The organism is Mycobacterium sp. D16Q16, assembly GCF_002013745.1.
GTDB lineage: Bacteria > Actinomycetota > Actinomycetes > Mycobacteriales > Mycobacteriaceae > Mycobacterium.
The window spans coordinates 114817-160303 of sequence record NZ_MAEY01000011.1 but is presented as its reverse complement, the minus strand read 5'-3'; the positions used below and the strand labels follow the sequence as shown (position 1 = coordinate 160303).

The window sequence follows — 45487 nt, the reverse complement described above, 5'->3', positions numbered from 1 at the left end:
GGCTCCCGGGCGCTTGGCGCCGCCCGCCACGCCGAGTCCCTTGACGGGAGCAGCGGGTGCGGCCGGCGCGGCGGCGGCCTGAACGGTTTCGGCCGCCGGAGCTTCTTCCTCGGCGACAACAGGTTCGGGCTCCGCGGTCTTGGTGGCAGCCCGCTCGGCTGCCGCGGCAGCGGCAGTTCCCTTGGCGGGCAAAGCCTTCCGGATTTCATCGGTGCGGCCCACGGATTCGAGCAACAGCTGTGCGACGTCGACGACCTCCACGGCCGCGGAATCGTCGCGGGCGGTCACGCCGTCGGTCAGCATCACGCGGCAGAACGGGCAGCCCGTCGCGATCTTGGAGGCGGGCGTGGCCAGGGCCTCGTCAACGCGATCGATGTTGATGCGCTTACCCAGCTGCTCTTCCATCCACATGCGGGCGCCACCGGCTCCACAGCACATGGAACGCTCTCCATGCCTTGGCATTTCAGTCAGCGCGGCGCCCGACGCGCCGATCAACTCACGTGGAGCGGTGTACACCTTGTTGTGGCGGCCCAGGTAGCACGGGTCGTGGTAGGTGACATCTTGTGAGACCGGTGCGACGGGCACCAGCTTCTTGTCGCGCACCAGCCGGTTCAGCAGCTGCGTGTGGTGCACCACCTGATAGTCGCCACCGACCTGCGGGTACTCATTGCCCAGGGCGTTGAAGCAGTGCGCACAGGTCACCACGATCTTGCGTTGCTTCTGCTCCACACCCTCGAACACCGAATTGAGCAGCTCGATGTTCTGCATGGCCAGCTGCTGGAACAGGAACTCGTTTCCGGCGCGGCGGGCGGAGTCGCCCGTGCATGTCTCGTCCGCGCCGAGCACCAGGAATTTGGTTCCGGCGAGTGCGAGCAGCTCGGCGACGGCCTTGGTGGTCTTCTTCGCGCGATCCTCGTAGGCACCCGCGCAACCCACCCAGAACAAGTACTCGAAGTCGGCGAAGCTGTCGACGTCCTGACCGAAGACCGGTACGTCGAAGTCGACCTCGTCAATCCAGTTGAGGCGGTCCTTGGAGTTCTGGCCCCACGGATTGCCCTTGTTCTCGAGGTTCTTGAACAGGCCCGCGAGCTCGCCGGGGAATTCCGATTCGATGAGCACCTGGTAGCGGCGCATGTCGATGATGTGATCCACGTGCTCGATATCGACGGGGCACTGCTCGACGCACGCACCGCAGGTGGTGCAGCTCCACAGCACCTCGTGATCGATCACGGCACCCTCGCCGCCGACCAGCTGGCGCTCGCCCTCGGCGATCTCCGTCTCGCTCAGCTTGGACTTGTCCTCACCGGCCAGCAGATACGGCGCCTTGGCGTAGGTGTGGTCGCGCAGCGAGGTGATCAGAAGCTTGGGGGACAGCGGCTTGCCGGTGTTCCAGGCGGGGCACTGGCTCTGGCAGCGACCGCACTCGGTACACGTCGTGATGTCCAGCAAGTCCTTCCAGCTGAAGTCCTCGACCTTGCCGGCTCCGAAGGCGTCGACGTCGGGGTCGGCGCTCTCCATTTCCAGAACTTTGCCGCCGGACATCATCGGCTTGGCCGCTCCCAGCGCGACGCTGCCGTCGGCATTGCGCTTGAAGTAGATGTTGAAGAAGGCCGCGAAGCGGTGCCATGCCACACCCCAGACCAGCTTGCGTCCGACCAGCAGCAGGAACAGGCCGCCGAAGAACATGACGGAGAGCGAGAAAGCCGACACCAACAGGGGGCTTTCCGGTAGCAGCTTCGCCAACTGCGAGCTGACAGGATCCGAATACGGGTTGGTGTGGTGATAGGTCGCGATCTTGGCGGACTTCACCAGCAGCATGCCGAGGCCCTCGCTGAGCACGACCATTTCGATGGTGTACGCGGCGACGAAGTTGGAGCCCCCGAAGCGGGATAACCGCTCGGGCTTGCGGGGGTGGTTGAGCTGCCGGATGACGATCATCGTGACGATGCCGATGATGGTGCCGACGCCGAGGAACTCGATCCAGATTTCCCAGGCGAAACTGGCGCCAAAGAATGGCCAGTGGAATTCGGGATTGAAGGTCTGTCCGTAGGACTCGAAATAGTGCAGGAAGCCGCCCAGGAAGCCGACCATCACCAGCCAGTGCGCCCAGCCGACGGTGCGGAACTTGTTCATCCGGGTGTGCGCGACCACCTCGACGATGACGGTCTTGACGCGCGGGACGATCGGACGCCAGCGGGTACCGTCCGGCTGTCCGGACAGGATGACGCGGAGCATTTTGACGACGCCGCCGAAGAATGAGCCCCAGGCAACCAGGCTGTAGGTGACGCCGATGATTCCGAGAATGATCGTCGCGGTACTCACGGTGGTGCTGACCTCCCGGTCCCGAGAAGTTACTCGTCAGTAACAAGTGTAATGTTACTCGCGGGTAACTTATGTCCGATGCCCGGCCATCGTCGCATTGACAGGGCCGAAAGTCCTAGTCAGGCTTACCTAACCCGCCCAATGGGTGAACTTTCTCGCACTTATGTCGCCAAAATCGCGCGCAGCATCGAGAACATGTCCGAGCGCGATTCGGCGCCGAGCCGCCGCCGGATGCGCGCGACGTGATGCTCGACGGTCTTCGCTGAAATGAACAGCTGCGCACCGATATCGCGATAGGGCAGGCCTCGTAGCAGCAGCTCGGCAACCTCGCGCTCGCGATCGGAGAGCCGTGTCGATGTCGGCGATTGAGGAGCCGAGGAGGGCGGGGCGGTCCCGTCGGGGCTGTCGGTCGCGGCCGACGGTGCCCGCAGATCGCGGGCCAGTGCGAGCATCGCGGCGGCCACCTTCGGATCGTTCGCGTGCAGCGCGGCCTGGCTGGCCAGGCGGGTGGCATCCCAGCCCAGACCGGCGTCGGCCAGCATCCGTGCGGCGCCGTCCACCTCTGCGCCGTCCACCTGATCGGCCAGTACCCGCAGCCAGGTACGCCCGGCGGTCGCCAGCGTGCGTGCATACGGGCTGGATCCCGCGGCCGCGGCAAGCGCCTGCCCGTGCGGGGCGAGACTCTCGGGCGAATTGGTCAGGATCGCCGCGTGCACGCCTGCCCACCGCAGTGGCGCGGACCAGGCGATGGGATCGCCGAGCTGCCCCAGAACCGCGAACGCACGGTCGACATGGTGCGCCATCGCGTCCAGGGCGCGCAGCCGAGCCGCCGCCACCCAGAGCTCGCCGACGGGCAGCAGCGTGTAGAGGTCGATCGAATACGCCGACAAGGCATCCATGGAGGCCCGCCAATGCTGGCGCAGCGGACCGGTGTCTCCGTGACGGCGGGCGATGCCCGTCCGTAGTGATTCGGCGAACAGGCGGTCGCGGCGGGAGAGTTCGGCTTCGGCCCCGGGCAGCCATTGGGTGGCTCCGCTGAGGTCGCCGGACAACATGGCGATCCAGGCGGCGAGCAGCCGGTGCCGCACCGCGAAGACATCATGCGGCAGGTCGGTGCGGATCGCTCCGCTGAGAATGCTGCGGGCCCGTGCCGTGTCGCCGCCGTGCAGCATGGTCAACGCCGCGAGAGCCACCATGCTGTCTGGGGTGAAGGAAGGCATCGATGGCTGCTGTGTGACGGCCTGTCCCAGCAGCGACAGCGCCTCCTGGCTCCGATCCTCAACAGAGGCGATGACCCCCAGTGCGGCGTTTCGTGTCGCGGTGGCCGATGTCGTCGGTGGTGCTCCTACGTTGTCTTCCAGTGCTTTCCGCGCGCGCACCAACTGGCCGGTGCCGACGAAAACCGGCACCGCGGACAGGGCCGTCTGGCCGTCCAGATCCGAACCCAGCCAGTCGTACAAGGCGGCGGCCTGACCGGAGTCCCCGTTATGGCATGCGATGGCCGCCGCGATACGTACGGCTGCCGCGCGATGTCGTGGGTCGGTGGCGGTGAGCACCTCGTCGGCCTGCGCGGCGGCCCCCGCCAAGTCACCCGCGCGAGCCAGGGACTCGGCCAGTGGCACTCGGAGCGGGCCTGGCTGGGCGCCTGCTGCCAGGGCGGCCCGGTACAGATCGGCTGCGCTGAAGGGATCGGATTCGGTTGCCGCCCAGTCTGCTAACAGTCCAGCGATCGCCGGATCACGCAGTCCATGCGCTACCAGGGCCAGGGCCAAGTCGGCGGACACCGAACCGATGTCCAGCTGAGTGCGCAGCAGTGATCGCTCAAGATCGAGGTGCCGTGCCGCTCCGAGTAGTCGTGCGCAGCACCCGTGCACTCTCGACGCGAACGCGATCTGACCGGGACCGGGAACCAATCCGCTCGCCAGTGCCTCGTCAACCAGGTCTTCGGCATCGGAAAGCGTAAGTGCCGCAGCGATATCGGAGGCTCCTATGCCGGTGTCCAGGGACATCAGCAGCACGGCGGCCTGAGCCGGTGGCGATAGTCGGCGCAGTTGTTCGTCGATGCGGATATCGATCGCGCGCAGTGCCGATTCGAGTGGATCTGCCTCGCTCAGATGATCGATGGCCGCCGCCGTCAGAGCCAGCACACCGCCGGTGGCAGCGGCGATCTCCTCCGCAAAAGCAGCTGAGCGAGGCGAAAGCCGGGTGATATCACCCGTGGTCACGGGGTCGAGCGTGATGGCGGGTGACTCGCGCTCCAAGGCCTGAAAGAGGGCACACAGGGCCGGATTGCGCCGGGGTGTCGCGGCCACGACCACGATCGCCGCCGGATCGGTCTCCACGACAGCGCGCAGGGTATCGAGTTGGCGCTCGGTCAGACAGTGGGCGTCGTCGATGACGAAGGGACCGGCCTTCCCGCCGGGCGCCGTCTCCGGGACGTGGTTGACCGGCGCTGAACCGGTGTTGCTCAAGACATCCCGAACCCGCGCCAGGACGGATGTCTTTCCGCTGCCTGCCGTGCCGGTGATGAGCACCTTCACGGAGCCGCCCGCGGACAACGCCTGCGTGATAGTCGTTATCGCCGAGGCGATTCCGTCGAACGCCCCGGAGAGCCCGTTGTCCCGAGGGGCGTTCAGTTGCGCGGACCGATCGGGATCGGGGGCAAGCCCGGGATCGTGATCGCCGGGCGTGGTGTCGACGTAGAGACGGGCTGCGTCGTCGTAGTCGTCGGCTGGGTAGTGGTCGTCGGTGGTGTCGTGGTGGTGGTCGTTGTGGTCGTTGTTGTCGTTGTTGTGGTGGTCGTGGTGGTGGTCGGTGGTGTCGTCGTCGTGGTCGTCGTTGTGGTGGTGGGCGGTGGCGGTGGAGGAGGCTCCGGCGATGGCGGTGGTGGTTGCACCGACTGCGTCACGGTGTGGGTCTGCGGCGGTGGGGGAGGCTCTGGTGACGGAGGTGGCTCGGGCGGGGCATCACCCGTGCTCGGCACCACGCTCACACTGGGTGTCGTCGGGGCCGGAGCCGGTGATTCATTGCTGGTCAAGGACACCATCATTCCGGTGAAGGCGATACCGGCCACAGCGGCCGCCGCGATGAACCACACCAGAGGGCGGCGATACCACGGCAGCGGTGGGTAGTCGTCGTAGTCATCGTCGGCGGCATACGGTTCATGACTGAACTGAAGCTCGGGGCGGGCGGTAGTGGGTTCGATGGGGCCGTGGTACTCATCGTCGAGGTCGACGGTGTATCCGGTGTCGTACCCGCTCTGGTAGCCCGTCTCTTGCAGCGGTGCGAGGTCGGGGGCTGAATCATCTTGAGACCAGGCCAATTCCGGTGTTTCGTTGGCGGCCGCGGCCACCGGAGCGGCGAAGGTTCCGGTGCCGGACGGCGCCGGGCGCATCATGGTGGCGTCGCCCGGCGGTTGCTCGACCGGCCGCATCGCGGTGGCGTCCTGCGGGGGCAGATCGGGCCGGGTGGCAAGCAGGGCCACACCGCGCGCGGCCGCGAGCTGCGGCTGCGGTCCGGTGATGACCGGTACCCGCATCCGCTCGGAAAGCTGTTGGGTGACAAGAGGAATGCTGGCACCGCCGCCCACCGATGCGACAGCGTTGATATTCGCCGGATGAATTCCGTTGCGTTCCACGGTGTCCTGGATGGCCTTGATCAGGTTGGACAACGGTCCACGCAGATGGTCTTCAAGCTCGGCGCGAGTGAGCCGGACATCCGTGGTAACCCCGGGAAGCTCGACCGGCACCGCGGTTGCGGTCTCGCCGGAGAGCCGCTCCTTGGCCAAACGGCACTGCTCGCGCAGCCTCGTCAGCGCGCCCACCGATGTGGTGCTCTCGGGATCCTGATTCAGATCCGTGAGCACCTGCGTCAGCAGCATCTGGTCGATCTGCTGACCGGAGAACTCGGCGAATCGGACGGTCTGCCCGATCTGCTGGAATTCGCGGGCCGCGTCAGCGAGGGTGATGCTGCTGCCCGAGCCGCCGAGATCGCACACCACCACGACGCCGCGGTCGGGTACCCCGGGTCCGGCCGCCAGCGATTCGAGGGCGGCGCGCGCATCGGGGATCAACTTCAGCTGCCGCCCGCCCGGAGCGAGGGCGGGAACGCGGTCGATCGCGTCCCGCAGCGTGCTGACCGTCTGTGGGCTCCAATGGGCGGGGACCGAGGCGGATAGCACGGGAGGCGCGGTGAATTCGGCAGCAGAGGCCGCGTCGGCGATCAATACGCGCATCGCCTCGGTGAGTGCCCATTCGGCCCGGTGAACCGATCCGTCCGCCGCCACGATGCCGACGGGGTCGCCGACCCTGCCGACGAATCCGGTGAGCGTCAATCCTGGATGGCTGGGAACTCCCACCTCGGGCGGACTGTCCTCATGCAGGGTGAGGATCGAACTGCGCACGACGGGTTGGCTCTGCGGGTCGTCGGCTGTCGCGACCAGTTGAGTGGCGCCGATCGACAGTCCCAGTGCGTTGGCCATACCTATCCGTTCGTATTGCGGCGCTGTGGTGTTTCACCCCGCAGCCCAACAGTAGGGGATGACGGTCGTCACACCCCCTAATGACGACACATCCCCTAACGCGCGTCCCCCAATGGGTGTTGATGGGAAACGGGTCGTGCCCCGTAGCCGGGGCTCAGGGTGGCTCCTACCATCGCAGACATGGGCAATAACCTGTTGGATTTCGTCATGGCGCTGGTCCGTGACCAGGACATGGCTGCGCAATACGCGGCCAATCCCGAACAAGTCATTGCCGACGCCCACCTGGACGGAGTCCAGCCCGCAGATGTCTCCGCGCTGATCCCGGTGGTCAGCGAGTCGATACCGGCCGCTCTGGGAACACAGGCCTCGCAGTTCGCCGCGAACCCGGCGGCAGCCGATCTGACGCATGCGGTGCATACGGCGATTCCAGCCGACAACATCTGGGCAAGTGGCGCGGCGACCAGTGCCTTCGAGGCGTTCGACTCACCGTTCACCGCGCCAACGCATGACCCGAGCCTGGATGCGGGTCTGCATGCCGCGACCAGTGCGGTATCGGACCAGGCCATTCGTCAGGACGCGATCACCGTCCCCGACCAATTCAGTCCGTCGGCCGGCAGTGCGGTCGCTGCGATCGACCAGTTCCAGGGTCCGTTGCACGCTCCGTCGGGAGTGGACGCGGCGGGGTTCGAGCCTGCGCATCTCGGGTCCGAACTGGGGGCCGGCGGTTCCGGCGATGCGGGTCTGCAGGATCCGTTCTTCGACCACGGAGATCTTGGCCATCACCCCGGAACCGATCACAATCCCGGAATCGACCAGTTCTAGCGCGGGGCGCGCCGCACCAGCACGCGGTCGAGCGAGAGCCGGGCGTCGTCCGCCGCGAGCGCCAGGAGCAGGAACCCCCAGCAGAACGTGGCGGCGAAGGCCCCGCCGTTTTGCATGGGTTCCCAATGCACCGGTAGGTGCTCGAAGAAATATGCGTAGGCCATCATTCCCGCCGCGAGGATTGCGGACACGCGTGTCCACAGTCCCACCGTCAGCAGGACGCCGAGTGTCAACTCGAACACGCCCGCCCACCAGTACGGCCAGTTGAGGAAAGGCTCGGGGTGTCCGGAACCGGTGGGCGATCCGCTCCACCAACCAAAGATCTTCTGGGTTCCCTCCAAGAGGAAGATGACTCCGAACACGAGGCGGGCGCCCGTGGGAATGACCCATCGCGCGGTCGGGCCGACGCGCCGGATGTTCATGGATTCTCCTCGTTGATCCGATAGGCGTAGTGCCGCGCCGCGGAGTGTCAGAACGTGCAGTACGCCCTGAACAGCACGACCAGTGCGGCGCCCGCGAGGGTTGTCGGAAGCAATGCGAAGCCGAGCGTTAGCCGCCCCCGCCCTCTCGGTGTGCGGGTGGCCGCTCCCTGGGCCCGCAGCCATATGAGCCGCACCGCCACCGACTCGCTGGACATGTTCAAAGCGCCACGCATCGCCACGCCTGACTTACTCATCGCCAGGAGTGCGGCGCGCACAGTACGTGGCCCGTGCGCCCGCGCCGCAGCATCGTCGGCCGCCAGCTCCACCATCAGTCTGACCATTCCCGGTGCGCGGCGCATCAACGGCAGCATCGGAAGTGCCGCCGCGGCGATATCGGCACACAGCACGGCCACGTGGTGTCTGCCGCGGATATGTGCCAACTCGTGTTCGATCACTGCCGCGCACTGCTGTTCGCCGAGGCGGCGGATGCCGTGAGTGGCTATCACCGTTGGCCGAGCGCCACCGAGGCTGTAGGCGATCGGCCGGGGATCGTCGATCCAATGGACTTGCCCGGAGTGACACGTTGCCGCTCGCAGCATCCAGAAGTGACGGGCGCGGTGCCGGCGCGCGGCCCGCAGGCTCCGAATCGCCACGACCGCGACCCGCGCCAGGATGGTCAGGGGTAGCAGCGAGATCCCCAGCTGAACAAGGGTTCCGAAGGATGAGTGCGGGATGGATCCGCTCAGGCACCCGCCCACGAGCGTCGTGACACCCCTGGTGTCCAGTATGTGAGGAAAGAGCAGCAACATCGCGGACAGCGCCGTGAGTACAAGGAAGGCCATCAGGGCTCCGAGCCATGCCGCCAGCACGGCGGCGGGCAGCAATGTAGGACGCACGGTCGGTCGCAGGCAGGCCGGTCCTGCGACACCAATGAGGGCGGCACTTGTCATCAACACCAGGGCTATGGTCATGTCAGGCCACCTCGGCGGAGGATCCTGCGCAGCACCGTGGATTCCTCGGGTGAGGCAGATCCGGCGAAGTGCAAGAGCACCCCTTCGGCGTCACCGCTGGCGGCCAAGACTTCCCGGACCATGCGCGCCGCGGCAGCTTCGCGCGTTTCGGCCGCTCGGTAGCGGAACGCCCGCCCGACCTTCTCGCGCGTGACATGCCCCTTGTTGTGGAGGTTGTCGAGGACCGTCATGACTGTCGTGTATGCCAGGGGGCGGTCCAGCCGATCCAGGACATCACGGACGGTCGCTGGCTCGGACACGGACCACAACACCTCCATGATCGTCGCCTCCCGCTCGCCGAGGCCGAACATGTCACGCACCAGCCGTCTCCTTCTGTCTAGGCGCGGTCATCGGCGTCCTCCCTCGTTCTGTCACTGCGCTTTCGGGTGCCGCTCGCCGCAGTGGCGCGGGGACGCAGCAGACGTATCAGGACTACTACAAATGCGGTACAGGCGATCCCGAGTGCTACGGCAGCGTTAGGCAGGTGCGCGGTGAGATCTTGCAGCCGCGCCTGGATGTTGAACTGAGTATCGCTGCCGGTGATCCCGCCCAGTGCGGCCGTCCCGTCGGTGGCAACGAAAAATACCCCGATCAGGAGGAACATCCCGCCGGAGACGAGGTTGGTGGAGTGAGTCCGGAACCGTCCGATTCGGATCTCGCTGCCACGGACCCACCGTCGGTTCGACAGCCCCAACCGCCCCCAAGCGAATGCCAGTACGAACAAGGGCGCTGCCATTCCCAGTGAGTACAGCGACATCAGCAGGGCGCCATAGATCGGGCTGGAGCCGATAGCGGCCACTGTCAACACGCTTCCGAGTATCGGCCCGGAGCAGAATCCTGCGAGCGCGTACACGGTGCCGAGCATCAGGACTGACAGGCCCGAGGACAGATCGAGGCGAGCCGCCGCGCGCGCGGCCGGGCCGATGCGGAAGCCGAACCCGGCGATGATCGCCACGCCGAGTGCGATCATCAGCAGGCCTCCGGCCGTTGTCACCCGGGAGCGGTATTCGGTAAGTAGCGCGCCGATCGCGCCCACTCCTGCGCCTAATGGCACCAGCACCGTCAGCATCCCCAGGTAGAAGAGCGCGGTCCTGCGCAGGAGCAGTCCGGCTCGGTCGAAGGAGTACGCGAAGAACGACGGCAGGAGCATCGCTGAGCATGGGCTGACCAACGTCAGAACCCCACCGAGCAGTGCGCCGAGGATTCCGACATCGATCACCGCTGAGCCTGCTCGATGACCGATACGAAGACGTCCACGGGCTGCGCACCGACCACGGGCTTGTCGTTGATCACGAACACGGGCGTAGAGGACGCGCCGATCGCGACTGCTTCCTGGATATCTTGTTGCACTGCGGGCAGCAGCCGATCGCCCGCGAGCGCTGCCTGGAAGCGGGGCAGATCTGGAACTCCAGCTTCGCGAGCCCGTTCGAGAAGGACGGTGTCGGTCAGTTCGGCATGGCCGCGATCCGGCGCATGCCGATACACAGTCCGGTTGAACTCCCAGAACTTGCCTTGTTCAGCTGCTGCTCGACCGGCCTTGGCGGCCTGCACCGATTGTGTGCCGAAGATCGGGAGATCGCGCCATTCGATCCGCAGTTTCCCGGTCTTGACGTAACGCTCGACGAGTTGTGGTTCGGTGTCCCGGCTGAACTTCGCGCAGAAGGGGCAGCGGTAATCCGAGTAGATGATCAGCACCACCGGCGCATCGACAGGGCCAAGCGCCATCGGATCATTCGCGTGCAGCCGAGCCAGGCTGTTGTGGTGGTTGGTGGCCGCGGGTGAGTCGACCGACGCGGTGCTCGCGCTGCTGTGATCGAAGAACAGGTACGTGGCCAGCCCGATGATCACGACCCCCAAGATCCCGGCGATCCAGATATCACGCTGACGGTTGTCGCTTCGCCGCACAGTTTCCCTCTTTCGACCTACTATCCAACTTAGTAATTAACTACTAGGAAAGATAGTAGATAATTACTAAGTTGGATAGTAATTACAGTATCTCCCCTGTTCAGAGGGCTGCCGCCGCTCAATGTTGGCAGTGAGAAGCGGGTGCTCGTGCCGGCGGAGGGTGGCCGACGCACCCTGCCCCTAGGCATCCCCTAATCCCCTAATGGGGACGGTTACGAACCCCCGTGGGGGATGGGCGGAGAAGGGGAAGTTCTCCCGTTTTCAGGGCACTTGCAGGTTCGTAGGTTTGTATTCAGTTCGACCGGACAGACCCGGTTGACTCCGATCCCTCAAGGAGACCTCAAATGTCCATCATCGACTTCATCCTCAACCTCTTCCGCGATCCGGTGCAGGCCGCAAGCTACGTCGCCGACCCGCAGACCTCTTTGGCCAATGCCGGGCTGTCGGCCGTCACCGCCGCACAGGTGGGTGCGGTCATGCCGGTCGTCGCCGAGTCGGTGGCCTCCAACTACGGCTACCAGTCGCAGTGGGTCAACACCGGCAACCCGATGAACGACCTGTCGGGCAACCTGCAGAACTACTACGCCGCGCAGCCCGATGCCCCGAGCATTCTGTCGCCGTCACTGCTGAGCCCCCGGGACAACTTCAGCCCCCGCAACAACGACTTCATGAGCCACAACGACACCGAGTTCGCGAGCCACAACCCCATCGCGAGCGGCAACCAGGTCATGAGCCCGAGCGGGAACGTGGACAGCTTCAACCGCGGTCCGCTGCTGGACCTGAGCTTCGGCGATCTGCAGTTCGGTAACCGCGACACCAACGCCATCGGCGACGGTGCGGTGGCCGTGGGTGGAAGCAACTCCGGACCCATCGCCTCCGGCAAGGGCTCCACCGCGGTCAACGGCGATGTGCGCGATAGCAACATCATCAACGCCGACCACGGCAGCAAGGTCGGGGTGGACCAGAGCCAGACTCGGGTCGGCGGCGACTACACCAACGTCAGTGGGCACGGCTCGGCCGGCATCGACAAGAGCGTGACCGTCGTCGATGATCACTCGCAGCGCAACACCACCAACATCAACGATTCGTTCAACACCGATCGCTCGACGAACATCGGCTCGGGTAACACCACCCACACCGATATCGCCTCGCACAACCAGGTGAAGACGCAGACGGATATCGGCTCGCACAACCAGACGAGCACCAGCACCAACACCGATATCGCGTCGCACAACAAGGTGAACACGGACATCGCGTCCAACAACCAGGCGCACACCGGCACCTCGGTGAGCAACTCGCACACCAACGCGATCAACGACTCGCTGAACACCTCGCACTCCGCGTCCAGCAGCGCCGCGGTGAGCAACTCGCACAGCAGCGCCATCAACGACTCGCTGAGCAGCCCGCTCAACGCATCACACAACTCCTCGATGAACGAGTCGTTCAACTCCTCGCTGGGCTCGCATGGCGCGGCCGGCACCGGATTCGAGGCCCAGGCGCAGGCCCAGGGTCACGCGTCGGCCGCCGACCACACCACCCTTCCGGGAACCGAGCACCACTAGTCCCCGGGCGCGATGCCCCGCACCAGTACTGGTGCGGGGCATCGGCGTGGATGCCGGATCGAACTGTGCCGGCCCCAAGAAATGGCACAGTAATGAAGAATTTCCAGCGAGAAGGGTTAGGGAACCGTGTCGGACACCGCACAGGACGGCCAGCAGCAGCTGGCGCTCGTCAACGAGCTGCTGGGGCATGTGCGCAAGATCGCGGGCGAGAACGATCGGGGCGACCTGATCGATCGCCTGGACCGCGTTGACCAACTTCTCGTGGACCGTCCGCTACGGGTGGTGGTGGCCGGACAACTCAAGCAGGGCAAGAGTCAGCTGGTGAACTCGCTGCTCAACATGCCGGTCGCGCGCGTGGGTGATGACGAAACCACCTCGGTGACAACCGTTATCAGCTACGGTGAGCAACCCTCGGCCGCCTTGGTGGTGGCCCCCGCTGAACAGTACGACGGCGGTGGGCTGGCCGGAGAGCCCGAGATCATCCCGATTCCGGTCGCCGATATCGGCAAGGACCTCAAGCGGGCACCGCAGGCCCAGGGCCGCGAGGTGCTGCGGGTGGAAGTCAAGGTCGCCAGTCCGATGCTCAAAAGTGGTCTTTGCCTGGTGGATACGCCTGGTGTCGGCGGATTCGGTCAGCCGCACCTGTCGAGCACCCTCGGGCTGTTGCCGGATGCCGATGTCATGCTCATGGTCAGCGATCTCAGCTCCGAATTCACCGAACCAGAACTGGTTTTCATCCAGCAGGCGCTCGACCTGTGCCCCGTCGCGGCGATCGTCAACACCAAGACCGATCTGTACCCGCACTGGCGGTCAGTGGTGGCCGCCAACTCCGTACATCTGCAGCGCGCCAAGGTTACCGTTCCCGCCATCACGGTGTCGTCGGCGCTGCGCTCGCACGCGTTGCAGCTCAACGACAAGGAGCTCAACGCGGAGTCGAACTTCCCCGCATTGGTCACCTTCCTGAGCAATGCCATCGCAGACCAGCAAGCCAACACGCGGCAGCAGGCCGTGGCCGAGATCGGCTCGGCAGCCGAACATCTCACACTTACTCTGGATGCCGAACTCAGCGCATTGCAGGACCCGCAGAGCCGCGATGAGCTCACCTCGGATCTGGAACGGCGCAAGCGTGAAGCCGAGGAAGCGCTGGCCCACACCGCGCTGTGGCAGCAGGTTCTCGGCGATGGCATCACCGACGTGTCGACCGATGTCGAACATGATCTGCAATCACGATTCCGGCGCATCCTGCAGCGGACAGAAGAGGTAATCGACCGCACCGACCCCACCAAGAACTGGGCCGAGGTCGGCGCCAAACTCGAACAAGCCGTGGCCAATTCAGTGGGAAACAACTTCGTCTGGGCGCACCAGCGGGCGATGCACCTGGCTGCCCAGGTAGCCGAGACCTTCGCCACCGCCGGCATGGACTCGGTGAAGATGCCGCGCCTGCGGGCCAGCGAGATGGGCGCCGATCTGAGCGACTTGAACTCGCTGTCGAAGCTGGAGGCCAAGCCGATCAAACTGGGGCACAAGGCGATCACCGGACTGCGCGGGTCTTACGGTGGCGTCATCATGTTCGGCATGCTGACCACCGTCGCCGGGCTTGGCATGTTCAACCTGATCTCGCTGGGTGCCGGTGCGATGCTGGGAAAGAAGACCTACAACGAGGACATGGAGAATCGGATGCTGCGCATCCGGGGTGAGGCCAAGACCAATGTCCGCCGTTTCCTCGACGATGTGTCCTTTGTGGTACTCAAGGAGTCGCGGGACCGGCTACGGCTGGTACAGCGTCAGCTTCGGGATCATTTCCGCGACATCGCGAATCAGACCACGCGCTCACTCAACGAGTCGCTGCAGGCCGCCATCGCGTCGGCACGGCTGGAGGCAGAGGATCGCGATGCGCGCACCCGCGAGGTGGAGCGCCAGTTGCATATCCTTCGTCAGGTCAACACCCATCTTGGGGGACTGGAAGGGCTGCGGCCATCCACATGAGCAGCGTCGATCTGGCTCGCGTCATCCTCGGTGATGCGATGCGCGCCTACCAGGGCGATCCGCGGTACGCGCGGGTCGCCGAGCCGTATGAGGAACTCCGGCGCATCGCCGCCAGGCTCGACGAACCGCTCCGGGTCGCCATCGCGGGAACCCTCAACGCCGGTAAGTCAACGCTGGTGAATGCGCTCGTCGGAGAAGACATCGCACCTACGGACGCCACGGAGGCCACCCGGATCGTGGCTTGGTTTCGCCACGGCGCCGCCCCGCAGGTCACTGCCAATCTGTTCAGCGGCGCACGCCAGGACATTCCGATTCGTCGTGACGGCGGCCTTTCCTTCGAGCTCGACCGGCTTGACCCGGCATCGGTGTCCGACCTTGATGTCCATTGGCCCGCACCGGAATTGAATGAGATCACCCTGATAGACACCCCGGGGACGTCGTCGCTGTCCACCGATGTCTCCGAACGCAGTCTGGCGCTGCTGGTGCCCGAAGACGGTGTGCCACGGGTCGATGCGGTGATCTTTCTGCTGCGCAGCCTCAACGCCGCCGATATCGGTCTGCTGACCCAGATCGGCAAGCTGGTCGGCGGCGAGGCTGGCGGTGCTGTCGCGGTGGTTGGTGTCGTCTCGCGTGCCGACGAGATCGGGGTGGGCCGGCTCGATGCGATGTTGTCCGCGCGTGAGGTGGCCGCCCGGTTCGCCGGGGAGATGGAACGCACCGGGATCTGTCAGGCCGTGGTGCCGGTCGCGGGTCTGCTGGCGCTGACCGCGCGCACGCTGCGACAGGCGGAGTTCGTCGCGCTGCAGAAACTGGCCGAAGTGGATCCGCAGATGCTGGCCAAGGCCCTGCTGTCGGTGGACAGATTTGTGCGCGAGGACGATTCGCTGCCGGTCGACGCGCAGACCCGGGCCGCGCTGCTCCATCGATTCGGCATGTTCGGTATCCGGATCTCGGTCGCCGTCATCCGGGTCGGAGTCGCCGATGCGACCGGACTGGCCGTTGAACTCCTCGAACGCAGCGGACTGGTGGAACTGCACAACATCATCGCCAACCAATTCGGTCAGCGCGCGGGCATCCTCAAATCGCACACCGCGCTGCTGTCGGCTCGCCAGGTACTGACCGCTCACCCGGTCCAGGGTGGGCGCCAGGTCATCGACGACATCGACCCGCTGCTCGCCGACACGCACGCCTTCGACGAACTGCGGCTGCTGGCAGAGCTCTCCTCGCGGACCACCACACTCACCGAACACGAGACGGTGCTCATTCGCAGACTGTTGGGGGCGTCCGGCACGGATGCCGCTGCCCGATTGGGTCTGGACGAGACGCGCCCAGATCCGCGGCGTGCCGCCCTTGATGCGGTGGCACGCTGGCGGGTGCGGGCCGAGTATCCGCTCAACGATCCGTTCACCAGCCGGCTGTGTCTGGCCGCGGTCCGCAGTGCCGAAGGCATACTCACCCAGTTGTCTACGCACGAGCGCCCGGCATACTGAGCAGATGATGATGCGTCTGTTCGCCGCGACCGGGGTCCTCGTGGCGGGATTCAGCACGGCGACGGCAGCGGCCGAGCCCACACCCAATCCGGCCGGGCCCGCATCCAGGCCTGTGCCCGCCAGTGTGTGGATCAGCCCCGGCGAGATTCCCATGAACGGCGAATATCACTGGTCAGCGGCCAACCCGACCGCAACAGGCAGGGCGGCTTTCCTCAGCATGCGGCTCTGTGGCACCACGTCGGCTGACGTGCTGCCGCCGGCGTCGGCCATCGCTACGCAGACCGCGTCGGGCACCGCGGCGTCCGTCGTGCAGGCGGCGGGGCAGTGGCCCGAAGGAAACACGGGCGGGGCCGCGGCCTTCCAGAGCGGTATTCGGTCTCAGCTCAACTACTGCCCGGGAGTCGGCGAAGTCATCAGCGTCGACTTGCGTCCTGCGCCTTCGTGGTACGGCTTCGCGGCGACCCTGCTGGTGGGCAAGGACCGTGACAACCCCACCAGCGAGGTGCATATCTACAACGTGGTTCCGCCGGAGTCGGGCACCGTTTCGGAGCTCGCGGTCACGGTGCCCCGCACGGGTCGTGAGCCCTCGCCGTGGAAGCCCGTCGATGATGCGACGGTTCTGCGCGCGCTCGCGCAGCCGTTGTGCAAGGGCTCCTGCTAGGGCGGGATTTCGTGTGACGATGCGCGGGTGGCTGTGGGCGGTTTCGGCGATGGCCGTGATTGCCTGCGTGGGTACCGCGGTTCCGGCGGCCGCGGATCCGAAGCCCGTGCCCGACACCGTGTGGACCAATCCGCGGGACATTCCGATGGACCACGTCTCGCACTGGGGTTCCTTGGCGCGCAACGCAACCTCGGTTGACCGTCCTGCCTTCTGGTCGGCGAATCTCTGCTTCTCGCTGGGAGAGAGTCTGCCGCAATCGCCCGAATCAGCGTCGTCGTCGGTGAGTTCCGACGAGTCCGGGTGGACGGCGGTTCAGGTGATCGCGCACTGGCCTGGCGACACCGCGCTCACCGATCAGTATGCGTCGACCGTCTATCGGTCCCTGCGCGCCAGGTTGGATCATTGCTTCAACGCCGTCGGCGCTCAGGTGACGGTCGCCGACCTACCCAATGGGCATGCGGCCACCGTGACCCTGCCGGCCCAGGGCGGCAAGCAACCGCAATACCGGCTGTACGTCGTGGAGCCGCCGGGCACCGGAACGGTGGCCGAACTGACCGTGACAAACGCCATCACGGGTGCCGTCGTTTCGCCCTGGGTCGACGCCGACGACCAGCAGGTTCTGCGCAGCGTGGCAGCCCCGATCTGCCGGACCGCCAAGAGCACCGCCTGCTGAAATTTGCGTCCATTTTTTGTCGCTTCGGATACCGAATCACCATCAACGCGTGCCCTTGACGGCGTAGCGTCCGGGGTATGCACGGACGCGGAGTCCTTTCAGGCGTATGCGGTATCGCGACGATCATCGCGATGGCTGTGTTGTTGACACCGGTGTCGATTCAGGTTGATACGGGCGGCGGATCGCAGTCGGTGACATGCGGTATGCCCGTCGGGCCCCGGCTTACCCGGACCGCGGAGCTGGACAAGATGAGCTCCGCCACGAACCAGTCGACGAACTACCACGACCAATGCGCGGCCAAGCTCGATACGCGGCGTATCTGGGCCATTCCGATCGGTGTGCTGTCGTTCGTGATCGCGCTATGCGCGGCAGGGCATTTGTGGAAAGAGAACTCTCCGAGCAGTCCCGGACAGACCCATCATGGTCTGTCCGGGCCGCCCGGCGGGATTTCTGGTCCGCCCGGCATGCGGGTGGCTCACTGACCCCCAACGGGTACTTGAACATTGCCGCCACCGGGAATCGGGATGACTACTGACCGGCCAGTGGTGGTCGTCGGCGGGGTAGTCGTTGTCGTCGGTTGAGTCGTGGTGGTTGTCGGCTCGGTCGTGGTGGTCGTTGTCGTGGTCGTCGGCTCGGTCGTCGTCGTGTCCTGGCTGGTGGGCGACTCCGACACCGTTTGAGTCTCGGTCACCGTCGAATTGTCGCCGCCAGTGTTCCCGCCGTGACCGCCATGGCCCTCGTGGCCGCCGCCGGAACCTGCGGGTGTGGAGCTTGTGGTGGACGAGACGGATGAGGTGCTCCCGGCCGGGGCTGGCTTGTCGCTACTGGTGATCACCAGCGCGGCGATTACGGCGATGACGGCCACGCCCGCGCCCGCCAGCGCGATGAGCACTGCCGGCTGTTTGTACCAAGGATTGGGCTGGTCAGGCCCCTGATCGTGGTAATGCTCGTTGTATATCGTCGGGTCTTCTGGCGGCTCCGGATAAGACATGGTGCGGAGCGTAACCCAACTTCCTTAAAGCCCGGGGATTTGCGGGATAGCCGGAATCTGGGGAATTGGAGGTATCGCCGGGATCGGTGGAATGGCCGGTGGTGACGGAATTGAGGGTGCTTCGTACCGATACGTCGGCGACTCTGAGGCCGGCGGGGGCTCGTAGTACGTGGATTCGGACGTCGGTGCGGGCGCCACCGGTTCCGACGACGGCGCGGCCGTGGTGGGGACGGTCGTCGAGGACTCTGCGGAGGGTTCGGTGGTGGTGCTGGGCGTTGTCGACGTCAACGGCGTGTTGTCGTTGACCACACGCTTATCCGTAGACAACACGATCGTCATAAGCACCGCGACGATGGCGATGATCGCGGCGATGGTGCCCACAATGGCCGGTCCGGTTCGGTACCAGGGCGTCGGCTTCTCGCTCTCCTCGATCAACCCGGAGAAGTAGCTCTCGTCGTCGTCGGGAGCGTTCGGTGTCTCGTGCTCACTCATCAGGTGCGGAGCCTAACTCAGAAAGTCAGCCAAATTGCGGGATCACTGTCGAGGCGAAGAACTCCAGGTGATCGAGATCCTGCATGTCCAGCAGCTGGACATAGACCCGCTGAACACCGGCGTCGACGTAGGCGCCCAGCTTGTCCACCACGGCATCGGGTGTGCCCGCGAGCGGGCTGTTCTCGGTGATCTCGTCCGCCTCGCGGCCGGCATTCGCCGCGCGGCGGGCGACGTCTGCGTCCGTGTCGCCGATGCAGACCGCGAAGGCCGCCGAGTAGATCATCGAATCGGCGGGCCGTCCAGCGGCCTCCACCGCCTGTGCCACTCGCGCATACCGATCGGTGATGATGTCGACGGGCTGAAAGGGCAGGTTGAACTCGGCGGCGAATCGAGCGGCGAGAGCCGGAGTGCGCTTGACCCCGAGGCCGCCGATGACGATGGGCGGATGCGGCTCCTGCACCGGTTTGGGGAGCCCGGGGGAGTCGGTCACCGTGTAGTGCTTGCCCGCATAGGAATAGGTGTCGCCGGTGGGTGTGGTCCATAGTCCGGTGAGGATGTCGAGCTGTTCTTCGAGCCGATCAAACCGCTCGCCCAACGGCGGGAAGGGAATCGCGTAGGCTTCGTGTTCCTCGCTGAACCACCCCGCGCCTAGGCCGAAATCGACTCGGCCGCTGCTCATCTCGTCGACCTGCGCGACGGTGATGGCGAGTGGTCCCGGATGCCGGAAGGTGGCCGAGGTGACCAGGGTGCCCAGCCGAATGGTGGTGGTCTCCCGGGCGATGGCCCCAAGTGTCACCCATGCGTCGGTGGGTCCGGGCAGCCCGTCGGCACCGCCCATCGCCAGGTAGTGATCGGACCGGAAGAACGCGGTGAACCCCAGCTGCTCGGCGGCTTGTGCCACGCGCAGCTGATCGGAGTAGGTGGCGCCCTGCTGCGGTTCAACGAATACCCGGAAGTCCATGACCGCCAGCGTACGTAAGGCCGCATACCCGAGCGCGGGCGCGTTGCGTCGATGGTTACGGTGGGTGAGCGAGATGAGCGTGAGTTGACGAGTATGCGGCGAAACGAGGGAAAGTGATATCACGCGTTGCGGTTTCGGCTATCGCGGTACTGGCTTTGGGTATCGGGCTGACCGGTTGCTCCGGGGCCGGCAAGAACGACACGTCCACGGCTGGCTCGTCGTCGTCGCAGTCCTCACGATTGCTGAACTTCACCGCCAAGACCATCGACGGGGCCGACTTCGCGGGCACCAGCCTGACCGGAAAGAAGGCGGTGCTGTGGTTCTGGGCGCCATGGTGCCCGACGTGTCAGAAGGAAGCCCCCGATCTGCAGAAGGCAGCCATCGCGCATCCGGATGTCACTTTTGTGGGTGTGGCCGCACAAGACCAGGTGTCCGCGATGCGCGATTTCGTGACCAAGTACGGCCTCACCTTTGTTCAGTTGGCGGACACCGACGCCAAGGTGTGGGCCCTCTACGACGTCACCCACCAGCCGGCCTTCGCATTTTTGGGGTCTGAAGGCCAGGCCGAGGTGGTCAAGAGCCCGCTCTCGGGGTCCGAGCTCGACAAGAGGATCGGGCAGCTGCATTGATGCTGCGGTACTGACGTGATTGATACCGCAGCACTGACTTTCGCGCTGGGCGCGGGCCTGGTGGCCGCGCTCAATCCGTGCGGCTTCGCATTTCTCCCGGGTTATCTCGGACTGGTGATAGCCGGTAGCGACGGCACGACCTCGAGGCTGACCGCGGTGGGCCGGGCGGCGACCGCGACCGTGGCGATGGCCGCCGGGTTCCTGACGGTGTTCGGGATCTTTGGGCTTGTCATCTCTCCGGTGGTCGCGTCGGCCGGTCGGTACATGCCCTTCGCGACGGTGGTGATCGGTATTGCGCTTGTGGCGCTGTCGATCTGGCTGCTGTCCGGGCGAGAGCTCACCGTCATGCTGCCCAGAGTGTCCGGTGGGGCGCCGACCGCCTCGCTGCTCTCGATGTATGGCTACGGGCTCACCTACGCGGTGGCATCACTGTCCTGCACGGTGGGGCCGTTTCTGGCGGTCATCAGCACCACCTTCAAACAGGGATCCATCGTCTCGGGAGTGCTGGCCTTCATCGCCTACGGTGCGGGTATGGCCGTGACCGTCGGCGTCGCGGCATTAGCCGTTGCGCTGCTGGGAAATTCGGTACAGACCACGATGCGCAAGATCCTGCCCTATGTGGGGCGCATCGCCGGAGCGATCGTGCTCTTGACCGGGCTGTACGTCACCTATTACGGCTATTACGAGATTCGGCTGAACTTCGGTGACGGGAATGCCGACGATCCGGTGATCAATGCCGCGAGCGAGGTGCAGACCTGGCTGGTGAGTGTGGTCGACGACACCGGGGTATGGCCGCTGGTGGGCGGCATCGCGCTGATCGTGGTTGTCGCGGCGGCGAGTTCGTACGCCGTCCGGAGGGGGCGCTGAGCTACCCGCGCTCCGCGAGTTCCGCGTATCCGTCCCGCAGGGAACGCAGCTGCGCGGCTCCGTCACCCGCGTACGACGATCCGTGCATGATGGCGAGCGTGGTCGGATCCAGGGCGGCGAGCTGATCGAGTGTCGGCGTCAGCGTGGTGGTCAGGCCGGTCGCGTGGAAGAGTCCCTCGGCCGCTAAGGCCGGCGCCACGCAATCGGATTCGGTGAGCGCGGGACCCTGCCCGGTGTGGGTGAACAGGTCTCCGCAGAACAGCGTCGCGGTGATGTCGTCGAACCAGAGCCCGGCCTCCCAGTTGTGGGGGATATGCGGAGTGGCCAGGAACCTCAGCCGGTGCCCACCGATGTCATGAGGTTCCTCACCCACGGCGACGGGTGGCCGGTCGCACATGTCGTTGAGCGAGAGCATGCACGCCAACGGGCTATGGATGACCTCGGCGTGCGGGGCCGCGGCGAGGAACTGGTTTGTGGAGCCGCATTCGTCTGCCTCGACATGACCGAACGAGATCCAGCGCAGTGCCTCCAGGGCAATGACGCGTGACACTGCCTGCGAAACATTCGGATACAGGAACTTCTGGCCGGTGTGAAAGAGGAACGGTTGGTCGCCGGTCAGCAGAAACTGGTTGAAGGTGAAGCCATGCTCGGTGATATCCGGGACCCAGGTGGAGAACCGGAAGATGCCATCTGCGATCTCGTCGACGGCGGTGTCCATGGCCTTAGTCTGCGCCCGCGCATGCGGCGGGACCAGGAAATCGGTTGCGACGGGGTGAGCGAAACCCCAGCTCGGAGCCGTGGGAACAAATATGCGCGGTGGTCCGTTGAGCTGTATGTCGAACTTGAGTCATGTAGGCTCAACTATGGCTTGACGAAAAGATCCGGACGAGGCAAACTTGAGCGGATCTCACTGAAGGCATTGAGGTAACCAACAGGAGGAATGAACTATGGCTCGTGCGGTCGGAATCGACCTCGGGACCACCAACTCCGTTGTCGCCGTCCTCGAAGGCGGCGACCCGGTAGTTGTCGCGAACTCGGAAGGCTCTCGTACCACCCCGTCTGTCGTTGCGTTCGCACGCAACGGCGAGGTGTTGGTCGGGCAGCCTGCGAAGAACCAGGCGGTGACCAACGTCGACCGGACGATCCGTTCGGTCAAGCGGCATATGGGCACCGATTGGTCCGTCGAAATCGACGGAAAGAACTACACCCCCCAGGAAATCAGCGCCCGCACGCTGCAGAAGCTGAAGCGCGACGCCGAGGCCTACCTGGGTGAGGACATCGAGGATGCCGTCATTACCGTGCCGGCGTACTTCAATGACGCTCAGCGTCAGGCCACCAAGGAAGCCGGCCAGATCGCCGGCCTGAACGTGCTGCGCATCGTCAACGAGCCGACAGCGGCCGCGCTGGCCTACGGCCTGGACAAGGGCGAGAAGGAACAGACCATCCTGGTCTTCGACCTCGGTGGTGGCACCTTCGATGTGTCGCTGCTGGAAATCGGCGACGGCGTCGTCGAGGTCCGGGCGACCTCCGGTGACAACCACCTCGGTGGTGACGACTGGGACGAGCGCGTGGTGACCTGGCTCGTCGACAAGTTCAAGGCCAGTGCCGGTATCGACCTGACCAAGGACAAGATGGCTCTGCAGCGTCTGCGCGAGGCTGCCGAGAAGGCCAAGATCGAGCTGAGCTCGAGCCAGAGCACCTCGATCAACCTGCCGTACATCACCGTGGACGCGGACAAGAACCCGCTGTTCCTCGACGAGCAGCTGACGCGGGCCGAGTTCCAGAAGATCACTCAGGATCTGCTGGACCGTACGCGTAAGCCGTTCCAGTCGGTCATCAAGGACGCGGGTGTTTCCGTGGCCGATATCGACCACGTGGTGCTGGTGGGTGGTTCCACCCGCATGCCCGCGGTCACCGATCTGGTCAAGGAACTGACCGGCGGTAAGGAGCCCAACAAGGGCGTCAACCCCGATGAGGTTGTCGCCGTGGGTGCCGCGCTGCAGGCCGGTGTGCTCAAGGGCGAGGTGAAAGACGTTCTGCTGCTGGATGTCACCCCGCTGTCCCTCGGTATCGAGACCAAGGGCGGCGTGATGACCAAGCTGATCGAGCGCAACACCACCATCCCCACCAAGCGGTCGGAGACCTTCACCACGGCGGACGACAACCAGCCGTCGGTGCAGATCCAGGTGTATCAGGGTGAGCGCGAAATCGCTTCGCACAACAAGCTCCTGGGCTCCTTCGAGCTGACCGGCATCCCGCCGGCCCCGCGCGGTGTGCCGCAGATCGAGGTCACCTTCGACATCGATGCCAACGGCATCGTGCACGTGACCGCGAAGGACAAGGGCACCGGCAAGGAGAACACGATCAAGATCCAGGAAGGCTCCGGCCTTTCCAAGGAAGAGATCGACCGGATGATCAAGGACGCCGAGGCGCACGCCGACGAGGACAAGAAGCGTCGCGAAGAGGCGGATGTCCGCAACCAGGCAGAGTCGCTGGTCTACCAGACGGAGAAGTTCGTCAAGGAGCAGCGTGAGCCCGCCGAAGGCGCCGAGAAGGTCGTCTCCGACGAGACTCTCGGCAAGGTCGACGACGCCATCGCCGATGCCAAGAAGGCGCTGGAAGGCACCGATATCGGCGCCATCAAGGAAGCCATGGAGAAGCTCGGCGAGCAGTCACAGGCGCTGGGTCAGGCCATCTACGAATCCGCGGCCGCCAAGGCTCAGGCCGAGGGTGCCGGTGCTGAAGGTGGCGCTGGCGCTGCCGATAGCGATGTCGTGGATGCCGAGGTCGTTGACGAGGAGAAGGACAGCAAGTGACCCCGTCAGGTGGGCAAGATCGGGATGAAGAACGCGAACCGGTGACCGTTACCGATAAGCGTCGGATCGATCCCAACACCGGCGCGGTTCGCGAGGAGGCAAAGGCGGCCGGAGCCGCGGGGTCGGCGACATCCAACCCCGAAAAGCAGGCTGCCGCAGCGGAACCGGGTGCTTCGGCACCCGGGGCCGCGGCCTCCGAGGGTGAATCGGATGCGGATGCCAAGGTGGCCGAACTGACGGCCGACCTGCAGCGTGCGCATGCCGACTTCGCCAACTACCGCAAGCGGGTGGAACGGGATCGGCAGGCCGTCATCGATTCGGCCAAGGCATCCGTGGTCACTCAGCTGCTGGGCGTGCTCGATGACCTCGACCGCGCGCGGGAGCACGGCGACCTGGAATCAGGTCCGCTGCGCAGTGTTTCGGACAAGCTGACCGCGGCTTTTGAAGGGCTGGGGTTGGTGACATTCGGTGCCGAGGGGGACGACTTCGATCCCTCGCTGCACGAGGCGGTTCAGCACGATGGCCAGGACGGCCACCCCGTACTGGCTGCGGTACTGCGCAAGGGCTACCAGATGGGTGATCGGGTACTTCGGACCGCGATGGTCGTGGTAACCGACGGCAGTCCGAAAGATCCGGCCACGCCCGAAAGCGGCGACACGGCGCAGGATCAGCCCGAAACGGCGGGTGCCGAAACACAATCCAAGACAGAATCAGAGTAAGAACTGCACAGCACGACCGATGGACGCGAAGGAGGTGATGTCGGGTGACGCAACGTGAATGGGTCGAGAAGGACTTCTACAAGGAGCTCGGCGTCTCCTCCACCGCGACCCAAGACGAGATCAAGAAGGCCGCGCGCAAGCTGCTGGCCGAAAATCACCCGGACCGCAACCCGGGCAACCAGGCCGCCGAAGATCGCTACAAGGCCGTCAGCGAGGCCAAGGATGTGCTGTCGGATACGGCCAAGCGCAAGGAGTACGACGAGACCCGTCGGCTCTTCGCCGGTGGCGGTTTCGGACGGCGATTTGGCGACAACGGATTTGGCGGCGGCGGTGGCTTTGGAGGTGGCAGTAACAGCGCCGAGTTCAACCTGAACGACCTCTTCGGCAATGCCGACACCTCCGGTGGAGGCGGCATCGGCGACTTGTTCGGTGGCCTGTTCGGGCAGCGCGCGCAGCCGCGCGCCAGCCGTCCGCGCCGCGGAAACGATCTGGAGACCGAAACGCAGCTCGACTTCGTCGAGGCCTCCAAGGGTGTGTCGGTTCCGCTGCGGCTCACCAGTCCGGCGCCATGCACCACCTGCCACGGCAGCGGAGCTCGCCCCGGCACCAGCCCGAAGGTCTGCGGTGCGTGCAACGGCAGCGGGGTCATCAATCGCAACCAGGGCGCCTTCGGATTCTCCGAACCCTGCACCGATTGCCGCGGTACAGGCTCGATCATCGAGAACCCCTGCACGGACTGCGAGGGCACCGGGGTGACCACCCGAACCCGCACCATCACCGTGCGGATTCCGCCGGGAGTCGACGACGGGCAACGTATTCGGCTGGCCGGGCAGGGTGAGGCCGGTCTGCGCGGCGCTCCTTCCGGCGACCTGTATGTGACCGTACATGTGCGGCCCGACAAGGTCTTCAGCCGCGACGGGGACGATTTGACTCTCACCGTTCCGGTGAGTTTCACCGAATTGGCTTTGGGCGCGACGGTTTCCGTGCCGACATTGGAGGGCCGTGTCGGGGTGAAGGTGCCTGCGGGCACGTCCGACGGGCGCATCCTGCGGGTGCGTGGGCGCGGTATCCCGAAGCGGGCGGGCGGTAACGGCGATCTGCTGGTCACCGTCAAGGTCGCGGTGCCCTCGAAGCTGGAGGACAGTGCGCTGGAGGCATTGCAGCGCTACCAGGTGGCCGAAAAGGCGAGTGGATTCGATCCGCGGGCTGGCTGGGCGGGTGCGCGATGACGCCCCGCCGCCAGCCTGAGCGCGGCGCTCGCACCTTCCTGATCTCGGTGGCCGCCGAGCTCGCCGGAATGCACGCGCAGACCCTGCGCACCTACGACCGGCTTGGGCTGGTCAGCCCCGAACGCACGAGTGGCGGAGGGCGGCGCTACTCGCAGCGTGACGTGGATCTGCTGCGCGAAGTGCAGCGACTGTCGCAGGACGAGGGCGTCAATCTTGCTGGTATCAAACGGGTTATCGAACTGACCAACCAGGTTGAGGCGTTGCAGGCCAAGGTGTCCGAATTGGCGGCCGAGGTAGCCCAGCTGCGCGCGGCGACATCGGGTCGCGAGGTCGCGATCATCCCCAAGAGCACCGCTGTCGTCGTCTGGCAGCCGCGTCAGCAACGCTAGACCGGGTCGTGCTGAATTCTGGAGGCGTCGGCCCCTTTTGAGACCAGGGCCTCCTTGGTGGCCTGGATCATCGATGCCGAGCCGCCGAGCAGAATCTGGCGATCACCCCAACCCCCGTAGGCGGTCACTACCTCGGAGAGCAGCCCTGTCTGCCGGACATGGAGGCCGCGGGGCGGCGTCGGATCGTGGTATTCATTGGCCCAGTCCGGGTTTCGTGGGTACTCGGTGACCGGTGTGACCGACAGCCACGGATTCATCGAGGCGATGTGCCACAGAGTCCACAGGTCATAGAGTTCCTGCGGATAGCGTGCCCCATAGAACAGGTGGACCCGTGGATTCTCGGCCCATTGGGACAGCTCCATGATGAGGCACCGCAGCGGTGCGATACCGGTGCTGCCCGCCACCATCAGTACGTCTCCACCGTCGCGGTTCACTGACAGCGCGCCGAGTGGAGGCGAGATCCGCCAGGTGTCGCCCACCTTGGTCTTGTTGACCATATCGCCGCTGACGAGGCCGCCGGGTACCGCCTTGACGTGAAATTCGATGTAGCCCTCGGGATCCGGTGGAATCGCCAAGCTGAGATAGCGCCAGTTCCGCGGGCTCTGCGGCACCTGCACATGAACGTACTGCCCGCAGTGGTAGTTCATCGGCGCGTTGAGCTTCAGCCGGATCAAGGCGAGATCTCTTGAGGTTCGGTGGTATTCGATGACTTTCCCGTCCCACCAAGGCTGGCCACTATCGGAGGCCGCGGCGCTACGCATCACCTCGATCATCACCGTGTAGACCTCGGTGGCGGTGGCCTCCATCCGTTGATCCCAAATCGGTTGCAGCACCTCACGTGTGGTGTCGAGCAGGGCCTGCCGCATGGTGCCGTACTGGCTGTCGGTGGCCCCGAACTTCCGATGATCGCGACCTAGCTGGGCCAGGAAATTGACCAGGCCCTCGGTGCGGTACGCCGCCATCTCCCAGAGCACGAACTGCAGTGCCTGACGGAAATGCTCGCGTTGCGATGACATGTCGGCGGGGAAGAGATCGCCGACGGAGGGGTCGATGGCGAACCAGCGGCTATAGAAGCTTCTGACAAGTTTGTCCCCCGATAGCTCGACTCCGCCGACCAAGTCGTGCAGCGCTTCGACGTCCTCAAGCCCCACGAGCTCGTTGCCTCACCTTTCCGGGGTCCTGCCTACCGACCCGCCAGTCTAGGAGGGAAGTTCCCGGCCCGTCTGGGACTGCGTGAGCTCAGATCGCGAAGGGGCCAGTTCGGCGGCGACGCATTCGTGTGCTGGGTAGTGCCCTTCCGTCCCGGTTTAGCGACTACAAGACCGGTGATGCGCACAGCACGGTGTTTGCCAGTATCTACGGTCGCCGGTGTAGGGGGAATCACGAAATTCGTGTCGGCACCTAACTCGGCATCTCATGCGGAGCTAGACCAGCTCCGATACACCGCCAACCCGCCCGACCGCACACTGCTCGCACTCCGTCGAGTGCGGGCCGTGCTGCCAGGCGCCGCCTGGCAGATCAGGATTACCCCGGCTGGACCTGTTTCCGAAGAGGTTTGCTTAGCTAATCGTCTCAATGTCGGCGCTTGCCAGTTTCGCGGAGTACAAAGGTGTCACCACCGACGATGGAGTGTGCGCTGTGGGCGATTTACACGATCCGGCCGATGTTGTCGCCGATTTCTTCTACCCACACTCTCCCGGCCGAGTGTGGGGTGTTCTGGTCGACCCCGATGTCATGGGGGATTGGTTTGTCGAACAGGTCGGGTTCCATCCGGTGGCGGGTACGCGGTACCGGCTCGCGGATCTTCCCGTGCCGATTGCCAACTATTCGGGGAACATCGCCTGCGAAGTCTTGGTGGCTACGCCAAACGAAATGCTGGCGATTTCCTGGTGGGATACGAAACTTCCCGCCCCGGTGGCCTGGCGAACCACATGGACTCTGGGCGCGGTGCCGAACGGAACCAGGGTGGTCTTGAGCCGGCCGGCATTCAGTAGCGATGACCCTGCTGTGCGCCGGATGGCTGCCCTCTCCGATCGATTCTGGCCGACTGCGATGACCAAGCTCGGGCGTCTTATCGATCGTGCAGCGGCTATCTCTACCGATGACGACACCATCGAACCCTCCTCTGGGTCGAGTTTGCCTGGCTAACAGATGAGAACACGGCGGTGACCCAGATTAATGGGGTATGAAAGGTAACCCCATCAATCTGGAGAGTGCTGTGCCCGACGACGCGAACGACATCGCCACCATCATCCTGGATCAGTTCTATCCGCATCCGCCCGCGCGCGTGTGGGGCGTGATGGCGTGTCCTGACGCCATGGAGGAATGGCTGATGGACCCGACGGGTTTTCGGCCGCAGGTGGGGACCCGGTTCCGTTTCCGCGCCTTTCCCTTGCCCATGGCCGACTTCTCGGGCGCGTTGTCGTGTGAGGTCCTCGCGGCTACCCCGAATAGAGTGCTGTCGATCCGCTGGTGGGATATGAAGTCGTCGCGGCAGACGGTGTGGACGGTGACGTGGACCCTCCACGAGGTTCCGGGCGGAACCATGGTCACGCTGCGTCACGAGGGATTCGATATGAGCGATTCCGCCTCGCGTGTCTATCGGACGATCTCCGAGCGCGGTTGGCCCGGGACGATGGGCAAGCTTGGGCGATGTATCGATAGTGCGCCGTCTCGCCGGGACTGGCCTCCGCATTGTCTGGTCACCGATGTATCCGCCTGATCGCCCACACAGATCACGTATGTGCGGTATCTCAGGGGTATGACCGCGTCGCGGGATGACCTGACATCGGTGACGGTTGGGCAGTTCTTCGCGTATCCGGCCGATCAGGTGTGGCGTGCCATCACATCGGCCGCCTCTATCTCCGATTGGACTACCGACCTCGGTGAGGACTCGGTGGCGGTTGGTAAGTCCTTCGCGTTCACCACTTTCCCGATGCCGGAGGTGAACTTCGGCGGGCGCGGGGAGTGCGAGTTCACTGACGTCGCGCCAGGCGAGCGCTTGGTCTATCGATTCACCACGCCGGAGGACTCCTGGGATTTGCGTGTCACATGGACGCTCCATCCGGAGCCTGGCGGGACGCGATTACTGGTTGTGCATGATGGATTTGACCTCGCCAATCCAGCTCATGGGCGGTTGCGCGTTCTCGTTCGCGATATCTGGGCATTGGTCATGTCGCGCATCGAAGAGCTCTTGAGTGTTCCGGAGCCGGGTGGCGATCCCCCGCCCGATGATGCGACGACATTCAGCCTGGGCGAGTTCTACCGCTACTCATCGCGCACCGTGTGGCAGGTCATCACCTCGAAGGAGTTCGTTGGCGACCTGGTGAACGACCACGATCTGGCGTCCGTGGAAACTGGTGGGCGGCTGTCGATAACCACCTATCCGATTCCGCTTCTCGGATTCGCCGGGAGGGTCGACATGGAGTTCCTGGAGGTGCGTGAGCCCGAGCTCATCACGTCCACCTTCACGATTCCGATCCTGGGGGGAATCACCGCTCTGCGCATGACGTGGCGGCTGATTCCCCGGATCGGCGGCACCCAGCTGTGGTTCACGCTGAGCGGATTCGACCCGCAGTCCCCGCTCAATCGCCAGCTCCGATCGATTCTGCGCGGCGGGGCTCTTCCGGTGTTGTCGCGCGTCGGCGAGCTTCTCGAGGGTCGCGGCCACCGCGTGTGATTCCGGATTTAGTTCCGAGCGCCGGTAGGTGTGATGAGCTTGACACGGCACCGCGAAAATTCTCAAAGTTGAGCGGAACAGACTCAAGGTTGACGGCGTTAGAACTACTGACAAGCATTTCTCTCAACCAACGGAGGTGTTGTGGACTCGTTCAATCCGACCACCAAAACCCAGGCCGCCCTGACAGCTGCGCTCCAGGCAGCCACCACGGCCGGCAACCCCGAAATCCGTCCCGCACATCTGCTGGTGGCGCTGCTGAGCCAGACCGATGGCATTGCCGCGCCACTCCTGCAGACTGTGGGCGTAGACCCCGCGAGTGTGCGCAACGAGGCGCAGGCCATTGCCGACCGGCTACCCCAGGTCAGCAATGCCAGTGCCAACCCGCAGCTATCGCGTGATTCCATCGCAGCGATCACCACGGCGCAGCAGCTCGCCACCGAGCTCAATGACGACTACGTCTCCACCGAGCACCTGCTCGTGGGTCTGGCCACCGGTGATTCCGATATCGCCAAGTTGCTCGCCAACAATGGCGCCACTCCTCACGCGCTGCGCGATGCCTTTGTTCAGGTGCGCGGCAGCGGACGGGTGACCAGCGCCGAGCCCGAAGCGACGTTCCAGGCGTTGGAGAAGTACTCCACCGACCTGACCGCGCTTGCCCGCGAAGGCAAGCTCGACCCCGTCATCGGTCGTGACACCGAGATCCGCCGCGTTGTGCAAGTGCTCAGCCGGCGCACCAAGAACAATCCGGTGTTGATCGGCGAGCCCGGTGTCGGCAAAACCGCCATCGTCGAGGGACTGGCGCAGCGCATCGTCGCCGGTGACGTGCCGGAAAGCCTGCGCGGCAAGACCGTTGTATCGCTGGATCTGGGCTCGATGGTCGCCGGCGCCAAGTACCGGGGTGAGTTCGAGGAACGCCTCAAGGCCGTCCTCGATGAGATCAAGAACTCTGCGGGACAGTTGATTACGTTCATCGACGAGCTGCACACGATTGTGGGTGCCGGCGCGACCGGTGAGTCGGCGATGGACGCCGGCAACATGATCAAGCCGATGCTCGCCCGCGGTGAGCTGCGTTTGGTCGGCGCCACCACGCTCGACGAATACCGCAAATACATCGAGAAGGACGCTGCTCTGGAGCGTAGGTTCCAGCAGGTACTGGTGGGCGAGCCCTCGGTGGAGGACACCGTCGGCATCCTGCGCGGTATCAAGGAACGCTACGAGATCCACCACGGCGTGCGGATCACCGACTCTGCGCTGGTGGCCGCCGCGACTCTGTCCGACCGGTACATCACCTCGCGTTTCTTGCCGGACAAGGCCATCGACCTCGTCGACGAGGCCGCATCCCGGCTGCGCATGGAAATCGATTCGCGCCCTGTCGAAATCGATGAAGTCGAGCGCATCGTGCGCCGTCTCGAGATCGAAGAGATGGCGCTGTCCAAGGAAGACGACGAGGCCTCGAAGCAGCGCCTGGTGAAGCTGCGTGAAGAGCTGGCCGACAAGAAGGAGCGTCTCGCGGAGCTCACCGCCCGCTGGCAGAACGAGAAGAACGCCATCGACGTGGTCCGTGATCTCAAGGAGCAGTTGGAAACCCTCAAGGGTGAATCCGATCGCGCCGAGCGCGATGGCGATCTCGGTAAGGCCGCGGAGCTGCGCTACGGGCGCATCCCCGACCTGGAGAAGCAACTGGAGGCCGCGCTTCCCGGGGCGCAGGCACGCGAAAGCGTCATGCTCAAGGAAGAGGTGGGTCCCGACGATGTCGCCGACGTGGTGTCGGCCTGGACCGGTATCCCGGCCGGGCGGCTCCTGGAGGGCGAGACCGCCAAGCTGCTGCGCATGGAAGACGTGCTGGGGGCGCGGGTCGTCGGTCAGACGAAGGCCGTCGAGGCGGTCTCGGATGCGGTACGCCGCGCCCGGGCCGGTGTCGCCGACCCCAACCGGCCCACCGGTTCGTTCCTGTTCCTGGGACCCACCGGCGTCGGCAAGACCGAGCTGGCCAAGGCCCTCGCGGACTTCCTGTTCGACGACGAGCACGCCATGGTGCGTATCGATATGTCCGAGTACGGCGAAAAGCACTCGGTCGCAAGGCTTGTCGGTGCCCCACCCGGATACGTCGGATATGACGCCGGCGGCCAGCTGACCGAGGCGGTCCGGCGACGCCCGTACACGGTGGTGCTGTTCGACGAGGTCGAGAAGGCCCACCCGGACGTGTTTGACGTGCTACTGCAGGTGCTCGACGAGGGACGCCTCACCGACGGCCAGGGCCGCACGGTGGATTTCCGGAACACCATCTTGATCCTCACCTCGAACCTGGGGGCTGGCGGCTCCGAGGAGCAGGTGATGGCCGCGGTGCGTGCGAAGTTCAAGCCGGAGTTCATCAACCGGCTCGACGACGTGCTCATCTTCGAGCCGCTGAACCCCGAGGAGCTGGTGCGGATTGTCGACATCCAGCTGGGACAGCTGCAGAAGCGGTTGGCCCAACGGCGGCTGACACTCGAGGTGTCGGGGCCCGCCAAGAATTGGCTGGCCCAGCGCGGATTCGACCCGATCTACGGGGCGCGTCCGTTGCGGCGCCTGGTGCAACAGGCGATCGGCGACAGGCTGGCCAGGCAGCTGCTGGCCGGTGAGGTGCACGATGGCGACGTCGTTCCGGTGAACGTGAGCGCCGACGGCGACTCGCTCATCCTGGGCTGACGCTTCAGCAGGTAACCGCGAGTGTGCCTCCGCCGCGAGATTTCGGCTGATATCCCGCAGTGAGGGCACGCTCGCGGTGCTGTTTCGCCCATCACGGACCGGTAACTCTCGGTCACGATCCGAGCGCACCGCGCGGTAGTTGGGCCGGTACCGGTTAGGCTGTCGCGGATGGCTCTACTTTGGTTCACGCTGTCCGCACTTTGCTTCGTCTGTGCGGGCGTGCTGCTGTACGTCGATATCGGCCGCCGCCGTAGCCGCGGACACCGCCGGAAGGCCTGGGCGCGATCTCACGGCTTCGACTACATGTCGCAGGACAAAGAGATCGTCAAGCGCTGGAACCGCGGCGTGATGTCGAGTGCGGGGTCGGCCGCGGCCGCCAACGTGGTGCTCGGTCAGATCCGCGGCGAGGCCGTCTACGTCTTCGACCTGGAAGATGTCGCGACCATCATCGCGCTGCACCGCAAGGTGGGCACCAATGTCATGGTGGACCTGCGGCTCAAGGTCATGCAGGAACCCCGCGAATCAGATATCTGGCTGCTGGGTGCCATCGGCCCGCGCATGGTGTACTCCACCAACTTGGATGCCGCCCGTCGGGCCTGTGACCGGCGCATGGTCACCTTCGCCCATACCGCGACCGAGACGGCGGAGGTGTTGTGGAACGAACAACACTGGACGCTGGCCGCGCTGCCGATCAACAGCAACCGTGAGCAGTGGGACGAGGGCCTCAAGGCCGTCCGCCAGTTCAACGACCTGCTGCGGGTGCTGCCCCCGTCCGGGGAGTCGGCGCCGTCGCCCATCCAGGCCGCGGAACGCCCCAGCCGGCCCGTCGGCAGCAGTTCCGCCCCCGCCGGAGACCGGCAGCCCGCTCCCGTGGGTCAGGGCGTCCCGCCGCACAGTCGCTAGGAACGCCGCCACAGCTGGTTCATCGGCAGCGGCCACCAGAACTTCTTGTCGAGGATTACCGCCAGTGTCGGCACCGTGAAGGTGCGCACCACGAAGGTGTCGATGATCAAGCCCAACCCGATCGTCGAACCCATCTGTGCGATATTGACCAGACTCGACCCCATCATGGCGAATTGCGTCATCGCGAACACCAGTCCCGCCGTGGTCACCACCCCGCCAGTACCGGCGATGGATCGGACGACACCCGTGCGGATACCCGCGCTCATCTCTTCTTTGAAGCGCGAGGCGACCAGCAGGTTGTAGTCGGCGCCCACCGATATCAGGATCGCGAACACCGCGACCGGCACCGACCAGTGCAGCTGAATGCCGAGCACGTGCTGCCAGATCACCAGGGCCAACCCGAGGGTGGACGCGAAGGACACCAAGACCGAGCCGATAACGATCAGCGACGCCACCAGCCCGCGCAGCAGGAGCAGTACCACCGTGAAGATCACGGTGAGGCAGCCGATCATGATCAGCTTCTCGTCGCGGTCGAGCATCATCCGCATATCGCCGATCAACGCTGCCGGCCCGGCGATTTCGATCACGCTGCCCTCCAGGCGAGTGCCCTTGAGTGCGTACTTCATCTCACGCGCCAGGTCCCGGACGCGCTGGATGCCTTCGTCGCCGTAGCTGCTGCCGCTGCCGATGACGATCATGCGGGTGGTGGTGCCGTCCTCGGAGAACATCATCTTCAAGTACGGCTTGAATCGCGGGTCCGAGAGCATCTGCGCGGGGAAGTAGAAGTAGTCCCCGGTCCCGGCGCTGCTTCGGCCCAGGTCCTGCATGAGCGAGGTCATGGTGTCCATCTGCGACATCATCTGAGTCATCTGCTCGTTGGTCTCGGTCATCAGATCTTGCATCGAGGACATGGACTCAACCATGCGCGGCATCGTCCGCGCGGCCTGGCTCAAACCCCCGGTCATGGAACCCGAAGTGCTGACGAGGCTGCGCATCTGGTCGGTGACACTCGACATGTTCTCGAAGTTGGACAGGGTCGATTGCGCGCCCACGCACATCGGATCGGCGGCACAGTTGGGTTGGGCCCGCACTGCTTCACGAACGGGTCCCATCACCGAATTAAGTTGTGACTTAAGCTGATTCAGGCTGGACTGGATGGGCTGGGCGGCGGCACTGAATTGCTTGGCGCCCTGCTGCGCGGTCCGTAAGGTGCCTTGCAGGCCTTGCAGCGTCGTCATCATCGAGTTCATATCGCTGGTCATGGCGTGCATCCGCTGCTGCCGTTGTTCCATGACAATCTTGTTCTGCGACATCATCGTTCCGGCCATCCGCACGCTGTACATGAGTGAGGTTTGATCCATCGGCATGCCGGTGGGCCGGGTGATCCACTGCACCGATGCCACGCTGTCCAGCTTGGTGATCTGTTGTGCGGCCTTCTCCAGGAGCCCGATGTTGGCAGACGTGCGCAGGTCCTCCGGGGCCCGGATCAAGATCATGTCGGGATTCATCTGCCCCGCGGGAAAGTGTTCCTGAATCGCGTTCATGCCTGCCGCGCTGGGCATGTCCTTGGGGATGAACTGGAGTTCGTCGTAATTGAAGGAAGCGCTGGGGATCACCATCATGAGCAGGATCAAGGCGGTGAATGTCGTGACGAATATCGGTTTGGGCCAACGCGCCACCCGGATACCGACCCGGCGCCACAGTCGAGTCGATCGGATGGTCGATCGGGGCTCGAACCAGCCGAATCTACGAGCCCCGATGAGCAGGGCGCCGGGCGTCACCGTCACCGCGGAGAGCACGGTGAAGATCATCGTGATGGCCCCCGGTAGGCCCATGGATTTCATCATGTCCAATTGCGCGAATGACATGCAGGACAACGCACCTGCGACGGTCAGCCCAGACGCGATCACCACCGGCGCCACACCCCGGTAACTGGCGCGGAACGCATCGTCGACGCTGAGGCCGGCACGCCTGCCCTCTTGATAGCGGCCGATGAAGAAGATGGAGTAGTCGGTGCCGGCGCCCAGTGCCAGCGCACCCATCAACGCGTTGGTCATCATGGATGTGGGAATCAGACCCGCCAAGGTGAGGAAGCTGGTCACCGGGGTCGCGATACCGACGGCAACACCCACGGTGATCAGTGGCAGGAACGCGACCACCAGTGAGCGGTAGACCAAAAGCAACAGACCGCCCACCAGCACCAGTGAGAGCCCTCCGATGATCACGACGTCCCGCATCATCGTGTTGATCTGGTCTGCGGCGGCCTGGCTTGTGCCGGTGGCATAGACCGTGGTGCCCGGCGGCTTCGCGATGTTATCGATGATGTGCTGCACGGCCTTGGCGGATTCCATGGCTTTGGGCCCGCCGATCTCCCCGGCCAGCTGCAGTTGTGCGAGCGCCACCTTCTTGTCCGGACTTTCGGATGCGGTGGCGAATTGCGGATCGGACCACATGTCCATACCCGGTTCGACATGCACGGTGTCGGCTCGCAGCTCCTTCATCAGGCGGGCACGAAACTGGCGGTCCTCCTCGGCGAATGGCTGATCCTTGACGACGACGACCGCGGCGGTGTTGTTCGACTCGGACTCCCCGAACGCCTTAGCCATGTGTTTAAGCGCCGCGGCGGATTGGGTGTTGGTCGGCATCATGGGGCTGCCGTGGGTGAGGGCGAGTTCTTCGAGGTTGGGTGCCGATGCCATCAGCCCCCCGGCCACCATCATCAAGAGCCCGATGATCACGGCGGCATGCCTGCTGATGACACCGGCGAAGCGGCCGAATATAGGGCTGTCGTGCATCAGTGACCGCCTTGTGGTTCGAGTTTCTGAAATGCGACGAGATTGCAGCTCACGGAGGGAGTGCGGCCGATGTCGGTTTTCTCGTCGGCGACCGTGCCGTCGACGGTGATGCGGCAGGTGACGGTGTCGGTCGATATCGCGGTCACGCCTGCCGTGAATCCGAGGTCGCTGGTGGTCAAGCTGGTGCGCCAGGGAGCGGGGCCGTTGAAGAGCTTGGATTGGCCCTTCTCATCGAGATAGGACACCGTGACAGGCCGGCCGTCACTGGACACCTCATACGTCACAGTCTTCGGTTGACTGAGCGACATGGCGCTGATGGCTTGGGCGGTCGGGGTGGCCTCCGGGGTTGGCAGTGCAACCTTGGGTGCGGTGGTTATGTAGGTGCCCGCAGCAATCCACAACGCGACGAGTACCGGGTAGATCCAGCGCTGACGCGCGATGAGCCACACCACAAGCCGGTCGAACATTTCGCGATGCTAGCAACGCTTGCTCATGCAAGCGGCTGATTCCGAACAATTTGTACTAGTAACTGCTAGTACCGGTTATATGCCCGGTAAGAGGCGCGTGTGCAGCCGGTACGCTGACCAACCATGGCTGATGGTCTTCACGCAAGCGGTTCATCCGCGCCTGATGGTCTTCACGCAAGCGGTTCATCCGCGCCTGCCACGAATTCCGTACGCCCCGTGGCACTGGTGACGGGCCCCACCTCGGGTCTCGGGGGCGGTTTCGCCCGTAAATACGCCTCGCTCGGATACGACGTGGTGCTCGTCGCCCGTGACGAACAGCGCCTGAACGCGCTCGCCGACGAACTCACCTGCCGGTATGGCGTCCACGCCGAGACATTGCCCGCCGATTTGGCCGACGCCGCCGATCGCGCGAAGGTCGCCGAACGCGTAGCCGCGGGGGTGTCGGTGTTGGTCAACAACGCCGGCTTCGCCACCGCCGGCGAGTTCTGGACAGCAGCGCCGGCGCTGCTGCACGCGCAGCTTGACGTCAATGTCACCGCGGTCATGGAGCTCACCCGTGCGGCCCTGCCCTCGATGGTCGAGGCCGGCGCAGGCACCGTCATCAACGTGGCGAGCGTGGCAGGCCTGGTGTCTGGGCGCGGCTCGACGTACTCGGCGTCGAAGGCCTGGGTGGTCTCCTTCACCGAAGGATTGGCAAATGGGTTGTTGGGTACCGGTGTTGGCATGCACGTGTTGTGCCCAGGATTCATCCATACCGAGTTTCACGAGCGGGCCGGAATCGAGATGGGCACCATCCCGGAATTCATGTGGCTCCAGGTTGACGACGTGGTCAACGCGTGCCTGCAGGACATCGCCGCAGGTAAGGTGCTCAGCGTTCCCGGTGTGCAATACAAGGCGATCACATCGGTAACGCGGGTAATACCAAGAGGTTTGGTGCGGAAATTCAACAGCGTGGTAGGACGGGGTCGTGGCAGAACTTGATTTAGGACCGGATCTGAATGCGGCCGAGCGCGACGAGCTGGCGGCCTTGGTTCGTGATATCGCGGTGGTGCACGGCAAGGTCACGTTGTCGTCGGGCAAGGAAGCCGACTACTACGTCGACCTGCGACGGGCCACATTGCATCACCGTGCCGGTGCGTTGATCGGGCGGCTGGTGCGCGAGCTGACCAGTGACTGGGGCTATGCCGGTGTGGGTGGACTGACTCTCGGCGCAGATCCCGTCGCGACAGCGGTTATGCATGCCCCCGGACGTCCGATCGATGCGTTCGTGGTGCGCAAGTCGGTGAAAGCCCATGGTATGCAACGGCTTATCGAGGGTTTCGATGTGTCCGGGCAACAGGTCCTGGTGGTCGAAGACACCAGCACCACCGGCGGGTCCGCACTCACGGCCGTGCATGCGGTGCGTGAGGCCGGGGGCGAGGTGATCGGGGTGGCCACCGTTGTCGACCGTGACACCGGTGCCGCCGAGGCCATTCGCGCGGAGGGCGTTCCGTATCGGTATGTGTTGGGATTGGCGGATCTCGGCCTGGCCGGATCGTGATCTTCCGCCCGGCCCTCGCCGCGCTGCTCGCCGGGGCCCTGATCGTGTCGGGCTGCTCGAAAGACCCTGAAAAACAACTGGTTTACGGCGCCCAGACCGCCAAGGTCGGTGAAACACAGAGTCTGTTGGGCTGGAATCTCAGTGTCGCCAACCTGCGATTCCAGAACGGGTATGTGCTGGTCGACATCACGGGGGCGGCCGCCAAGCCGGGGGAGAAGCCCGCCGCCGCCCAGGATTTACGTTTCGGGTTGTACGGGTCTTTGGCGCATCCGCTGGAAGTGCCGGCGTTGAACGGTTGTCGTGACGTGGCCGATCTTTCCGTGCATCCGCTGACCGCACCGACTCCCGATCAGCTGACCGGCACGGTATGCCTGGGGCCGATGCAGAACCAGAGCGCCGTACGTGGCGTGTACGCGTACTCGGTGAAGGATCGCATCGCTGGAACCACCGTGGCCTACCCGGTGGCCTACCCGATGGGGCTGTTGCCCACGCCGCAGAACGACTCCGGTCTGGTGATCGTCACCAAGAGCATGGAGGCGTGGAGGGCAAGCGGGCAGCAGATCAGCCAGGTGGATCTGGGAGATCCGAATGCCTTTACCGGTAACGGATTCTCGCTGCTGGGCCTGAATATCTCGGGGCTTGCGGCACGCTACCGCGACGAGTCGGCCGAGCGTGGTGGTCCCCTCATGGTGACGGTGACGCCGACGCTGCCCGGGGAGGGGCTGGCGCGCAGCTGTGCGATCTATGGGGCGTCGGTGCTGGTGCTTCCGGACGCTGCCCTGGACGCCGTGCAGCTGCAGCCGTCGTTGTGCCTCCAAGGGGAGATCAACGCCGCGGTGCTCGCCGGGACGCTCTCGGTGATCGGCACCCACGCGGCGGTCTGGATGAACCGTGAGTGAGGACTCGAAGGACGGGCCTGCTGAACCGTCCCTCTGGGGTGCCAGTGGCAACGGAGTGGGGCCATGGCTGGCAGAACGGGGGCTGCCGCTGCCGGCGGACCCGCGCTATGACCCAGAGCTTCTGCGTGATGGCGACGCCCGCAACGTGGTTGACGCCTACCGGTATTGGCGACGTGAGGCGATCGTCGCGGATATTGATACGCGCCGGCACCGGCTGCATATAGCCATCGAGAACTTCGAAAACGACGCCAATATCGGGACGGTGGTGCGCACGGCCAACGCCTTCGCGGTGCGCACCGTACATATCGTCGGCCGGCGCCGCTGGAATCGGCGTGGCGCCATGGTCACCGATCGCTACCAGCACCTGATGCACCATGACAGCACCGAGCAGCTTCTGGAGTACGCGAAGCTGACCGGCCTGACGGTGGTGGCCGTCGACAACGTGCCCGGATCGGTACCCCTGGAGACCGCGGCACTGCCCGCGGACTGCCTGATGGTGTTCGGGCAGGAGGGGCCGGGTGTCACCGAGTTATCGAAAGGCGGTGCGGTGATGACGGTTTCGATTGCCCAGTTCGGATCTACGCGCAGTATCAACGCAGGAGTCGCCGCAGGTATAGCCATGCATGCCTGGATCCGTCAGCACGCCGACTTGACCGAGGCGTGGTGACCCGGGGATGAGCCACCCCTAGTATCGAGTGCATGGATGTGCTGTGGGCCAACCGCGCCAGTAGCGCCGAAGCCGCAATCACCGCCAGGCACTTCTCGCCGCTGTGGCATCTACCGCGCATGCGCCTGGGCATCGTCACCTGGCCGCCCGCGCCGGGTGCCACCTGGTTCAAGAACTGGCACTACTGGTGGCAGGCGCATCTGCAGGACTGCCTGATCGATGCGCAGCTGCGCGACCCGCGCCCCGACCGGCTCAAGTACATCGCGGATATGCAACGCGCACACCGCTTCCGCAACGTGTTCATGTGGACCAACCAGTACTACGACGATATGGCCTGGTTGGCGCTGGCGATGCAACGCGCCTCCGAGCTGTTGGGCCTGGAGCGTCCCCGTGCGCTGAACCGGCTGCGGCAGCAGTTCCTCGATGCCTGGATGCCGCAGTACGGGGGCGGCATACCGTGGCGCAAACAGGACAGGTTCTTCAACACCCCCGCCAACGGCCCGGCGGCAATTGTGTTGGCGCGCACCGGAAGAGTGTGGCGGGCGGAGGTGATGTCCGACTGGATCGACAACACTCTCGTCGACCCCGAATCGCATCTGGTGATCGACGGCATCCAGGAGGATGGCACCCTGGAACGGGCTACCTACACCTATTGCCAGGGTGTGGTGCTGGGGCTGGAGACCGAGCTTGCCGTGCGGACCGGGGAATCCCGACATGCTGAGCGTGTGCATCGGCTTGTGCACGCAGTCAAGGATCACATGACGTCCGAAGGCGTAATTCGTGGCAGCGGTGGCGGAGACGGCGGGCTCTTCAACGGCATTCTCGCCCGCTACCTGGCGCTGGTGGTCACCACGCTGCCGCAGAACTCCCCGCAGGACACCGATGCCCGGGCCGTCGCCCGTGACATCCTGCTGACTTCGGCGGAGGCCGCCTGGGCCAATCGGCTGACGGTGGAAGATCTTCCGCTGTTCGGGGCGGATTGGACGCGGACGGCGGATCTGCCGACCCCGCACTCGCAAGCCTCGCGGTTTATCGCCGGTGCGGTCAATCCGTCGACGGTGCCCGAACGGGACCTGTCGGTACAGCTGTCCGGGTGGATGCTGCTCGAAGCGGCGCACGTGGTGGCCTGAGGTGGCGCGCGAGGATTTCAGCTTCTTTCATCCGTTGCGGGTCCGATGGGCCGAGGTCGATATGCAGGGCGTGGTCTTCAATGCCCACTATCTGGCGTACTTCGATGCCGCGCTCACCGAGTACTGGGCCGCCCTGACCGGTGCCCGCAACGCCGCCGGCGACGGGGTCTTCGAGCATATGTACGTGGTGAAGTCGGTCATCGACTATCACGGGCCCGCCCGCTTCGACGACGTCCTCGACATTGGCGTGCGCATCGCCCGGATGGGGAGGGCGAGCATGGCCTGTCACTTTGAAATTCACCGCGGCGTAGACCATCTCATCACCGGCGAGACGGTGTACGTGCATGCGATCGACGGCAACTCCGCCCCCTTTCCGGATGCCTTCCGGGACAAGGTGGCCGAATTCGAGAAAACTCCTGTTCGACTGAGCTGATTGATTGTTGCGGACTCCCTGCTAGGTTTCTTGTTTCTGTATGCACGAAGGCGTGAGCACAGATTACTATTGATGGATGAGCCATGCAGACGTGTCAGATTCGGACGATAACGATCTCGAGCTGATATTCGACCGGAGCTTGACTGAGGATGAATTTGATGATGTCACTACATCGGAGTCGGCCGCACCTACGCCAGTTACATTCTCGACACAGGATTACCCAGTTGACGGGCTGGTGAAACGACTAAATAGTGGTGCGATGAAGGTTCCGCAATTCGGCGGAGAAGATAGTACCTCGTTGACAGCGGGGTTTCAGCGAGGCTTCGTTTGGTCCAAGGCTCAGATGGATAGATTTATAGAATCGCTATTGCTGGGGTACCCGGTTCCTGGAATTTTTCTAGTGAAGCAAGAGACTGACAATGTAATGCTCGTTCTCGATGGCCAACAACGCCTCGAAACGCTCCGTAGATTCTACGAAGGTGTGCACGACAAGAAGGAGTTTGTTCTTACCAACGTAAGTGATCAGTTCAAAGGACTAACGTACAAAACCTTAGACGAGTCGCTTGGGCTCAAGATTGATGATTCGTTCATGCAAGCCACTATTGTGCCGACGGATGGATCTTCTGAAGTTAGTGAGGCCGTGTTTCAAATCTTCGAGCGATTGAACTCAGGAGGCACGCAACTTACTCCACATGAAATTAGAGTCGCACTCTACGCGGGGCCACTTGTTGATTGCATTGAGGTATTCAACAATGATCCAAATTGGCGTGATCTATTCGGGATTAAGTCGAAGCGTATTCGTGACCATGAATTGATCACGCGTATTCTTGCGCTATATGTTGATTCGGCTAGCTACAAGCGTCCTCTCAAGGGATTCTTGAATAATTTTGCTCGTGATTATCGGCAGGAGTCGGATGTGCATGGCGCAGAGTTCTTGGCTGCGTGCAGACATATCAATTCGACAGCAGGACCTAGCGCTTTTAGGAGTCGAGAAGGGCGCCAGGTCAACACGGCTCAGGCTGAGGCCATCGTTGTCGGTGTGATGAGGGCAGTTGCCAATGGTGCCGTCCCAGAAGACCTGAGAAGTAAGATTCAGTCTCTAAAGGATGATGCGGAGTTCATCACCGTGACGACTAGATCAACTGCAGACAACGAATTTGTTGTCAAGCGGCTCGATCTCGCGACTGACAGGTTGTCGCGGAGTGTCTAATGGCGCGACCGGAAGTTGGCCTCCTCTCTCAGTGCATCAGCGAATGTCGGCGCATCGAAGTCTCGTGAAGGCCATCACCACCCATGTCGCCGCGAGCAGGAAGGCGAAGTCAGACGATCGCGATGCCGCGGCGCTCGATGATGAGATCGAGAGATCTCTCGCTAGATTTCTGACGATCCGCTCCGCTGGATTCATTGAGGCAGTTCGTGATGACGTTGCGGATTGTTATGCGGATCGGGTGGGACACCCGAGGGTACGAGCGCGAGTTGCGCATGGGCTTCGTAGGGGAGAGGGCGTCCATCCTGGTCAGTTGGAGGCGTTCATCGGGAGTTTCGACCAAGCCTGGAAAGCCGAGTTCACAAGGTTTCTCGAGGACGAAGATCGTCGAGATTTGTTGGCAGGTCTCGTTGATGCGAGGAAGAAGGTTGCGCATGGTGACGGTGAGCAGGTAACGATCCTGCGATCGATGAGATGGTCTGACACTGCAGACGAGATCGTTTCCTGGATAGTTGAACAGTTTCGCCCAGCTGAATGAAATTTCGACGACCGTCAGAAAACTCTGCTCGAGGGTGCCTAGGCCTCGGGTGCTGCCTCCGGGCTCTTCGCGGCCTTGCGGCGGCGCATCCATTCGAAGAACATCGGGGCCACCGAGACCAGCACGATCAGGATGAAGATCGGTTCGAGCAGCTTCTGAATGATCTCGAACTGGCCCAGCCAATAGCCGAGCAGCGTGAGACCGACGCCCCACACCACGGCGCCGAGGATGTTGTAGAGCGCGAAGATCGGGTAGCTCATCTTGGCTGCGCCGGCGGTGATCGGAGCCAGGGTCCGCACGATCGGCACGAACCGGGCGATCACGATGGCGAACGGTCCGCGCTTTTCGAAGAAGGCGTGCGCCTCGTCGAGGTACTTTTGCTTGAGGAAGCGGGCCTCCGGCTTGAACATCGACGTGCCGATGCCCCGGCCGATCCAATAGCCAACCTGGCCGCCCAGGATTGCCGCGATGGGGATGAAGACCAGCAGCTGCCACAGCTGAAAACTGGCCTGCGAAGCACCGTCGGCAGCTGCGGCAGCGGTGCCTGCTGCCAGCATCCCGGCCACGAACAACAATGAATCGCCAGGCAGCACCGGGAACAGCACCCCCGACTCCACGAAGATCACCACTAGCAACCCGAGCAGCGCCAAGGTTCCGAAGTGACCGAGCAGTTTGATCGGATCCAGGAAATCCGGCATGAGCGCCAGGGTGGTGACGGATTCGGGTGCTGCCAGCAAGTTCACGGCGCCAACAGTACCGTCGATATCTATCGTCAACCTGGCTGCCTTATGGTGAGGGGCGAATCCGCAGAGCTGACATGGAGGTCGTCGAAGTGCCCATCGCCACGCCCGAGGTCTACGCCGAAATGCTGAACCGGGCCAAGGAGCATTCTTTTGCCTTCCCGGCAATCAACTGCACCTCATCGGAATCGATCAACGCCGCGATCAAGGGTTTCGCTGACGCGGGCAGCGACGGCATCATCCAATTCTCCACCGGCGGTGCGGAATTCGGTTCCGGTCTGGGTGTCAAGGACATGGTGACCGGCGCGGTCGCGCTTGCTGAGTTCGCGCACGTCATCGCGGCCAAGTACGGCATTACCGTCGCCCTGCACACCGACCACTGCCCCAAGGACAAGCTGGACAGCTTTGTGCGTCCGCTGATCGCCATTTCGCAGGAGCGCGTGGCAGCTGGCCAGAACCCGTTGTTCCAGTCGCACATGTGGGATGGCTCGGCGGTGCCGATCGGCGAAAACCTCGAGATCGCGCAGGAACTGCTGGCCGCCACGGCAAAGGCTCACATCATCCTCGAGGTCGAGATCGGCGTGGTGGGAGGCGAAGAGGACGGTGTCGAGGCCGAGATCAACGAGAAGCTCTACACCTCGTCCGAGGACTTCGAGAAGACGGTGGATGCGCTCGGTGTCGGCGAGAACGGCCGGTACCTGCTGGCGGCCACCTTCGGCAACGTGCACGGTGTCTACAAGCCAGGCAACGTCAAACTCAAGCCGGAGGTGCTGGAAGAGGGGCAGCGCGTCGCCTCGGCCAAGCTCGGCTTGCCGGAGGGCTCCAAGCCGTTCGATTTCGTGTTCCACGGCGGCTCGGGCTCGCTGAAGTCGGAGATCGAGGACTCGCTGCGCTTTGGCGTGGTGAAGATGAACGTTGACACCGACACCCAGTACGCCTTCACCCGGCCGATCGCCGGGCACATGTTCGCCAACTACGACGGTGTGCTCAAGATCGACGGTGAAGTGGGCAACAAGAAGACCTACGATCCGCGCAGCTACCTGAAGAAGGCCGAGGCCAGCATGACTGAGCGGGTCATCGAGGCCTGCAACGACCTGAAGTCGGCGGGCCGGTCGGTCTCCGCCGGAATGGCGTAGTCGCTGTTTTCGCCGAGTGTGAGCATCACCGCTCGCACTCGGCGACATGCGTTTAATCGGACTGGCAGATCTTCCATTCCTTGTCGCGGAACTGCAGATCGAAGCTGCGCGATGAGCGGGTCTGCGGCGCGAACGCCATGAAGGAGGTGACGTTGGCCTCAGCGTGCTCACCGTTGACCACAACCTCGTCGATGCTGGCTACCACTGGATACTGCTTGGCGGCCGCCACCTTCTGATAC

44 protein-coding genes (1 of these 44 cut by a window edge) are annotated in these 45487 nt (G+C 64.2%); 26 read left to right on the top strand and 18 right to left on the bottom strand.

All coding sequences use genetic code 11. The annotated features are described in order from the left end of the window. The 3 genes from B4394_RS12280 to B4394_RS12270 form a co-directional block, all read right to left on the bottom strand. Positions 1–2322 (bottom strand): (Fe-S)-binding protein (locus B4394_RS12280; protein ID WP_078315179.1); only part of this gene is annotated, 2322 nt, incomplete at its 3' end. A 161-nt stretch (positions 2323–2483) separates the two neighbouring features. Beyond that, entirely contained in the window at positions 2484–4880 is a 2397-nt protein-coding gene (gene iniR / locus B4394_RS12275; RefSeq protein ID WP_217697769.1) for an isoniazid response ATPase/transcriptional regulator IniR, read from the bottom strand. A 74-nt stretch (positions 4881–4954) separates the two neighbouring features. Continuing rightward, positions 4955–6802, bottom strand: a complete 1848-nt coding sequence (locus B4394_RS12270) for an Hsp70 family protein (RefSeq protein WP_078315178.1) — start codon at positions 6800–6802, stop codon at positions 4955–4957. Positions 6803–6982: 180 nt separating this feature from the next. Between B4394_RS12270 and B4394_RS12265 the strand changes: the two genes are divergently transcribed. After that, a complete protein-coding gene (locus tag B4394_RS12265; protein WP_078315192.1) occupies positions 6983–7624 on the top strand; it encodes an Rv0340 family IniB-related protein in 642 nt (213 codons plus the stop codon). On the opposite strand, the gene B4394_RS12260 is transcribed toward B4394_RS12265, so the two are convergent. Genes B4394_RS12260 through B4394_RS12240 form a run of 5 tightly spaced genes read right to left on the bottom strand, consistent with a single transcriptional unit; the run spans position 7621 to position 10961 of the window. After that, positions 7621–8046, bottom strand: coding sequence for a DoxX family protein (locus B4394_RS12260; protein ID WP_078307468.1), 426 nt, complete (start codon positions 8044–8046; stop codon positions 7621–7623). The two genes, B4394_RS12265 and B4394_RS12260, sit on opposite strands and share 4 nt — an antisense overlap. A gap of 47 nt (positions 8047–8093) precedes the next feature. Next, positions 8094–9017, bottom strand: coding sequence for a M56 family metallopeptidase (locus tag B4394_RS12255; RefSeq protein ID WP_078315177.1), 924 nt, complete (start codon positions 9015–9017; stop codon positions 8094–8096). After that, entirely contained in the window at positions 9014–9376 is a 363-nt protein-coding gene (locus tag B4394_RS12250) for a BlaI/MecI/CopY family transcriptional regulator (RefSeq protein ID WP_139360138.1), read from the bottom strand. Before B4394_RS12250 ends, B4394_RS12255 begins: the two co-directional genes overlap by 4 nt. 17 nt (positions 9377–9393) lie before the next feature. Continuing rightward, complete coding sequence (locus B4394_RS12245; RefSeq protein ID WP_078315176.1) at positions 9394–10275, bottom strand: cytochrome c biogenesis CcdA family protein; 882 nt, start codon at positions 10273–10275, stop codon at positions 9394–9396. Continuing rightward, the gene (locus B4394_RS12240; protein ID WP_078307474.1) at positions 10272–10961 is read right to left on the bottom strand and encodes a DsbA family protein; all 690 of its coding nucleotides are present in this window, start codon (positions 10959–10961) and stop codon (positions 10272–10274) included. The genes B4394_RS12245 and B4394_RS12240 overlap by 4 nt, the downstream gene beginning before the upstream one ends. 344 nt (positions 10962–11305) lie before the next feature. On the opposite strand from B4394_RS12240, the gene B4394_RS12235 reads away from it, so the two are divergent. The 6 genes from B4394_RS12235 to B4394_RS12210 all read left to right on the top strand — a co-directional run bounded on the left by B4394_RS12235 (position 11306) and on the right by B4394_RS12210 (position 17815). Next, on the top strand, positions 11306–12523 hold the full coding sequence (locus tag B4394_RS12235) for an IniB N-terminal domain-containing protein (protein ID WP_078315175.1): 1218 nt from the start codon (positions 11306–11308) through the stop codon (positions 12521–12523). A 126-nt stretch (positions 12524–12649) separates the two neighbouring features. Beyond that, positions 12650–14509, top strand: a complete 1860-nt coding sequence (locus B4394_RS12230; protein ID WP_078307479.1) for a dynamin family protein — start codon at positions 12650–12652, stop codon at positions 14507–14509. Beyond that, positions 14506–15999, top strand: coding sequence for a dynamin family protein (locus tag B4394_RS12225; protein WP_078315174.1), 1494 nt, complete (start codon positions 14506–14508; stop codon positions 15997–15999). Before B4394_RS12230 ends, B4394_RS12225 begins: the two co-directional genes overlap by 4 nt. Before the next feature lie 4 nt (positions 16000–16003). Continuing rightward, positions 16004–16660 carry a hypothetical protein gene (locus tag B4394_RS12220; RefSeq protein WP_078315173.1) on the top strand — a complete coding sequence of 219 codons (657 nt, stop codon included), beginning with the start codon at positions 16004–16006 and terminating at the stop codon, positions 16658–16660. 19 nt (positions 16661–16679) lie between these two features. Beyond that, the gene (locus tag B4394_RS12215; protein WP_078307651.1) at positions 16680–17333 is read left to right on the top strand and encodes a hypothetical protein; all 654 of its coding nucleotides are present in this window, start codon (positions 16680–16682) and stop codon (positions 17331–17333) included. 77 nt (positions 17334–17410) lie between these two features. Beyond that, positions 17411–17815: a hypothetical protein gene (locus B4394_RS12210; RefSeq protein WP_078307485.1), complete on the top strand. Its 405-nt coding sequence runs from the start codon at positions 17411–17413 to the stop codon at positions 17813–17815. Here B4394_RS12210 and B4394_RS12205 read toward each other — a convergent pair. The 3 genes from B4394_RS12205 to B4394_RS12195 are packed head-to-tail and all read right to left on the bottom strand — an operon-like array spanning position 17809 to position 19777. Next, positions 17809–18291, bottom strand: a complete 483-nt coding sequence (locus B4394_RS12205; protein ID WP_078307654.1) for a hypothetical protein — start codon at positions 18289–18291, stop codon at positions 17809–17811. The two genes, B4394_RS12210 and B4394_RS12205, sit on opposite strands and share 7 nt — an antisense overlap. 57 nt (positions 18292–18348) lie before the next feature. Continuing rightward, a complete protein-coding gene (locus tag B4394_RS12200; RefSeq protein ID WP_078307487.1) occupies positions 18349–18816 on the bottom strand; it encodes a hypothetical protein in 468 nt (155 codons plus the stop codon). Between the two features lie 25 nt (positions 18817–18841). Then, positions 18842–19777, bottom strand: a complete 936-nt coding sequence (locus B4394_RS12195) for an LLM class F420-dependent oxidoreductase (protein ID WP_078315172.1) — start codon at positions 19775–19777, stop codon at positions 18842–18844. A gap of 113 nt (positions 19778–19890) precedes the next feature. On the opposite strand from B4394_RS12195, the gene B4394_RS12190 reads away from it, so the two are divergent. Both B4394_RS12190 and B4394_RS12185 read left to right on the top strand, forming a co-directional pair. Then, positions 19891–20406 carry a redoxin domain-containing protein gene (locus tag B4394_RS12190; RefSeq protein ID WP_078307491.1) on the top strand — a complete coding sequence of 172 codons (516 nt, stop codon included), beginning with the start codon at positions 19891–19893 and terminating at the stop codon, positions 20404–20406. 15 nt (positions 20407–20421) lie between these two features. Next, positions 20422–21273, top strand: a complete 852-nt coding sequence (locus B4394_RS12185) for a cytochrome c biogenesis CcdA family protein (RefSeq protein WP_078315171.1) — start codon at positions 20422–20424, stop codon at positions 21271–21273. Between the two features lies 1 nt (position 21274). Here B4394_RS12185 and B4394_RS12180 read toward each other — a convergent pair whose 3' ends face one another. Then, positions 21275–21991, bottom strand: a complete 717-nt coding sequence (locus tag B4394_RS12180; RefSeq protein WP_078315170.1) for an oxygen-binding di-iron domain-containing protein — start codon at positions 21989–21991, stop codon at positions 21275–21277. Positions 21992–22220: 229 nt separating this feature from the next. Between B4394_RS12180 and dnaK the strand changes: the two genes are divergently transcribed. Genes dnaK through B4394_RS12160 form a run of 4 tightly spaced genes read left to right on the top strand, consistent with a single transcriptional unit; the run spans position 22221 to position 26426 of the window. Next, complete coding sequence (gene dnaK, locus B4394_RS12175) at positions 22221–24089, top strand: molecular chaperone DnaK (RefSeq protein ID WP_078307496.1); 1869 nt, start codon at positions 22221–22223, stop codon at positions 24087–24089. Further along, complete coding sequence (grpE, locus tag B4394_RS12170) at positions 24086–24808, top strand: nucleotide exchange factor GrpE (RefSeq protein WP_078307498.1); 723 nt, start codon at positions 24086–24088, stop codon at positions 24806–24808. Before dnaK ends, grpE begins: the two co-directional genes overlap by 4 nt. A gap of 44 nt (positions 24809–24852) precedes the next feature. Then, the gene (gene dnaJ, locus B4394_RS12165; protein WP_078307501.1) at positions 24853–26037 is read left to right on the top strand and encodes a molecular chaperone DnaJ; all 1185 of its coding nucleotides are present in this window, start codon (positions 24853–24855) and stop codon (positions 26035–26037) included. Continuing rightward, a complete protein-coding gene (locus B4394_RS12160; RefSeq protein ID WP_078307503.1) occupies positions 26034–26426 on the top strand; it encodes a heat shock protein transcriptional repressor HspR in 393 nt (130 codons plus the stop codon). Before dnaJ ends, B4394_RS12160 begins: the two co-directional genes overlap by 4 nt. Here B4394_RS12160 and B4394_RS12155 read toward each other — a convergent pair. Further along, entirely contained in the window at positions 26423–27577 is a 1155-nt protein-coding gene (locus B4394_RS12155; protein WP_078307506.1) for an FAD-binding oxidoreductase, read from the bottom strand. The genes B4394_RS12160 and B4394_RS12155 overlap by 4 nt on opposite strands. A gap of 487 nt (positions 27578–28064) precedes the next feature. Between B4394_RS12155 and B4394_RS12150 the strand changes: the two genes are divergently transcribed. The 5 genes from B4394_RS12150 to ttfA all read left to right on the top strand — a co-directional run bounded on the left by B4394_RS12150 (position 28065) and on the right by ttfA (position 33696). Then, complete coding sequence (locus B4394_RS12150) at positions 28065–28574, top strand: SRPBCC family protein (protein ID WP_286142047.1); 510 nt, start codon at positions 28065–28067, stop codon at positions 28572–28574. A gap of 37 nt (positions 28575–28611) precedes the next feature. Next, positions 28612–29148, top strand: a complete 537-nt coding sequence (locus B4394_RS12145; protein ID WP_078307512.1) for an SRPBCC family protein — start codon at positions 28612–28614, stop codon at positions 29146–29148. A gap of 39 nt (positions 29149–29187) precedes the next feature. Next, positions 29188–30105: an SRPBCC family protein gene (locus tag B4394_RS12140; protein WP_078307515.1), complete on the top strand. Its 918-nt coding sequence runs from the start codon at positions 29188–29190 to the stop codon at positions 30103–30105. Positions 30106–30246: 141 nt separating this feature from the next. Continuing rightward, positions 30247–32793, top strand: coding sequence for an ATP-dependent chaperone ClpB (clpB, locus tag B4394_RS12135; protein WP_078315169.1), 2547 nt, complete (start codon positions 30247–30249; stop codon positions 32791–32793). Positions 32794–32961: 168 nt separating this feature from the next. Then, positions 32962–33696, top strand: coding sequence for a trehalose monomycolate transport factor TtfA (gene ttfA / locus B4394_RS12130; protein WP_078307520.1), 735 nt, complete (start codon positions 32962–32964; stop codon positions 33694–33696). Here ttfA and B4394_RS12125 read toward each other — a convergent pair. Continuing rightward, positions 33693–36491 carry an MMPL/RND family transporter gene (locus B4394_RS12125; protein WP_078315168.1) on the bottom strand — a complete coding sequence of 933 codons (2799 nt, stop codon included), beginning with the start codon at positions 36489–36491 and terminating at the stop codon, positions 33693–33695. The two genes, ttfA and B4394_RS12125, sit on opposite strands and share 4 nt — an antisense overlap. Further along, complete coding sequence (locus B4394_RS12120; RefSeq protein WP_078307524.1) at positions 36491–36958, bottom strand: MmpS family transport accessory protein; 468 nt, start codon at positions 36956–36958, stop codon at positions 36491–36493. The genes B4394_RS12125 and B4394_RS12120 overlap by 1 nt, the downstream gene beginning before the upstream one ends. A gap of 216 nt (positions 36959–37174) precedes the next feature. Here B4394_RS12120 and B4394_RS12115 point away from each other — a divergent pair, with 216 nt between their 5' ends. From B4394_RS12115 to B4394_RS12085, 7 genes are all read left to right on the top strand, one after another. After that, the gene (locus B4394_RS12115; protein WP_078315167.1) at positions 37175–37939 is read left to right on the top strand and encodes an SDR family NAD(P)-dependent oxidoreductase; all 765 of its coding nucleotides are present in this window, start codon (positions 37175–37177) and stop codon (positions 37937–37939) included. Beyond that, positions 37926–38498, top strand: a complete 573-nt coding sequence (gene pyrE, locus B4394_RS12110; RefSeq protein WP_078307528.1) for an orotate phosphoribosyltransferase — start codon at positions 37926–37928, stop codon at positions 38496–38498. Before B4394_RS12115 ends, pyrE begins: the two co-directional genes overlap by 14 nt. Beyond that, complete coding sequence (locus tag B4394_RS12105; protein ID WP_078315166.1) at positions 38495–39397, top strand: hypothetical protein; 903 nt, start codon at positions 38495–38497, stop codon at positions 39395–39397. The genes pyrE and B4394_RS12105 overlap by 4 nt, the downstream gene beginning before the upstream one ends. After that, entirely contained in the window at positions 39390–40064 is a 675-nt protein-coding gene (locus B4394_RS12100; protein WP_078307532.1) for a TrmH family RNA methyltransferase, read from the top strand. The genes B4394_RS12105 and B4394_RS12100 overlap by 8 nt, the downstream gene beginning before the upstream one ends. Positions 40065–40096: 32 nt before the next feature. Then, on the top strand, positions 40097–41194 hold the full coding sequence (locus B4394_RS12095; protein WP_078307534.1) for a glycoside hydrolase family 76 protein: 1098 nt from the start codon (positions 40097–40099) through the stop codon (positions 41192–41194). Position 41195: 1 nt separating this feature from the next. After that, on the top strand, positions 41196–41627 hold the full coding sequence (locus tag B4394_RS12090) for an acyl-CoA thioesterase (RefSeq protein ID WP_078315165.1): 432 nt from the start codon (positions 41196–41198) through the stop codon (positions 41625–41627). Between the two features lie 76 nt (positions 41628–41703). Next, positions 41704–42837, top strand: coding sequence for a DUF262 domain-containing protein (locus B4394_RS12085; protein ID WP_078307538.1), 1134 nt, complete (start codon positions 41704–41706; stop codon positions 42835–42837). A gap of 109 nt (positions 42838–42946) precedes the next feature. Here the strand turns inward: B4394_RS12085 and B4394_RS12080 are convergent, their stop codons facing one another. Both B4394_RS12080 and B4394_RS12075 read right to left on the bottom strand, forming a co-directional pair. Beyond that, entirely contained in the window at positions 42947–43465 is a 519-nt protein-coding gene (locus B4394_RS12080; RefSeq protein WP_078315164.1) for a hypothetical protein, read from the bottom strand. Then, positions 43411–44070, bottom strand: a complete 660-nt coding sequence (locus B4394_RS12075) for a DedA family protein (protein WP_078307657.1) — start codon at positions 44068–44070, stop codon at positions 43411–43413. The genes B4394_RS12080 and B4394_RS12075 overlap by 55 nt, the downstream gene beginning before the upstream one ends. 119 nt (positions 44071–44189) lie before the next feature. Here B4394_RS12075 and fbaA point away from each other — a divergent pair, with 119 nt between their 5' ends. Next, on the top strand, positions 44190–45248 hold the full coding sequence (gene fbaA / locus B4394_RS12070; protein ID WP_139360136.1) for a class II fructose-bisphosphate aldolase: 1059 nt from the start codon (positions 44190–44192) through the stop codon (positions 45246–45248). Positions 45249–45300: 52 nt separating this feature from the next. On the opposite strand, the gene B4394_RS12065 is transcribed toward fbaA, so the two are convergent. After that, positions 45301–45487: the 3' portion of an Rv0361 family membrane protein gene (locus tag B4394_RS12065; RefSeq protein ID WP_078307542.1), read on the bottom strand. Its footprint extends 593 nt past the window's final position; the window shows 187 of its 780 coding nt (coding positions 594–780); its start codon lies beyond the right edge, outside the window — the gene reads right to left on this strand; its stop codon occupies positions 45301–45303.

What these genes read in the sequence shown, in the direction of transcription:
- B4394_RS12270 (WP_078315178.1), bottom strand. Translation starts at nt 6,802, where the DNA reads ATGGCCAACGCACTGGGACTGTCGATCGGCGCCACTCAACTGGTCGCG.
- B4394_RS12265 (WP_078315192.1), top strand. Translation starts at nt 6,983, where the DNA reads ATGGGCAATAACCTGTTGGATTTCGTCATGGCGCTGGTCCGTGACCAG.
- B4394_RS12260 (WP_078307468.1), bottom strand. Translation starts at nt 8,046, where the DNA reads ATGAACATCCGGCGCGTCGGCCCGACCGCGCGATGGGTCATTCCCACG.
- B4394_RS12255 (WP_078315177.1), bottom strand. Translation starts at nt 9,017, where the DNA reads ATGACCATAGCCCTGGTGTTGATGACAAGTGCCGCCCTCATTGGTGTC.
- B4394_RS12235 (WP_078315175.1), top strand. Translation starts at nt 11,306, where the DNA reads ATGTCCATCATCGACTTCATCCTCAACCTCTTCCGCGATCCGGTGCAG.
- B4394_RS12225 (WP_078315174.1), top strand. Translation starts at nt 14,506, where the DNA reads ATGAGCAGCGTCGATCTGGCTCGCGTCATCCTCGGTGATGCGATGCGC.
- B4394_RS12220 (WP_078315173.1), top strand. Translation starts at nt 16,004, where the DNA reads ATGATGATGCGTCTGTTCGCCGCGACCGGGGTCCTCGTGGCGGGATTC.
- B4394_RS12215 (WP_078307651.1), top strand. Translation starts at nt 16,680, where the DNA reads ATGCGCGGGTGGCTGTGGGCGGTTTCGGCGATGGCCGTGATTGCCTGC.
- B4394_RS12210 (WP_078307485.1), top strand. Translation starts at nt 17,411, where the DNA reads ATGCACGGACGCGGAGTCCTTTCAGGCGTATGCGGTATCGCGACGATC.
- B4394_RS12200 (WP_078307487.1), bottom strand. Translation starts at nt 18,816, where the DNA reads ATGAGTGAGCACGAGACACCGAACGCTCCCGACGACGACGAGAGCTAC.
- B4394_RS12195 (WP_078315172.1), bottom strand. Translation starts at nt 19,777, where the DNA reads ATGGACTTCCGGGTATTCGTTGAACCGCAGCAGGGCGCCACCTACTCC.
- B4394_RS12180 (WP_078315170.1), bottom strand. Translation starts at nt 21,991, where the DNA reads ATGGACACCGCCGTCGACGAGATCGCAGATGGCATCTTCCGGTTCTCC.
- dnaK (WP_078307496.1), top strand. Translation starts at nt 22,221, where the DNA reads ATGGCTCGTGCGGTCGGAATCGACCTCGGGACCACCAACTCCGTTGTC.
- B4394_RS12160 (WP_078307503.1), top strand. Translation starts at nt 26,034, where the DNA reads ATGACGCCCCGCCGCCAGCCTGAGCGCGGCGCTCGCACCTTCCTGATC.
- B4394_RS12145 (WP_078307512.1), top strand. Translation starts at nt 28,612, where the DNA reads ATGAAAGGTAACCCCATCAATCTGGAGAGTGCTGTGCCCGACGACGCG.
- B4394_RS12140 (WP_078307515.1), top strand. Translation starts at nt 29,188, where the DNA reads ATGACCGCGTCGCGGGATGACCTGACATCGGTGACGGTTGGGCAGTTC.
- ttfA (WP_078307520.1), top strand. Translation starts at nt 32,962, where the DNA reads ATGGCTCTACTTTGGTTCACGCTGTCCGCACTTTGCTTCGTCTGTGCG.
- B4394_RS12125 (WP_078315168.1), bottom strand. Translation starts at nt 36,491, where the DNA reads ATGCACGACAGCCCTATATTCGGCCGCTTCGCCGGTGTCATCAGCAGG.
- B4394_RS12120 (WP_078307524.1), bottom strand. Translation starts at nt 36,958, where the DNA reads ATGTTCGACCGGCTTGTGGTGTGGCTCATCGCGCGTCAGCGCTGGATC.
- B4394_RS12095 (WP_078307534.1), top strand. Translation starts at nt 40,097, where the DNA reads ATGGATGTGCTGTGGGCCAACCGCGCCAGTAGCGCCGAAGCCGCAATC.
- B4394_RS12085 (WP_078307538.1), top strand. Translation starts at nt 41,704, where the DNA reads ATGAGCCATGCAGACGTGTCAGATTCGGACGATAACGATCTCGAGCTG.
- B4394_RS12080 (WP_078315164.1), bottom strand. Translation starts at nt 43,465, where the DNA reads ATGGATGCGCCGCCGCAAGGCCGCGAAGAGCCCGGAGGCAGCACCCGA.
- B4394_RS12075 (WP_078307657.1), bottom strand. Translation starts at nt 44,070, where the DNA reads ATGCCGGATTTCCTGGATCCGATCAAACTGCTCGGTCACTTCGGAACC.
- fbaA (WP_139360136.1), top strand. Translation starts at nt 44,190, where the DNA reads ATGGAGGTCGTCGAAGTGCCCATCGCCACGCCCGAGGTCTACGCCGAA.